At 66.5% G+C, this 57,280-nt stretch carries 52 protein-coding genes and 1 tRNA gene (1 of these 53 cut by a window edge); 17 read left to right on the top strand and 36 right to left on the bottom strand.

Annotated features, from left to right (window positions below; genetic code table 11):
- From DFO47_RS15355 to dinB, 5 genes are all read right to left on the bottom strand, one after another.
- On the bottom strand, positions 1-534 hold the 5' portion of the coding sequence (locus tag DFO47_RS15355; RefSeq protein WP_109864328.1) for a hypothetical protein. 162 nt of this gene lie to the left of the window's left edge; the window shows 534 of its 696 coding nt (coding positions 1-534); its start codon is at positions 532-534; the stop codon falls past the left edge of the window.
- Positions 531-1,523 (bottom strand): 16S rRNA (cytosine(1402)-N(4))-methyltransferase RsmH, encoded by a 993-nt coding sequence (rsmH, locus tag DFO47_RS15350; RefSeq protein WP_133832213.1) that lies wholly within the window; start codon positions 1,521-1,523, stop codon positions 531-533. Before rsmH ends, DFO47_RS15355 begins: the two co-directional genes overlap by 4 nt.
- A 165-nt stretch (positions 1,524-1,688) precedes the next feature.
- The gene (mraZ, locus tag DFO47_RS15345) at positions 1,689-2,117 is read right to left on the bottom strand and encodes a division/cell wall cluster transcriptional repressor MraZ (RefSeq protein ID WP_018763545.1); all 429 of its coding nucleotides are present in this window, start codon (positions 2,115-2,117) and stop codon (positions 1,689-1,691) included.
- 332 nt (positions 2,118-2,449) lie between these two features.
- Positions 2,450-2,821 (bottom strand): DUF3040 domain-containing protein, encoded by a 372-nt coding sequence (locus tag DFO47_RS15340; RefSeq protein WP_018763544.1) that lies wholly within the window; start codon positions 2,819-2,821, stop codon positions 2,450-2,452.
- A 247-nt stretch (positions 2,822-3,068) separates the two neighbouring features.
- Positions 3,069-4,301 (bottom strand): DNA polymerase IV, encoded by a 1,233-nt coding sequence (gene dinB, locus DFO47_RS15335; protein ID WP_133832212.1) that lies wholly within the window; start codon positions 4,299-4,301, stop codon positions 3,069-3,071.
- A gap of 105 nt (positions 4,302-4,406) precedes the next feature.
- Between dinB and DFO47_RS15330 the strand changes: the two genes are divergently transcribed.
- Together DFO47_RS15330 and DFO47_RS15325 are read left to right on the top strand one after the other, a co-directional pair.
- The gene (locus tag DFO47_RS15330; protein ID WP_018763542.1) at positions 4,407-4,931 is read left to right on the top strand and encodes a hypothetical protein; all 525 of its coding nucleotides are present in this window, start codon (positions 4,407-4,409) and stop codon (positions 4,929-4,931) included.
- Positions 4,928-6,022, top strand: a complete 1,095-nt coding sequence (locus tag DFO47_RS15325; RefSeq protein WP_133832211.1) for a polyprenyl synthetase family protein — start codon at positions 4,928-4,930, stop codon at positions 6,020-6,022. Before DFO47_RS15330 ends, DFO47_RS15325 begins: the two co-directional genes overlap by 4 nt.
- Positions 6,023-6,030: 8 nt before the next feature.
- Here the strand turns inward: DFO47_RS15325 and DFO47_RS15320 are convergent, their stop codons facing one another.
- Positions 6,031-6,384, bottom strand: coding sequence for an Rv2175c family DNA-binding protein (locus DFO47_RS15320; RefSeq protein WP_026265088.1), 354 nt, complete (start codon positions 6,382-6,384; stop codon positions 6,031-6,033).
- A gap of 248 nt (positions 6,385-6,632) precedes the next feature.
- On the opposite strand from DFO47_RS15320, the gene DFO47_RS21220 reads away from it, so the two are divergent.
- Positions 6,633-8,039: a lytic transglycosylase domain-containing protein gene (locus DFO47_RS21220; RefSeq protein ID WP_133832210.1), complete on the top strand. Its 1,407-nt coding sequence runs from the start codon at positions 6,633-6,635 to the stop codon at positions 8,037-8,039.
- A 108-nt stretch (positions 8,040-8,147) separates the two neighbouring features.
- Positions 8,148-10,247 (top strand): PASTA domain-containing protein, encoded by a 2,100-nt coding sequence (locus tag DFO47_RS15310; protein ID WP_133832209.1) that lies wholly within the window; start codon positions 8,148-8,150, stop codon positions 10,245-10,247.
- Between the two features lie 35 nt (positions 10,248-10,282).
- On the opposite strand, the gene DFO47_RS15305 is transcribed toward DFO47_RS15310, so the two are convergent.
- Complete coding sequence (locus DFO47_RS15305; RefSeq protein WP_018763537.1) at positions 10,283-11,677, bottom strand: 3-deoxy-7-phosphoheptulonate synthase class II; 1,395 nt, start codon at positions 11,675-11,677, stop codon at positions 10,283-10,285.
- A 91-nt stretch (positions 11,678-11,768) separates the two neighbouring features.
- Complete coding sequence (locus DFO47_RS15300; protein WP_018763536.1) at positions 11,769-12,593, bottom strand: lysophospholipid acyltransferase family protein; 825 nt, start codon at positions 12,591-12,593, stop codon at positions 11,769-11,771.
- A gap of 111 nt (positions 12,594-12,704) precedes the next feature.
- Here DFO47_RS15300 and DFO47_RS15295 point away from each other — a divergent pair, with 111 nt between their 5' ends.
- Genes DFO47_RS15295 through DFO47_RS15285 form a run of 3 tightly spaced genes read left to right on the top strand, consistent with a single transcriptional unit; the run spans position 12,705 to position 14,840 of the window.
- A complete protein-coding gene (locus DFO47_RS15295; RefSeq protein WP_133832208.1) occupies positions 12,705-13,493 on the top strand; it encodes an alpha/beta fold hydrolase in 789 nt (262 codons plus the stop codon).
- On the top strand, positions 13,490-14,299 hold the full coding sequence (locus DFO47_RS15290; protein WP_109864335.1) for an alpha/beta fold hydrolase: 810 nt from the start codon (positions 13,490-13,492) through the stop codon (positions 14,297-14,299). The genes DFO47_RS15295 and DFO47_RS15290 overlap by 4 nt, the downstream gene beginning before the upstream one ends.
- Entirely contained in the window at positions 14,286-14,840 is a 555-nt protein-coding gene (locus DFO47_RS15285) for a hypothetical protein (protein ID WP_109864336.1), read from the top strand. Before DFO47_RS15290 ends, DFO47_RS15285 begins: the two co-directional genes overlap by 14 nt.
- 18 nt (positions 14,841-14,858) lie before the next feature.
- On the opposite strand, the gene DFO47_RS15280 is transcribed toward DFO47_RS15285, so the two are convergent.
- Positions 14,859-15,950, bottom strand: a complete 1,092-nt coding sequence (locus DFO47_RS15280) for an ROK family glucokinase (RefSeq protein ID WP_026265086.1) — start codon at positions 15,948-15,950, stop codon at positions 14,859-14,861.
- A gap of 171 nt (positions 15,951-16,121) precedes the next feature.
- Between DFO47_RS15280 and DFO47_RS15275 the strand changes: the two genes are divergently transcribed.
- Positions 16,122-17,930 carry an AMP-dependent synthetase/ligase gene (locus DFO47_RS15275; protein ID WP_109864338.1) on the top strand — a complete coding sequence of 603 codons (1,809 nt, stop codon included), beginning with the start codon at positions 16,122-16,124 and terminating at the stop codon, positions 17,928-17,930.
- Between the two features lie 71 nt (positions 17,931-18,001).
- On the opposite strand, the gene DFO47_RS15270 is transcribed toward DFO47_RS15275, so the two are convergent.
- Positions 18,002-21,400, bottom strand: a complete 3,399-nt coding sequence (locus DFO47_RS15270) for a pyruvate carboxylase (protein WP_133832207.1) — start codon at positions 21,398-21,400, stop codon at positions 18,002-18,004.
- 303 nt (positions 21,401-21,703) lie between these two features.
- On the opposite strand from DFO47_RS15270, the gene DFO47_RS15265 reads away from it, so the two are divergent.
- The gene (locus DFO47_RS15265) at positions 21,704-22,522 is read left to right on the top strand and encodes a ParA family protein (protein ID WP_026265085.1); all 819 of its coding nucleotides are present in this window, start codon (positions 21,704-21,706) and stop codon (positions 22,520-22,522) included.
- 66 nt (positions 22,523-22,588) lie between these two features.
- On the opposite strand, the gene DFO47_RS15260 is transcribed toward DFO47_RS15265, so the two are convergent.
- The 5 genes from DFO47_RS15260 to gcvH form a co-directional block, all read right to left on the bottom strand.
- Complete coding sequence (locus DFO47_RS15260) at positions 22,589-23,182, bottom strand: MerR family transcriptional regulator (RefSeq protein WP_018763528.1); 594 nt, start codon at positions 23,180-23,182, stop codon at positions 22,589-22,591.
- Positions 23,183-23,413: 231 nt separating this feature from the next.
- Positions 23,414-23,917 carry a bifunctional nuclease family protein gene (locus DFO47_RS15255; RefSeq protein ID WP_018763527.1) on the bottom strand — a complete coding sequence of 168 codons (504 nt, stop codon included), beginning with the start codon at positions 23,915-23,917 and terminating at the stop codon, positions 23,414-23,416.
- Entirely contained in the window at positions 23,917-24,633 is a 717-nt protein-coding gene (locus tag DFO47_RS15250; protein WP_018763526.1) for a MerR family transcriptional regulator, read from the bottom strand. The genes DFO47_RS15255 and DFO47_RS15250 overlap by 1 nt, the downstream gene beginning before the upstream one ends.
- A 23-nt stretch (positions 24,634-24,656) precedes the next feature.
- Complete coding sequence (locus tag DFO47_RS15245) at positions 24,657-25,133, bottom strand: FHA domain-containing protein (protein WP_018763525.1); 477 nt, start codon at positions 25,131-25,133, stop codon at positions 24,657-24,659.
- Between the two features lie 156 nt (positions 25,134-25,289).
- On the bottom strand, positions 25,290-25,676 hold the full coding sequence (gcvH, locus tag DFO47_RS15240) for a glycine cleavage system protein GcvH (RefSeq protein ID WP_018763524.1): 387 nt from the start codon (positions 25,674-25,676) through the stop codon (positions 25,290-25,292).
- 167 nt (positions 25,677-25,843) lie between these two features.
- Between gcvH and DFO47_RS15235 the strand changes: the two genes are divergently transcribed.
- Positions 25,844-26,713: a DNA-formamidopyrimidine glycosylase family protein gene (locus DFO47_RS15235; protein ID WP_018763523.1), complete on the top strand. Its 870-nt coding sequence runs from the start codon at positions 25,844-25,846 to the stop codon at positions 26,711-26,713.
- A 99-nt stretch (positions 26,714-26,812) separates the two neighbouring features.
- Here the strand turns inward: DFO47_RS15235 and DFO47_RS15230 are convergent.
- From DFO47_RS15230 to DFO47_RS15185, 10 genes are all read right to left on the bottom strand, one after another.
- Positions 26,813-26,889: transfer RNA gene (locus tag DFO47_RS15230), tRNA-Pro, on the bottom strand.
- A 148-nt stretch (positions 26,890-27,037) separates the two neighbouring features.
- Positions 27,038-28,588 (bottom strand): ribosome biogenesis GTPase Der, encoded by a 1,551-nt coding sequence (gene der / locus DFO47_RS15225; protein ID WP_018763522.1) that lies wholly within the window; start codon positions 28,586-28,588, stop codon positions 27,038-27,040.
- 17 nt (positions 28,589-28,605) lie between these two features.
- Complete coding sequence (locus DFO47_RS15220; RefSeq protein WP_133832316.1) at positions 28,606-29,259, bottom strand: lysophospholipid acyltransferase family protein; 654 nt, start codon at positions 29,257-29,259, stop codon at positions 28,606-28,608.
- Positions 29,260-29,308: 49 nt separating this feature from the next.
- Complete coding sequence (cmk, locus tag DFO47_RS15215) at positions 29,309-30,022, bottom strand: (d)CMP kinase (RefSeq protein WP_133832206.1); 714 nt, start codon at positions 30,020-30,022, stop codon at positions 29,309-29,311.
- A complete protein-coding gene (locus DFO47_RS15210) occupies positions 30,022-31,131 on the bottom strand; it encodes a prephenate dehydrogenase (protein WP_018763519.1) in 1,110 nt (369 codons plus the stop codon). Before DFO47_RS15210 ends, cmk begins: the two co-directional genes overlap by 1 nt.
- A 3-nt stretch (positions 31,132-31,134) precedes the next feature.
- Complete coding sequence (locus DFO47_RS15205; RefSeq protein ID WP_018763518.1) at positions 31,135-32,346, bottom strand: pseudouridine synthase; 1,212 nt, start codon at positions 32,344-32,346, stop codon at positions 31,135-31,137.
- Positions 32,347-32,458: 112 nt separating this feature from the next.
- Complete coding sequence (locus tag DFO47_RS15200; protein WP_051083583.1) at positions 32,459-33,127, bottom strand: SMC-Scp complex subunit ScpB; 669 nt, start codon at positions 33,125-33,127, stop codon at positions 32,459-32,461.
- Between the two features lie 2 nt (positions 33,128-33,129).
- Positions 33,130-33,945: a ScpA family protein gene (locus tag DFO47_RS15195; RefSeq protein ID WP_133832205.1), complete on the bottom strand. Its 816-nt coding sequence runs from the start codon at positions 33,943-33,945 to the stop codon at positions 33,130-33,132.
- A gap of 8 nt (positions 33,946-33,953) precedes the next feature.
- Positions 33,954-34,853 (bottom strand): AAA family ATPase, encoded by a 900-nt coding sequence (locus tag DFO47_RS15190; RefSeq protein ID WP_018763515.1) that lies wholly within the window; start codon positions 34,851-34,853, stop codon positions 33,954-33,956.
- A gap of 231 nt (positions 34,854-35,084) precedes the next feature.
- Positions 35,085-36,428: a cation:dicarboxylase symporter family transporter gene (locus DFO47_RS15185; RefSeq protein WP_109864344.1), complete on the bottom strand. Its 1,344-nt coding sequence runs from the start codon at positions 36,426-36,428 to the stop codon at positions 35,085-35,087.
- Positions 36,429-36,586: 158 nt separating this feature from the next.
- On the opposite strand from DFO47_RS15185, the gene DFO47_RS15180 reads away from it, so the two are divergent.
- Positions 36,587-38,221: a sensor histidine kinase gene (locus DFO47_RS15180; RefSeq protein ID WP_133832204.1), complete on the top strand. Its 1,635-nt coding sequence runs from the start codon at positions 36,587-36,589 to the stop codon at positions 38,219-38,221.
- Positions 38,218-38,931, top strand: a complete 714-nt coding sequence (locus DFO47_RS15175) for a response regulator (RefSeq protein WP_018763512.1) — start codon at positions 38,218-38,220, stop codon at positions 38,929-38,931. The genes DFO47_RS15180 and DFO47_RS15175 overlap by 4 nt, the downstream gene beginning before the upstream one ends.
- A gap of 26 nt (positions 38,932-38,957) precedes the next feature.
- Here DFO47_RS15175 and DFO47_RS15170 read toward each other — a convergent pair whose 3' ends face one another.
- The gene (locus DFO47_RS15170) at positions 38,958-40,862 is read right to left on the bottom strand and encodes a propionyl-CoA synthetase (RefSeq protein ID WP_133832203.1); all 1,905 of its coding nucleotides are present in this window, start codon (positions 40,860-40,862) and stop codon (positions 38,958-38,960) included.
- A gap of 173 nt (positions 40,863-41,035) precedes the next feature.
- Here DFO47_RS15170 and DFO47_RS15165 point away from each other — a divergent pair, with 173 nt between their 5' ends.
- The 4 genes from DFO47_RS15165 to DFO47_RS15150 all read left to right on the top strand — a co-directional run bounded on the left by DFO47_RS15165 (position 41,036) and on the right by DFO47_RS15150 (position 45,309).
- Complete coding sequence (locus tag DFO47_RS15165; RefSeq protein ID WP_018763510.1) at positions 41,036-41,692, top strand: GntR family transcriptional regulator; 657 nt, start codon at positions 41,036-41,038, stop codon at positions 41,690-41,692.
- Positions 41,685-43,205: an MmgE/PrpD family protein gene (locus DFO47_RS15160; RefSeq protein ID WP_133832202.1), complete on the top strand. Its 1,521-nt coding sequence runs from the start codon at positions 41,685-41,687 to the stop codon at positions 43,203-43,205. Before DFO47_RS15165 ends, DFO47_RS15160 begins: the two co-directional genes overlap by 8 nt.
- Entirely contained in the window at positions 43,205-44,107 is a 903-nt protein-coding gene (gene prpB, locus DFO47_RS15155; RefSeq protein ID WP_018763508.1) for a methylisocitrate lyase, read from the top strand. The genes DFO47_RS15160 and prpB overlap by 1 nt, the downstream gene beginning before the upstream one ends.
- Before the next feature lie 62 nt (positions 44,108-44,169).
- Positions 44,170-45,309: a bifunctional 2-methylcitrate synthase/citrate synthase gene (locus DFO47_RS15150; protein WP_018763507.1), complete on the top strand. Its 1,140-nt coding sequence runs from the start codon at positions 44,170-44,172 to the stop codon at positions 45,307-45,309.
- 114 nt (positions 45,310-45,423) lie between these two features.
- Here DFO47_RS15150 and DFO47_RS15145 read toward each other — a convergent pair whose 3' ends face one another.
- Positions 45,424-45,906 (bottom strand): NUDIX domain-containing protein, encoded by a 483-nt coding sequence (locus DFO47_RS15145; RefSeq protein ID WP_109864180.1) that lies wholly within the window; start codon positions 45,904-45,906, stop codon positions 45,424-45,426.
- A gap of 87 nt (positions 45,907-45,993) precedes the next feature.
- On the opposite strand from DFO47_RS15145, the gene DFO47_RS15140 reads away from it, so the two are divergent.
- Positions 45,994-46,695, top strand: coding sequence for a hypothetical protein (locus DFO47_RS15140; RefSeq protein ID WP_109864179.1), 702 nt, complete (start codon positions 45,994-45,996; stop codon positions 46,693-46,695).
- Between the two features lie 37 nt (positions 46,696-46,732).
- On the opposite strand, the gene xerD is transcribed toward DFO47_RS15140, so the two are convergent.
- The 9 genes from xerD to DFO47_RS21345 are packed head-to-tail and all read right to left on the bottom strand — an operon-like array spanning position 46,733 to position 56,146.
- Positions 46,733-47,764 (bottom strand): site-specific tyrosine recombinase XerD, encoded by a 1,032-nt coding sequence (gene xerD, locus DFO47_RS15135; protein WP_208294418.1) that lies wholly within the window; start codon positions 47,762-47,764, stop codon positions 46,733-46,735.
- On the bottom strand, positions 47,764-48,423 hold the full coding sequence (locus tag DFO47_RS15130) for an NUDIX hydrolase (RefSeq protein WP_133832201.1): 660 nt from the start codon (positions 48,421-48,423) through the stop codon (positions 47,764-47,766). The genes xerD and DFO47_RS15130 overlap by 1 nt, the downstream gene beginning before the upstream one ends.
- A gap of 27 nt (positions 48,424-48,450) precedes the next feature.
- On the bottom strand, positions 48,451-50,226 hold the full coding sequence (locus DFO47_RS15125) for a CTP synthase (protein ID WP_133832200.1): 1,776 nt from the start codon (positions 50,224-50,226) through the stop codon (positions 48,451-48,453).
- Positions 50,227-50,253: 27 nt separating this feature from the next.
- Positions 50,254-51,993: a DNA repair protein RecN gene (gene recN / locus DFO47_RS15120; protein WP_133832199.1), complete on the bottom strand. Its 1,740-nt coding sequence runs from the start codon at positions 51,991-51,993 to the stop codon at positions 50,254-50,256.
- 4 nt (positions 51,994-51,997) lie between these two features.
- Positions 51,998-53,023 carry an NAD kinase gene (locus tag DFO47_RS15115; RefSeq protein WP_026265079.1) on the bottom strand — a complete coding sequence of 342 codons (1,026 nt, stop codon included), beginning with the start codon at positions 53,021-53,023 and terminating at the stop codon, positions 51,998-52,000.
- 13 nt (positions 53,024-53,036) lie between these two features.
- Positions 53,037-53,852: a TlyA family RNA methyltransferase gene (locus DFO47_RS15110; protein WP_133832198.1), complete on the bottom strand. Its 816-nt coding sequence runs from the start codon at positions 53,850-53,852 to the stop codon at positions 53,037-53,039.
- Complete coding sequence (locus DFO47_RS15105; protein WP_133832197.1) at positions 53,852-54,103, bottom strand: hypothetical protein; 252 nt, start codon at positions 54,101-54,103, stop codon at positions 53,852-53,854. Before DFO47_RS15105 ends, DFO47_RS15110 begins: the two co-directional genes overlap by 1 nt.
- A 9-nt stretch (positions 54,104-54,112) precedes the next feature.
- Entirely contained in the window at positions 54,113-55,102 is a 990-nt protein-coding gene (locus DFO47_RS15100) for an HAD-IIA family hydrolase (protein ID WP_018763497.1), read from the bottom strand.
- A 6-nt stretch (positions 55,103-55,108) separates the two neighbouring features.
- A complete protein-coding gene (locus tag DFO47_RS21345; RefSeq protein ID WP_243835497.1) occupies positions 55,109-56,146 on the bottom strand; it encodes a hypothetical protein in 1,038 nt (345 codons plus the stop codon).
- Positions 56,147-57,280 lie beyond the last annotated feature (1,134 nt).

The following is a 57,280-nucleotide window of genomic DNA, read 5'->3' as shown; positions in this document are numbered from 1 at the left end:
GTCCGGCGGCGTCGCCTTGCCTGCCGTTGCGTCATTGGCCGCCGGGGGCACGATGAGCTGGCCCGCCACAGCCGGCGACGGGATGACTGCCCCTGCCGGTGCGCCCTTGACCGCGGGCGTCGCCTTTCCGGTCACGGACAATGTGGACAAGTCGATCTGGCCTTTGACCGTGGAGGCCACCATGCCCAGTTCAGTTGCCTTGGCGGCCAGGTTCTGCGGTGCCTCGAAGTTCTGCACCTGCTGGGTGAGGTCCTGGTTTGCCTTGGTCAAGGAGCTCTGTTTGGCCCGGAGCTCAACGAGCTGGTACTGGGCCGTGGAGACCGAAATGTTAAGGACGAGCACTGCCACCAGCGCGACGGCCAGCATGGCGAAGCACATCACGACGAACGGGGCCCGGCGCTTGCGCGGGGCCGTGCGGACCACGGAGAGCGGGGTCCGTCCCTTGCGAACTTCGTCAGGCCGGCCCGCGGGCCTGCTGGCGGGCGCCGAGCTGCCGGAAACGACGGGAAAGTTCTTGACGGCGGCGGTGCTCATGCAGCTCTCCTGGCTCTGATTCGTTCTGCGGCACGAAGCCTGGCGGAGGCAGCGCGCGGGTTTTCGGCGATTTCGACGGCGGTGGGCACCTCGGTGCCCTTGGTGAGGGTTTTCAGCTCGGGCTTGTGCTCTTCCAGCTCCACCGGGAAGCCGAGGGGAGCCGATGACTTGGACCGCGCCTGGAACACGCCCTTGACGATCTTGTCTTCCAGGGAGTGGTAGGACATCACCACGATGCGCCCGCCCATGGCCAGGGAGTCGACGGCGGCAGGTACGGCCCGTTCCAGGACGTCCAGTTCCTCGTTGACCTCGATCCGCAACGCCTGGAACGTCCGCTTGGCGGGATGTCCGCCCGACTTCGCGGCCGAGGCAGGGACAACCGAGCGGATCTGTTCCACGAGCTCGCCGGTGGTGGTGAACTCCTTGACGGCGCGGGCGGCGACAATCCGGTTTGCTATGCGTCCTGCAAACTTTTCCTCGCCCCATTTGCGGATGATCCTGACCAGGTCCGCTTCGCTGTAGGTGTTAACAACATCCGCCGCCGTTCGGCCCCGGCTGGTGTCCATCCGCATGTCCAGGGGTGCGTCGAAGGAGTACGCGAAGCCGCGCTCACGCTCATCCAGCTGCAGGGAGGAGACCCCCAGGTCCATGAGGATCCCGTGTACTTCGGCTACGCCGAGGTCTGCCAGCACCTCCGGGATTTCGTCATAGACGGCGTGGACGAGGTCGGTGCGCCCTGCAAAAGGCGCCAGCCGCTCCCCCGCGAGGGCCAGCGCTTCTTCGTCGCGGTCGATCCCGATGAGGTGGAGGTCGGGAAACCGCTGGAGCATCGCCTCTGAGTGACCGCCCATGCCCAGGGTCGCGTCGACGGCTATAGGAGTCTGGCCCCGCAGCCTCGCAGCTTCAAATCCCGGTGCCAACAAATTGATGCACCGGTCCCGAAGGACCGGCACATGGCGTTCGGACGTGGGCTTCGGTTCATCTGTCATGCCTGGTCCTTTCCCGCCGTCGTTGTCACCTTCTGCTTCTGGGACCAGATCCCCATCCGCGCCTACCGTCCTGCCCGCCTGGCTCAGGGGAAGTTGAGCCAGGTTGGCAGCCGATGGGCCGGCTGGAGATCTCATCCAAGAAGCCACCTGCTGCCCGTTCCGGATTCAGAGAATGCCAGGAATGGGATCGTCAGTTTCGGAGAAGGCGGTTTCCTTCTCCGCAAGGTATTCATTCCAAGCCTGGGCGTCCCAGATCTCGGCGCGGGTACCGGCGCCGATCACGGCAAGTTCCCTTCCGAGTCCTGCATACTCCCGGAGCGCTGGTGGAATGGTCACGCGCCCCTGCTTGTCAGGTACCTCGTCCGAGGCTCCAGAGAGAAAAACGCGGATGTAGTCACGTGCTTGCTTGGAGGAGATTGGCGCCTCCCGCATCTGCTCGTGGACCCGTGCAAATTCCTTCTCGCTGAAGACGTAGATGCAACGTTCCTGGCCCCTTGTGAGCACCAGCCCGCTGGCAAGCTCCTCCCGGAACTTTGCGGGGAGAATGATCCGTCCCTTTTCATCCAGACGTGGCGAGTGAGTGCCCAGAAACACTGGCCCACCGCCTGTCCGCCGTCAGGAACTGCACATCCCCTGTGTTGCAACCACCCTCTTATGTCCTCCACATTACTCCACTTTCCACCACAGTCAACGCAAAACGGCCTTTCCAGCGCGGCGTTTATGGGATGTCACCCCTGAAAAGATGCGGAAAATGCCCTGGTGGTGGAAAGTGGAGGACTTTTACCCAAAACCGGCCCACTCGGGACCATGAGGCGGCCACCCGCCGGTTAAACAAGGAAAGGCCCGCCGAAGCGGGCCTTTACGTGCGATTCCCCGACGTCAGGGGAGCGAAATGGAGGGGCGGGGCGGCTTAGCCGGGAGGCCGCTCAGGACTCTCCCCTGCGGCGCTCGTCCCATCGTTCCTCGAGGCTGCTCATGAAGGAACTCCGGGGCTTGCCGGCCTTTCCCGTTCCGGCCTTGGAACCAGGGCGGCCCCGGGAACTGCGCATGGTGGCAAAATATACTCCGCCGCCCATGACCACAAAGCCCAGGACGCCGACGAAAATGTTCTGCAGGGTGACGCCAACCAGTAACAGGAAGACGCCGGCAAGCGCGCACAGGACTCCGATGACCACGTGCCTCGTGGACCATGACCGCCCGGGGTCCGAACCCATCGAGTTCGCGAACTTCGGATCGTCCTCGTGAAGCTGCTTCTCAAGCTGCTCAAGCAGCTTCTGTTCGTGCTCCGACAGCGGCATCACGACCTCCTTTTGTAGGCCAACGTCCGGGCTGATCCCAGCCACTACTTCTGACCCCTAGAACGTCTGCTGTAGCTGGAAAGTTCCCGTCCGGCCGGCGGCGGCCAAGACGGGAACCTTACATGCAGTCGCGGGGGCGGGAGCATGTCCAAGAGGGTCCGGCAGTAAGTCCATTCACTCGAAAACTATGTATATCCAAGGATAGATTGTTGAGGCCTGATCTGAAAGACGGCAATGACTTCGGCGGTCAGGCCGGACCTGCCGTTCCGTCCCCTGACGGGATGTCCGGCTCCATCAGGCGTGCGGGCAGGACAGACTTGCTGCCAAACCTGCGCGTTACCTCGTCCAGCGCCTGCTCGGCGGCCCGCCAGTTCTCATCCCTGCGGTCGATGCTCAGCTGCAGCGAGGTCCGCGCCGCTTCCTCAAGCTGTTCGGCCCGAACCCCCACGAGCCGCACGGTCATTGCCCTGTTTCCAAGGGACTCCAACAGCTGGAGTGCCACCGCATAGATCAGCTGGGCGCTGTCGACCGGGGTGTGGACCGTCCTGCTGCGGGTGATGGTGGAGAAGTCTGCAAACCGGAGCTTCAAGGCTACGGTCCGCGCCACCATGCCCGAGCTGCGCAGCCGCGTCGCCGTCCGGTGGGACAGCCGGAGCAGTTCCCGCCTCAGGAGCGCGTCGTCGGCCGTATCCACGGCGAACGTCTCTTCCGCCCCGATGCTCTTTTCCAGCCGCACCGGGGTCACGGGACGGGGGTCAATGCCCCAGGCGAGCTGGTGCACGTGTTCCCCGGCGGCGCCGAGGACCTTCTTTAGCGAGGAGACCGGGGTTGCCGCGACGTCGGCCACGGTCTTGATGCCCATGTTCGCCAGCGCCTCACCCGTCTTGGCGCCGACGCCCCACAGTGCGCCAACCGGGAGGCTGTGGAGGTACGGAACGGTTTCGTCGGGCCCAATCATCAGGAGCCCGTCGGGCTTGCACCGGGTGGAGGCGATCTTGGCCACGAACTTCGTTTCCGCTATCCCCACCGAGGCGGTGATCCCCAGCTCCGCGGCCACCCTGCGCCGGATCAGCTCCCCGATCCCCCGGGGCGGCCCCAGCCGGCGCAGCGCACCGGTGACGTCAAGGAAGGCTTCGTCAACACTCAACGGCTCCACGAGCCCGGTGATGGATTCGAAAATCGCCATCAGCTGCCCGGAGACCTCGTAGTAGAGCTTGTGCCGGGGTTCAATCACCACGGCCTGCGGGCACATCCGCATCGCCACGGCCATGGGCATCGCAGACTTCACTCCAAAAGCCCGGGCTTCATAGGAACCCGACAGGACCACGGACCGTTCCCCCGGGAACCCAACGATCACGGGCTTGCCGCGGAGTTCGGGGCGGGTACGGAGTTCGACAGAGACAAAGAAGGCATCCATGTCCACATGCATGATGCAGGAACGCCGGCGGCCCGGAAGGGGCGCGGCGGCTGGCTGGTTCATACCTGCGGGCACCACGGCTGCAATCCTATCGGTTTGCGCCGCCCCCTCCGGAGGCTGGCTAAACTGGAGGCTGATTCCGCCCACAACACCAGGAGGAAAGTCTCTGTGACGGTTATTGGAAACTTCAAGCCAGCTGGCCTGGCCGCGCTTGCCGCCGTCGGGGTCCTCGCCCTTGCCGCGTGCAGCCAAGCCCCGTCAGGCCAGGCAGAGTCCTCCCAGACCGCTTCCATTGCCGCCACGCAGTCCACCCTCACGGCCTCGCCCAGCCCGTCGGCATCCCCCAACACGTCGGCAACGGTCGGCGCCGTCGTCGAAGGGTTTCCCCAGCAGCTTCTTCCCCTGATGACCGGGGCCACGGTGGTGTCCAGCAGCTTTGACAAGGCATCCACCCCGGCAACGGCCGCGCTGGTGGGCACGGTATCGGCTCCCACCAGCGCCGTCATCGACTTCTACACCAAGGCCCTCGAAGGCCAGGGCTTCAAGGCGGTGCCAGGCGATACCGTGGGCGGGGTTGCTTCCAAGGACTTCGTCCGTGGCGACAATGAGACCGTGAACCTCGCGGTGGTGGAGGCTTCCGGCGTTTCCACGTTTACGATCGGCGCGAACGTCGCAGCTGAGTCGGCCAAGTGACGGCCGCGGAGCAGCTGAGGAATGAACAGGCAGACTTCGTGGCGGGAGTTGCCGGCGAACTGACCGGCTTCCTGACCCAGCGACAGTCCATCATGTCCGGCATCTCGCCGGACATCGAGCCCATCATGGGCTCCATCTCGAACCTGGTCACCGGCGGCAAGCGCCTGCGGGCGCTCATGTGCTACTGGGGCTGGCGCGGCGCCGGCGGGGCGGCCGGAGCCAGCCAGGTTGTGACGGCAGGTGCCGCACTGGAACTGTTCCAGGCCGCTGCCCTGATCCACGATGACATCATCGACCGTTCGGACACCCGGCGTGGCGGTCCCAGTGTGCACCGGCGTTTCAGCCAGCTGCATACCGCGCAGGGCTGGGCCCTGGACGGCGAACGCTTCGGCCAGGCAGCAGCCATCCTTGCCGGCGACCTTTGCCTGTCCTTCAGCGAGGAAGCGTTCACCGACATCGGCGAGCGTGCAGCCTCAGGCAGCAGGGCACGGCTGATCTTCAACCTCATGCGCGCCGAGGTAATGGCCGGACAGTACCTGGACATCCTTGAGGAAGTGGCAGGGCCGGTCCGGGACCGCGCCGGAGCGGTCGGCAGGGCCCAGTCCATCATCCGGTTCAAGAGCGCCAAGTACTCCACCGAACATCCGCTGGCACTGGGCGGAGCCTTGGCTGGAGCGTCCAACGAGCTGCTCCGCGGCTACTCGGCGTTCGCCCTGCCGCTCGGCGAAGCATTCCAGCTCCGCGACGACGTCCTGGGGGTATTCGGCGATCCGCTGACCACGGGCAAGCCCGCGGGGGACGATTTAAGGGAGGGCAAGCGCACGGTCCTGGTGGCGCTGGCCCTGGACCAGGCATCACCCGCGGAGTCGGCCTTTATCGACGCCAGCCTCGGCAGCCCCGATCTTTCCGAGGCGGACATCCTCGACATCAGGCGGATCATCGAGGATTCCGGCGCGCTGCAGGCTACGGAGGTCCTGATCGGGGAATTCGGTGCCGCGGCATTTGATGCCCTCGATGAACTCGAACTGGAAGACCTGCCCAAGACCGCCCTGCGGAGGCTGGCTGAAGCAACCGTCAGCCGAGCCTCCTAAGCGGCAAGTTACCAGGCGAGAGTTTGGGCCCTGCGCCTGATTTCCGTCTTGCGGCCTTCCCGCAATGCATCAATAGGGCGGCCGCGCAATGATTCATCGGCGGTAAACAGCCACACAATGAGGTCTTCATCCGAATAACCTGCATCGGAGAGCACCACAATGGTGCCTTTGAGGCTGTCCACTACCTGGCCATCCTGGATGAATTCTGCGGGAACCGAACGGATCTTCCGCTCCCCAACCCGCACCGCGGCCAAAGCATGGTCGTCAATCAGGCCATGGACCTTCGTGACGGAAACATCCAACAAACGTGCGACGTCGGGCAGCGGCAACCACTCGCCCACCAGGTTTTCTACATTACTCACGGACCAAGGTTGCCACGCTGCGTACCGTGTCGCCTAGTCGGGGCAATTCATTTGCCTGGCCGCCCCGGGACACTCCATGAAATTGGGCATTCCGGGCATTCTCCGGCTTCTTGTGCTAATCGCAAATTCGTGAGAGATTCACTTTGATCACAGTTGTAACACGAATAACTTAAGTCACAGTAGTATCAAGATTGACAGCGGCATCCCCGCCCGCGTCCGCGCCCGCAGTTGAGAAGAGGATTCTTTCCATGTCGATGTCCCGCTCGCCCAAGCAGCCCCCCAAGCCGAGCCTGCCGATGATTGCCGCCACCACCGCGGCACTGCCAGCGGTTGTCCTGTCATCCTTGGCCCTTGCCCAACCCGCAGCGGCAGCGCAGCCGGTACGCACCATTCCCAGCAGCCTTGCAGCGGCCATGAAAGCCCAGGCAGCTGCCCAGGTTTCCGGCGCGGTCATCCCCGCCTCTTCTGTCTCCACCACCATTCCGGCCACCCTGCAGCCCGCACAGCCGGCGCCCCCTGCGGAGTACACCATCGTCCGGGGCGACACCGTGAGCGCGATCGCCGGCCGCTTCGGACTGGACACAGGGGAAATCCTCAAGCTGAACAACCTCCAGCCGAACACCATCATTTACCCCGGCCAGAAGATCAAACTGTCCGGCTCGGCAGCACCGGCAGCCCCCTCGCCGGCTCCGGCAGCGCAGGCTCCGGCAGCACCGGCAGCCCCGGGCGGCGCAACCTATACGGTGAAGCCTGGAGACACCTTGGGTGCCATTGCCGCGCGGCACAATGTGGGCCTCTCCGACGTCTTTGCCTGGAACAACCTGTCGATGCGCTCCATCATCTACCCGGGCCAGAAGATCAAGGTCAGCGCCGGAAACGCCGCTCCCGCCCCTGCTGCACCGGCACCGGCGGCTCCCGCCCCGGCTGCTCCTGCACCCGCCTTGGCCGTCACGTCCGCTCCGGCCTCCGGTTCCTACACGATCAAGGCCGGTGACACCCTCTCAGCCATTGCCTCCCGGCACGGGGTCAAGTTGTCGGACCTGCTCTCCGCGAACCAGTTGAGCATGACCACCGTCATCTACCCCGGCAGCAAACTGGTCATCCCCGGCGGCGCCGGACAGGCAGGCCCGCAGCCCGCCCCCGCAGCCCCGCAGCCTGCCGCCGCTCCCCTGGTCCCCAGCACCTTCCTCGGCTTCAGCTACCCGGCAGCGGTCGTGAGTTCGGCCAACGAGAACAAAGCCCTCCTCAACGCGTCCCCCGTCCCTTCGAGGGATGAAATGAAGAACATCGTGGCGGATACCGCCCGTCGAATGGGCGTGGATACTTCGCTGGCCCTCGCCTTTGCCTACCAGGAGTCAGGCTTCAACCAGCGGGCCGTGTCACCGGCGAACGCGATCGGAACCATGCAGGTCATTCCCAGCTCCGGGCAGTGGGCATCCGACTTGGTCGGGCGCAAGCTGAACCTGCTCGACCCTTACGACAACGCGACGGCAGGCATCGCCATCCTTCGCCAGTTGCTGGCAACCAGCAAGGACCAGGACACGGCCATCGCCGGGTACTACCAAGGCCAGTACTCGGTGAGCAAGTACGGAATGTACGACGACACCAAGGCCTACGTAGCCGCTATCAAGGCAAACCAGAAAAACTACAGCTGAGCCCCCGGGCATCACCGGCTCCGGATGAAACACCGCGGGTCCGAACCGTTACCGGTTCGGACCCGCTTCCGTTTCGGATGCCTTTTGCCGCGGGATTAGGATCGTAAGGTGCAGGAACACGTGACAGACCCCCTTGCAGGGACACTGGTGGACAACCGCTACGCAGTGGCCTCCAGACTCGCCCGCGGCGGAATGTCCACCGTCTACCTGGCCGTCGACCAGAGGCTGGACCGCGAAGTGGCGCTCAAGGTGCTCCACCCGCACCTCGCCGCCGACGAAAGCTTCCTTGGCAGGCTTGGCCGCGAAGCGAAGGCCGCCGCGCGCCTCTCGCACCCGCACGTGGTGGGTGTCCTGGACCAGGGCAACGACGGCAACACCGCCTACCTCGTCATGGAGTACATCAAGGGCCACACGCTTCGGGACGTCCTCAGGGAACGGGGTGCCCTCTCGCCGCGGCTGGCGCTGGCCCTGATCGACCCCGTGGTGGAGGGCCTGGGAGCCGCGCACGCAGCAGGCTTCATCCACCGGGACGTCAAGCCGGAGAATGTCCTGATCGCCGATGACGGCAGGATAAAGATTGGCGATTTCGGCCTGGCCCGCGCGGTCACCAGTTCCACCAGCACCGGTGCGCTGATCGGCACCGTCGCCTATATCTCCCCCGAGCTGGTCCTGGGCCAACAGGCGGACGAGCGCAGCGATGTCTATTCCGTGGGCATCATGTTGTACGAAATGCTGACGGGGCGACAGCCGTTCGAGGGTGACGTCCCCATCCAGGTCGCCTACCAGCATGTCAACGGAACGGTCGGGCCGCCGTCGGCCTTGGTTCCCGGCCTCGCAGCGGAAGTCGATGAGCTGGTGCAGTGGTGCACCGCCAATGATCCGGAAAACCGGCCGGTCGACGGCAATGCGCTGCTCCAGGAGCTGCGCCACATCCGGACCAACCTCACGGATGCCGAACTTGACCTGCAGCCGCCCGCAGCTGCAGCAGCAACGGCCCAGCACCAGACCGAGGTCCTGGCCCGCGCCAGCAATCCCACAACGTTGATGCCCCCCGCACGGCCGGCTGCCCCCGGCTATCCCCCCGGACGGCAACCGCTGCAGCAGGACAGCACGGACGGCGGGGCTGCTACGGAAGCCCTGATGTTCCACTCCAGGCGGCCGGACCTCGCACTTCCCGACGACGCCGACGACGCCGACGACGCCTGGACTGCGCCGCCGCCCCGGCTCAGCAAGCGGGCGCAGCGCCGGTCGGAGAAGGAGGACGAAAAGGTCCGCGCGCGGGCGGCCGCCACTCCGGCGCGGACACTCCGTGAAGGCAACCCCCGCCGGCGCGGCATCCTGTGGATTGTCGTGCTTATTGTTGCCGCCCTGCTGGCCACGGGCGCCGGATGGTTTTTCGGCATGGGACCAGGCGCTGCGGCCGAGGTGCCGGCCGTCGCCAATAAAACGGTGGCGCAGGCCCAGCAGCTGCTCAACGGGGTGGGTTTCCATTCCACCACCAGCGATGTCTTCGATGACCAGGTGCCCACCGGGCTGGTGGTGGGCAGCGATCCGTCCGCCGGAACGGAGATCCGGAAATTCCAACCGGTCTCCCTGCTGGTCTCGAAGGGACCGCAGCTCTTCCCCCTGCCCAAACTCACGGGCGGAACCCTGACGGACGCGAAGAACGCCCTCAACGCAGCCCAAATGGCGCTGGGCCCGGTCAACGAACAGTATGACGACCAAACCGCGGCCGGCACGGTGCTCTCGCAAAATCCGGCGGCCGGCACTCCAGCCCGGCACGGCACGCCTGTGGAGATGGTGGTATCCAAGGGACCGCAGCCGATCCCCGTTCCCTCCGTCGTGGGCAAAGCCAAGGACGACGCCGTCGCCGCAATTAAGGCCGCGGGGCTCACTGCCGACACATCACCCGATGCGGTGTTCGACAAATCCGTTCCCGAGGGCGCCGTGGTCAGCCAGACTCCGGCTACCGGGACACTGACCCGCGGCGGGACGGTCACCCTGACCCTTTCCAAGGGGCCAAAGATGGTGGATGTCCCCAGCTTCATCGGCAAACAGGCTGCAGACGCGCGGAAGGCCTTGGAAGCGCTGGGCTTCCAGGTCCGGGTCAACAACATCCTCGGCGGCTTCTTCGGCACCGTCCGGGACCAGGAACCGGTTAACCGGAAGGTCCCGGAGGGTTCCGTCATCACCATCACCGTGGTGTAGGAGGTTGGGGCCGGCAGTGCCGGCCCCAACCCGGCCTAGTTCTTGGCGAGGGCCCCGGCGACGAGGAACGCCATTTCCAGCGACTGCATATGGTTCAGGCGGGGATCGCACACGGATTCATAGCGGTCCAGGAAGGCATCCTGGTCGATCGGGTCCGCGCCGCCCAGGCACTCGGCCACATCGTCGCCGGTCATCTCCACGTGCAGGCCGCCCGGTACCGTGCCCAACCCGTGGTGCACTTCGAAGAAGCCGCGCACTTCGTCGATGACGTCGTCGAAATTGCGCGTCTTGTAGCCGTTGGGCGACGTGACGGTGTTGCCGTGCATGGGGTCGGTGACCCACAGCACCTGGGCACCGGACGCTGTGACCTTCTCGACGACGGCAGGCAGCTTCTCGCGGATGTTGCCGGCACCCATGCGGGTGATGAAGGTCAGGCGGCCGGGCTCGCGGTCAGGGTCCAGCTTGTCGATCAGGCGCAGGGCGTCATCACCGGTGGTGGACGGGCCGAGCTTGACCCCGATGGGGTTGCGCACCCGCGAGAGGAAGTCGACGTGTGCGTGGTCCAGTTCCCGGGTGCGCTCCCCGATCCACAAGAAGTGGGCCGAGGTGTCGTAGGGGAAACCGGTGCGGGAGTCGATGCGCGTCAGGGCGCGCTCGTAATCAAGCAGCAATGCCTCGTGGCTGGCGAAGAACTCCACCCGCTTGAGGGCTTCGAAGTCGGCGCCGCAGGAGTCCATGAATTTGATGGCGCGGTCGATGTCCCGGGCCAGTGACTCGTAGCGCGCGTGGGCCGGGTTTTCGGTGAACCCCTTGTTCCACTGGTGCACCGAGCGGAGGTCCGCGAATCCACCCTGGGTGAAGGCCCGGATGAGGTTCAGGGTGGACGCCGAGGTGTGGTAGGCGCGGAGCATCCTGGCGGCGTCATGGCCGCGGGACTCGGGCGTGAAATCGTAGCCGTTGACAATGTCGCCGCGGTAGGCGGGAAGCGTGACGCCGTCGCGGGTTTCGTCGTTTGAGGAACGGGGCTTGGCGAACTGGCCCGCCATCCTGCCCATCTTGATGACCGGCATTGCCGCCCCGTACGTGAGCACCACCGCCATCTGCAGAATGGTCTTGACGCGGGCGCTGATCTTGTCTGCCGTGGCGGCCTCGAACGTTTCGGCGCAGTCGCCGCCCTGCAGCAGGAAGGCCTTGCCCTGGGCCGCGGCGGCGAGCCGCTCGCGCAGCACGTCCACTTCACCGGCGAAAACCAGCGGGGGAAGGACGGAAAGTTCCTTTACCGAGGCCTCGAAGACGCCGCGGTCCTGCCAGCTGGGCTGCTGCGAGATGGGAAGGTCCCGCCAGTTATCGAGTCCGGGATAGTTGGCCGCCCCGCTCTGGGCGGTACTGGACAGCGAAAAGGCAGGTTTTGCGGATAGCTCAGTCACCATCTAAGACTAGCGTCCGGGCGGGACCGGCGGGCACAGCGTCGTCACTCAGCCCGGCACCGGCGTCATAACAGCACAGGAAAGCCCAGTGCTGTTACCTGGCGGCGGATGTCCCGGCGTCGTCCTCCGGGGCCGGAGTGCCTTCCGCCGGGGCCTTCGGGCCGCTGCCCTGGACGAACTCGCCGTCGGCGGCGACCGGCGCGGCCAGTGGCTCGGCGGCCGCCTGGGGTTTCACGGGCTTGCCGGCAAGCCGCAGCTTGACCACGGCGGCGTACTCGTCCACGTACTCCTGGCCGGACAGCCGCATCAGGTTGGTCATGATCTCGTCGGTGACAAGCCGCTGCACGGTGCGGTCTTCCGCCTGGTCGCGGTATTGGCTGAAATCCAGCGGCTCGCCGAAGATCATGCCGATCCTGCGGATGTTGGGCAGCCGCTTGCCGATGGGCTGGACTTTGTCGGTGCCGATCATGGCCACCGGAATGACGGGAACTCCCGCCTGCAGCGCCAGCCGGGCCACACCCACTTTCCCGCGGTACAACCGGGCGTCCGGGCTGCGCGTGCCCTCGGGGTAGATGCCCAGCAGGCCGCCGGAGGTGAGCACGTCCATCCCGGCGTTCAGGGATGCCGCCGAGGCCGCACCGCCGGACCGGTCCATGGGCAGCTGGTTGGTCAGGCGGAAGAACGCCGCCGTCAACCTGCCCTTGATCCCGGTTCCCGTGAAGTATTCCGACTTTGCCAGGAACACCACCGGGCGGCGGACCATGAGCGGCATGAAGATGGAATCCGAGAATGACAGGTGGTTGGAGGCGATAATGGCGGCCCCCTGCGCAGGGATGTTGTCCAGGCCCTTGACCCACGGCCGGAAAAGCATCTTGATCACCGGACCGAGGAAGATCCTTTTCATGACCCAATAGAACACGTGGCGAACCTCTCCGGAAGGCGGCTTCCAGCCCCGGCGTCGGGCCTGGCCAGCGATTCAATGCAACCCTACTCTAGTGAGATTTGGCAGGAACAGTGACACGATGGAGTCATGACTGAAAGCAGCACCCCGCCCCGTCCGGCCGCTTTCAGCTATCCAGGCCACGGCCCCAATGCGCGGATTGGCATCGCCATCTGCCACGGGTTCACCGGCAGCCCGTTAAGCGTGCTGCCGTGGGCAACCCACCTGGCGGACCAGGGATACGCGGTGTCCGTTCCCCTGTTGCCGGGACATGGGACCCACTGGCGCCAGCTCGCCCGAACGAGGTGGCAGGACTGGTACCGCAGTTACGAGGAAGCCTTCCTGGATCTTTCCGCGGGGACGGAAATGACGTTTACCGCCGGCCTCTCCATGGGCGGCGCGATCGCCCTGCTTGCGGCCTCCCGCCACCACACTGCGGGGGTCACCATCGTCAACCCGGGCCTGAGCTTCTATGACCGCCGGGTGCGCGTGATCGGTGTCCTCAAGTACTTCCAGCGGACCACGATTCCCATCCAGGAGGACCAACCTACGGCGGCGGCAACGGACGACGGCGACTATTCGCGGACTCCGTTGGCGGCCGTGCATGAGCTCAAGAAGCTCTTTGGCGCCGCAATCCGCGGGCTGCCGAAAGTGGACGCCCCGGTCCAGGTCTTCAAATCGCGGACGGACGCCGTGGTCCCGCCATCATCCCTGGCCCTCCTGGAGAAAGGGCTGCGGGGAAACCTCGCCGAGGTGGTGGAGCTTGCCAGCAGCGGACATGTGGCTACTCTGGACGTGGACGCGCCCGCGATCTTCGAGAAATCGGAAGCATTCGTCGCCGCCCACGCCCGCCGCACCAGTACCTTGGAGACCCCATGACCTCCGGCCCCGACCACAGCCCCTTCTCCAGTGCCTTCAGCGGCGAGGGTCCCCGCACCGGAATCGTCCTGTCCCATGGCTTCACGGGAAGCCCGCATGGTTTGCGCGCCTGGGCCACGGCGTTCGCCGAGGCTGGGTTCGCCGTCCGGATGCCGCTGCTTCCGGGCCACGGCACGACGTGGCAGGACCTCTCCCGGACCCGCTGGCAGCAATGGCACAGCGCCCTCGATGAAGCGTTCCTCGAGCTGGACTCCCAGTGCGACCGGGTTTTCGCTGCCGGGCTGAGCATGGGCGGTGCCCTGGCGCTGAGGATTGCCGCAACCAGGCCGGTGGCGGGAGTGGTCCTGGTGAACCCCGGCCTGGTGGTCGACGACCCCCGCGCGCCGCTGGCGGGCATCCTGAAGCTGGTCCTGAAGAGCACCCCGTCCATCGGCAACGACATCCTCAAAGCCGGCGTGGATGAGGGCGCCTACGCACGCACCCCGGTGGCCGCCGCCCACGAACTCAACAAGATGTTCAAGGACACCGTCCGGCTCCTCCCCCGGATCACCGCCCCGGTCCAGGTGTACCGGTCAACCGTGGACCATGTGGTGTCCGATGCCAGCATGGCTGTCCTTCGGCGCGGGCTGGCGAACGCACCCCTGGACGTGGTCCGGCTGGAAAACAGTTACCACGTCGCCACCCTGGACAACGACGCAGATCTGATTTTCGAGGGCTCGGTGGATTTCATTCGGCGGGTCCTGAACGCCGCGCCCCCGGCCAGTCCCGCCGCTGCTGGGCAGGAGGGCCGCCATGAACAGGCATGACCCGGGCCAGCCGGATCCGGGGGCCAGCCAGGATGACGCCGTCTGGCTGGACCTGGTGGCACGGCTCGAATCGGACACCGTGGCAACGCGCCCTGATACCCCGGCAGGCGGCCAGCTGCCACCGTCCGGGAAGGTGTCCGGAGCGCCGGAAACCCACCAGCCGCCGTCGTTCCAGGACTTCGACCCCCTGGGGCTGGCAGGGATGCCGGCGGCGGAGCGCCAGGCGGCAGCCGCCGGCGGGACGGGCACGGAGCCTGCCGGCCCGTCCGAGGGACCCCGCGACTATGAGGTTGACGACGACGGCGGTGAGTTCGTGCCCGAGGAGCCGCCCAGCCTGGCCGGCACCGATCCGCTGACCATGCTGGCGTGGCTGGGAGCCGTGGGCGGACCGGTGGCGCTGCTGTTGTCGGCAATGTTCTGGCGGTCGGCACCCCTGCTGGCGATCGTCGGCATTGTTGCCGTCTTCGTGCTCGCGACCGTTTACCTGATCATGAAGCTGCCGCAGGAAAAGAACGGCGACGACGACGGCGCGAGGGTCTAGCAGGGCTCCCCGGCCAGGTCAGCTGCGGACGCGGCTGCTGACGCGGGAGAGGTCGGCTGCGCCGATCAGGCCGGCATTGGGACCCAGGGCCGCCAGTTCGATGGCCGCTTCCGGCCGGAAGCCACGGCCGGTGAGGTTCCGGGAGAACGCCTTGCGGGCCGGCTGCACCAGCAGGTCACCCGCAGAGCACAAGCCCCCGCCGATGACGAACATGCCTGGATCGAGGGCTGCGGCCAGGTTGGCCAGTCCCAGGCCAAGCCATTCGCCCACTTCCTCGATCAGTTCGCGCGAGGCACGGTCGCCCGCCAGGGCCAGTTCCGTGACGATTGCACCCGTGATTGCTTCCGGACGGCCGCCCACGGCCGCCAGCAGGTCCTGGGCTACGGGCGAATTTGCCCGGGCGAGGAGCCGGGCCTCCCGGCCCAGGGCGTTGCCCGATGCGTATTGTTCCCAGCATCCGCGGTTGCCGCACTCGCACCGGTGGCCGCCGGGCATGATGATCTGGTGGCCAAACTCGCCGGCAACTCCGAAGCGGCCGCGTTCCACCCTGCCGTCCATCACCATGGCCCCGCCGATTCCAGTCCCAAGGGTGATGCACACCAGGCGGTCCTCCCCTTGGCCGGCACCGAAGCGCCATTCCGCCCACGCCGCAGCATCGGCGTCGTTGGTCAGGAGCACGGGACGGCGAAGGAGCCGTTGCAGGTTCTCGCGGAGAGGCTCGTTGCGCCAGGCCAGATGCGGACTGAAGAGGACGGTTCCGCCGGCCAGGTCCATCCACCCTGCGGCGCCGATTCCCACCGACCAGATGCGGTGGCCCCGGCCCAGTTCCTCGACGAGTTCGACAATGACCTGCTCCACCGCCCGCGGGTCGGTGCCAGGCGTGGACCGGCGCGCTTCGCTGAGAATCCGGCCTTCGGCGTCCACAACGCCCGCGGCGACCTTGGTCCCCCCGATATCGATCCCGATGGCCAATCCCTTGCGGCCAAGGCGGAGGTGCCCGCGGACGCCGCCGCCGTGCAACCGTCCGGCGCGCTGGATGGCGGGACGGCGCCGCCAGGGAGCCGGTCTTCCAAGGGGGCCGGCCTGATCGCCGGGCAACGCTCCGTACATAGTCCACCATTCTAGGCGGGCACCGGAATTGTCTTGACATACGCGGCCGCACACGGCTCTCATTGACGGCTAAGTTACTCGCCAGTAGGTTTATGTACTGCACAGTCCCGCCCGGGGTATTAGTCTTTAGGCAACCCCCTGCGCGGGACTTCAGATATCAAAGGAGCTATAGTGCGCGAATTCAGTGTTCCGCCCCTGGTTGTTGTCCCACCCGAATCCAACATCACCGACCTGGTGTTGCGGCAGGCAGGCAAGGCCAGCAATCCGGCACTGTTTTCGCGCCTGGATGCCGGGGGCGCGTGGCAGAACGTTGCCGCCACGGACTTCCTGGCAGATGTCAGGGCCTTGGCCAAGGGCCTGATCGCCAGCGGCGTTGCTGCAGGCGACCGCGTGGGCATCATGTCCCGCACCCGTTACGAGTGGGCACTGGTCGACTTCTCCATCTGGTTCGCCGGTGCAGTGTCGGTCCCCATCTATGAAACGTCGTCCCCGTCCCAGGTCGCCTGGAACCTCGGGGATTCGGGCGCTGTGGCCGCTTTCGGCGAATCCGCGCACCACGAGAACGTCATCCGCCAGGCCGTTACGGCTGAGGGGCTCACCGACGTGCAGCACGTCTGGCAGCTTGAGGGCCAGGGACTGGACGCGCTCCGCGATGCCGGCCGGGACGTCAGCGATGAAGAACTCGAAAAGCGACGCAGCGCAGCGAACCTTGGCGACGTCGCCACCATCATCTACACCTCCGGAACCACGGGACGGCCCAAGGGCTGCGAGCTGACGCACGGGAACTTCGTGGAGCTCTCGGACAACGCCCTGGCCATCATCGGCGACATCGTCCACGAGAACGCCAAGACCATCATGTTCCTGCCGATGGCCCACGTGTTCGCCCGCTTCATTTCCGTGCTTGCGATGGCCGCCGGCACCACCGTGGCCCACACCCCCGACATCAAGAACCTCCTGGGCGACCTGCAGAGCTACGAGCCCACCTTCATCCTGGCGGTACCGAGGGTCTTCGAGAAGGTCTACAACTCCGCACTGACCAAAGCGGAGGACGGCGGCAAGGGCGCCATCTTCCACCGGGCAGCCGACACCGCCATTGCGTTCTCCAAGGCACGCCAGGACGGACGGGTGGGGCTGGGCCTGAAGTTGCGCCACGCCCTGTTCGACAAACTGGTGTACGGCAAGTTGCGGGCGGCAATGGGCGGACACGTCGCGCACGCCGTGTCCGGCGGCGGCCCCCTGGGCGAGCGGCTGGGTCATTTCTTCCAAGGAATCGGGCTGCAGGTGCTGGAGGGATACGGCCTCACCGAGACCACCGCTCCCATCACGGTCAACACGCCGTCACGGATCAAGATCGGATCGGTGGGCAAGCCGCTGCCGGGCAACGCGGTCAAGATCGCCGACGACGGCGAGATCCTGGCCAAGGGCGTCTGCGTCATGCGGGGCTACTACCGACGGGAGGACCTCACCGGCGAGGCGTTCACCGACGGCTGGTTCCACACCGGAGACATCGGCCGGCTGGACGAGGAAGGCTTCGTATGGATCACCGGGCGGAAGAAGGAGATCATCGTTACCGCCGGCGGCAAGAACGTGATCCCGGCCCTCCTGGAGGACCAGATCCGCGCCGACGCCCTGGTCTCCCAGGTCCTGGTGGTGGGCGACAACAGGCCCTTCATCGGCGCCTTGGTGACCCTGGACCAGGAAGCACTGCCGGGCTGGCTCCAGCGCCACGGCCTTCCAGCGGACACGACGCTCGAGCAGGCCGCGGGCAATCCGGTAGTGAAGGCGGCGGTGCAGGACCTGATCACCGCGGCAAACACGTCGGTCTCGCAGGCCGAAGCCATCAAGTCCTTCCGGATCGTTCCGGCGGACTTCACCGAGGCTTCCGGGCACCTGACCCCTTCCATGAAGGTGAAGCGGGCCCAGGTGATAAAGGACTTCGAAACGGTCATCGAGGAAATGTACTCCGCGCCGCGTTCGTAGCAAGGCGCCGGCAGACGAAGGGGGCCTCCCGTTGCCGGGAGGCCCCCTTCGTTTACCTGGCTGTGGCCCGTCTACTCCTCGATCACCAGCAGCAGATCCCCGCCTTGGACCTGCTCGACGGCGGAGATGGCGAGCCTGGCCACCTTGCCGGCTACCGGCGTCGTGATGGAAGCTTCCATCTTCATCGCTTCGATCGTTGCCACGGTGTCTCCGGGCTTGACGGTGTCGCCGGGCTTGACGGTGACAGTGACGGCGCCGGCGAAGGGTGCCGCCACCTGGCCCGGCTGGCCGGGATCGGCTTTCTCGGCCGCCTTGACGTTGCTGACCACGGAACGGTCCCGCACCACGACCGGCCGGGACTGGCCGTTGAGGGTGCACATGACGGTGCGCATGCCCTTCTCGTCCGGCTCCGAGACGGCTTCCAGGGAGGCGATGAGGCGGACTCCGCGTTCCAGCTGGATTTCGTGCTCGGTGCCGCGCTGGAGTCCGTAGAGGTAGTCCCGGGTATCCAGCACGGAGATGTTGCCGTACGTGTCCACGCTCTTGAGGTAGTCCTTGGTGGGTCCGTCGAAAAGCAACCGGTTCAGCGTGTGCTGGCGGGTCTTCGAATCGGACTTCAGGGCCGCGCTGTCCTCGGCGCTGAGCTCGGCATCGCGGACCTTTACGCTCCTGCCCTGCAGGGCCTTGGTGCGGAAGGGCTCGGGCCAGCCTCCCGGAGGATCACCGAGCTCGCCGGACAGGAAACCGATGACGGAGTCGGGGATGTCGTAATTCTGTGGATTCGCTTCAAAATCCGCGGGATCGGCGTTGAGGCCCACCAAGTGGAGCGCGAGGTCACCCACCACCTTCGAGGACGGCGTCACCTTGACCAAGTGGCCCAGGATCCGGTCCGCGGCCGTGTACATGTCCTCGATCGCTTCGAAGCGCTCCCCCAGGCCCAATGCCATGGCCTGCTGGCGGAGGTTGGACAGCTGGCCGCCGGGGATTTCGTGCTTGTATACGCGGCCGGTGGGGCCCGGCAGGCCGGACTCGAACGGGGCGTACACGCGGCGCACCGCTTCCCAGTACGGTTCCAGCGAGCTGACCGCATCCAGGCTGATGCCGGTGTCGCGCGGCGTGTGGGCCAGGGCCGCAACAAGGGCCGACGCCGAGGGCTGGCTGGTGGTGCCGGCCAGCGATGCAGCTGCGACATCCACGGCGTCCACACCGGCGTCGACAGCGGCGAGCAGGGTGGCCAGCTGGCCGCCCGCCGTGTCGTGCGTGTGCAGGTGGACGGGCAGGTCGAACCGTTCCCGCAAGGCGGCCACGAGCTTTGCCGCGGCCGCAGGGCGGAGCAGGCCCGCCATGTCCTTGATGGCCAGGATATGGGCGCCGGCGTCCACGATCTTCTGCGCCAGCTCCAAGTAGTAGTCAAGGGTGTACAGCTTCTCTTCCGGGTCCAGCATGTCGCCGGTGTAGCAGAGCGCCACTTCGGCGACGGCGGTGCCGGTGGCGCGGACCGCCCGGATGGCCGGGGCCATCTGGCTGACGTCGTTCAGGGCGTCAAAGATACGGAAGATGTCGATGCCGGTGGCGGCGGCCTCGTTCACGAAGGCCTCCGTCACTTCTTCGGGGTACGGCGTGTAGCCAACCGTGTTGCGGCCGCGAAGGAGCATCTGGATGCACACGTTCGGCATCGCCTTGCGCAGCGCGGCGAGCCGGTCCCAGGGGTCCTCACCGAGGAAGCGGAGGGCGACATCGTAGGTTGCGCCGCCCCACGCCTCAACGGACAGCAGCTGCGGGAGCAACGCCGTGACGGCGGGCCCGGCGGCAACGAGGTCGCGGGTGCGGACGCGGGTGGCCAGCAGGGACTGGTGTGCGTCGCGGAACGTGGTGTCCGTGACCGCCACGGCGGTCTGCTCGCGCAATGCCTTGGCGAAGCCCTCCGGGCCCAGCTCAAGGAGCCTCTGGCGCGAACCCGCTGCCGCCTCCTGGCCCTTGACGTCCGGCAGCTTGTCGGCGGGGTTGGAGTGCACGGTCAGCTCGCCGTTGGGTTTGTTGACGGTGACCTCGGCCAGCCACGTCAGGAGCTTGGTGCCACGGTCGGCCGAGACACGGGCCTTGAGCAGTTCAGGGCGCTGGTCGATGAAGTTGGTGGCGACATCGCCTGCGATGAAATCGGGGTCGTCCAGGACGGCCTGGAGGAAGGGAATGTTCGTGGAGACACCGCGGATGCGGAACTCGGCCAGGGCACGGCGGGCACGGGCCACCGCTGACGGGTAGTCCCGGCCGCGGCAGGTGAGCTTAACCAGCATGGAGTCGAAGTGGGGGCTGATCTCGGCACCGGAGTACACAGTGCCGCCGTCGAGCCGCACGCCGGCGCCGCCGGCCGAGCGGTAGCCGGTGATCTTTCCGACGTCGGGCCGGAAACCATTGGCGGGATCCTCGGTGGTGATGCGGCTCTGCAAGGCGGCGCCGCGGAGTTTAACGGTGTCCTGGGACAGTCCAAGGTCGGCCAGGGTCTCGCCGGAGGCGATCCGCATCTGGGCCTGGACCAGGTCCACGTCCGTGACTTCCTCGGTGACGGTGTGCTCCACCTGGATGCGAGGGTTCATTTCGATGAAGACGTGCTGGCCGGCCCGCTCACCCTCGGTGTCCACCAGGAATTCGACCGTGCCCGCGTTGACGTAGTTCAGGGCCTTGGCGAATTTCACGGCGTCCCGGTAGAGGGCCTGCCGGATTCCCTCATCGAGGTTGGGGGCGGGAGCGATCTCGATGACCTTCTGGTGCCGCCGCTGGATGGAGCAGTCGCGCTCGAAGAGGTGCATGACGTTGCCCTCTGCGTCGGCAAGGATCTGCACCTCGATGTGGCGGGGGCGCAGGACGGCCTGCTCCAGGAACATGGTGGGGTCACCGAAGGCCGCGTCCGCCTCGCGCATGGCGGACTTCAGGGCCTCAGGCAGGGCGTCGCGGGTGTCCACCCGGCGCATGCCGCGGCCGCCGCCGCCCGCTACAGCCTTTGCGAAGATGGGAAATCCGATCTCGTCGGCGGCCGCCAGCAGCTCGTCCAGGTCCCTGGAGGGCTCGCTGGACTTCAGTACGGGGACACCGGCCTCGCGGGCAGCCTTGAGGGCCGCCACCTTGTTGCCGGCAAGCTCCAGCACTTCCGCAGGCGGACCAACGAAGGTGATGCCGGCGGCCTTCGCCGCGCGGGCAAGCTCCGGGTTCTCGGAGAGGAAGCCATAACCCGGGTAAATCGCGTCCGCGCCCGACTCCTTGGCAACCCGGACCACCTCAGCCACGTCCAGGTAGGCCCGGACAGGGTGTCCTTCCTCGCCGATCAGGTAGGCCTCGTCCGCTTTCTGGCGATGGATCGAGTTTCGGTCCTCCTGCGGAAAAACGGCAACGGTCTTGGCACCCAGCTCATAGCCGGCGCGGAAGGCCCTGATCGCGATTTCACCGCGGTTGGCCACCAGAACTTTGGAAAACATACTTCTCCTGCATCATTGCGGGGTGGATCGAATGAGTGGTCACAGTGTCTAGGACCTACAAGGACAAACACAAATCTTTGTGGCCACCATCACAGATTTCCCCGTCATGTCCCGAACGCTTTCAGCGTGGCTGGCGGAAACCGCCCCGGCAGCACAGTCGGTGCCATGCCGACGCCCGATAAAACAGGATTCGCCGACGCATCAACATATGATGAGTAGGGCGGCAGGACCGTCCGGCTTCGGCTCTGCCGAGGCAAACATTACCCCCAACACGGCATCCGGCGTTAGGTTTTGGTCTCTCAAGTGCAAGTAGTCAGCATCAGCAGCCTTAAGGGTGGAGTCGGCAAGACTTCCGTCACCACAGGATTGGCGTCTGCGGCGCTGGCCGCCGGAATTCGCACACTGGTGGTGGACCTGGATCCGCACGCCGACGCCACCACGGCACTGGGAGTCCAGCCCGGAGACCATCTGGACATCGGCAGGATGCTGAAGAGCCCCCGCCGGGCAAAGATGGCCGAGAACGTGGTGCGAAGCAACTGGGCTGACCGCGTCCCGGCCAACGGTTCCGGGCCCGCCGTCCTGGACGTCGCCGTCGGCTCCGCCTACACGGGCATCTACGATCGGCCGGACCTTGGCCGCCGCGACCTCCGCAGGCTGTCGGCCGTACTTGCCGGCGCCGGGGACTACCAGCTGGTCCTGATCGACTGCCCGCCGTCCCTCAACGGGCTGACCCGCATGGCATGGGCCGCCAGCGACAAGGTGGCCCTGGTCGCCGAGCCCGGCCTCTTCTCGGTGGCAGGCACGGAACGCACCATGCGCGCCATCCAGCTGTTCCGCCAGGAGTTCGCCCCCAATCTTTCGCCTGCCGGCATCGTGGCCAACCGGGTCCGCACGGGTTCCTCCGAGCACACCTACCGGCTGGCGGAGATGGAGTCCATGTTCGGCGAACTCCTGCTGAGCCCGAGGATCCCGGAGCAGGCCAATTGGCAGCAGATCCAGGGTGCGGCCCACCCCGTGCATCACTGGCCCGGCGATTCGGCCAAGTCCGCGGCGGCATTGTTTGACGACCTCCTGGCCAACCTCATGGCCGCAGGCGCCGGCCTGCGGAGCCGTACCCGCTAGGACCCGTTCCAACAATTAAGGGCCACCCTCCGTCCGGAGGGTGGCCCTTAATTGTTGGAACGGGTGTCAGCTGATCTTCCGCGCCGCACGGCGCTTGCTCAGTTCGTCGTCGGGAAAGGATTGCTCCGCGGCATGTTCGCTGGGCAGCGACGCGAGGCTGCCTTCCACTTCCCGCCAGACACGGCCAACGGCGATGCCAAAGACTCCCTGGCCACCCTGGACGAGGTCTATGACCTCATCCGCGGACGTGCACTCGTAGACGCTTGCACCGTCGCTCATGAGCGTAATCTGTGCCAGGTCCTCGACGCCGCGCTCCCGGAGGTGTTCGACGGCGGTCCGGATCTGCTGCAGGGAGACCCCGGTATCCAGGAGGCGCTTGACCACTTTGAGGACCAGGATGTCCCGGAAGCCGTACAGCCGTTGTGAGCCGGAGCCGGCGGCACCGCGGACGGCGGGTTCAACCAAACCGGTCCTCGCCCAGTAGTCGAGCTGCCGGTAAGTGATGCCTGCGGCTTTGCAGGCAGTGGGGCCGCGGTAGCCTGCGTCCTCATCCAGTACCGGAAGGTCCTCGGTGAACAGGAGGCCCTGGGCACCGCTCACGGGCACAGCAACACCAGCTGTGGGCTGTTTCAGCCCGCCTGCTTCGCCTTTGGGACTCACCTGGATCCTCCTTGTCGTACGCTCCCAGGAACTCTCTAAGGCAGCTTCGGCATGAAGACCATGCGTGTAATTGTCGCGGGGCGCACTTTCCAGTGTGACTTGCGCGGCTGCCGTAAGCAAGGGAACTTGATACTTCGACGTTAGGCCCGGCAGGTCCCCAGGTCAAAGACGTTGGGGGGTTGAAAGAGGCGTGTCGAAACTTTCAGCCTCAACTTTAACCTTAACGTGACCTTAGCCGTCGAAATCCTCGGGCTCCACGTCGTCGAGGAACTCGCGGAACCGGCGCATTTCGCGTTCTTCGTCCACCGTGGGGCCCGGCTCGGTGTCCTCCCCCTCATCATGTTCCGTGATGCGCACTCCGGCCTCGTCCATGACCGAATCGGCACACCAGATCCGGCACTTGGCCCGCAGCGCGATGGCCAGGGCGTCGGAGGCCCGGGAGCTGACCGTGGTGCCGTTCTCGAACTGCAGCTGGCCATAGAAAATGTTGTCTTCCACGGCCACGATGTTGACGCTGACCACGGAGTGCCCCAGCGACTCCACCACGTCCACCAGGAGATCGTGCGTCATGGGCCGGGGCGGGACAACACCCTGCTGGGCGAGCGCAATGGCACTGGCCTCGGGGGTGCCGATCCAGATGGGCACGTGGCGTTCGCCGTGCATCTCCTTGAGCAGGACCAGCGGCTGGTTGGACGGCAATTCGATGCGAACGCCTACGATCTCTACTTCAATCATCAGATGTCCATGCGTGAGATGTGGTCTTGCACCAGGGCCCGGTGCAGGGTGAGGCAAAGATCGCTGATCTCGCGGGCGGCCTCGGCCGCGCGTGCCTGCGATGCCGAGTCCTTGCGCGAGGCCAGCGGCGCGACGGCACGTTCCACGAGGCCGAATTCCCTCTCGGCCGCCGCCTGGAAGGGGCGAAGGTGGCGCGGCTCGAGCCCATGGCTTTCCAGCTGCACGCACGCGCGGGCAACCTGGAGGGCATGCTCATCGAACTGGCCGTTGCTGTGGCTGATGAGGCCGAAGCTCAGCAGGGACTGCAGCAGGGGGACGCTGGCTCCGGATTCGGTCCGAAGTTGCTCCTCGCTCAGTTTCCTGCCCCGGTTCTGCAACTCGGCGGCAAGTTCGTCCGAGACAATACGAGGGGACACCACGACGCCGGGGGGCAGGTTTTCCGGCCGCTCTCCCCTGTCGATTGCGTCAAGGTAGTCCTTGATGACCTTCAGGGGCAGGTACTGGTCGCGCTGCAGGGCCAGCACGAACCGCAGGCGTTCGACGTCGCCGTCGGAGTACTGGCGGTAGCCGGCAGGTGTGCGGCGCGGATTGATCAGGCCCTTTTCCTCAAGGAAGCGGATTTTCGACGCCGTCATGCCCGGGAAGTCAGCGCTGAGCTGGGCGAGGACCTCGCCGATATTCAGGACCTGGGGGCCCCGGCGTTCCGGTTGTGCCATTGCCACAGGCAGTGGTCCCCGGGTCAGCTGCGGCCTGCAGCCGTGGCAGGGCTCAGGTAGAAGGTGAGGCGGAACTTGCCGATCTGGACTTCGCTGCCGGACTTGAGCTCCACGCTGTCCACCCGGTCGTGGTTGACGTAGGTGCCATTGAGGCTGTTCTTGTCCACGACTTCGAAGCTGCGAGCGGTGCGGCGGAATTCGACGTGCCGGCGCGAGACCGTGACATCGTCCAGGAAGATATCCGCATCCGGGTGGCGGCCTGCGGTGGTCACGTCCGAATCCAGGAGGAACCGGGCACCGGCGTTCGGGCCGCTGTGCGCTACCAGCAGCGCGGAACCGGCAGGCAGGGCCTCCACGGAATTGCGCTCGTCCGAAGAGAGCTTCGGGGCGATGGTGGGCTCGTCGGTGACCGGCGTGAGATGGATCGAGGTGGTCTCCGACGCCTTAGCCGCACCCGTGCCGTAATCCCCATCGGCAGGGTTGTGTCTGTGGCCAGCCATGGATTCCTCCTCTTAGATGTGCAGGGCCTTGGCCCGCAACCGACGATTGCTCACCGGCCCTGCCCGGCAGGTCCGGCGCCGGCGCCCGATCCGGCCACTGACGTGCGAAGACGTCCTGCCTGCGACGCGGGGCCGGACCGGATTAACCGGTTAGCTTTAGCCTACCTGTTGTTCGTACTCCGATGCACTGAGCAGCGACTCGACGGCGTCAGGTTCGGCCAGTTTGACCTCGATCAGCCAGCCATCACCGTAGGGATCGGTGTTGATCAGGGCGGAATCGCTGTCCAGGGAGTCGTTGCGCGCCACGACTTCGCCGGAAACGGGTGCGTAGATGTCGCTCACGCTCTTGGTGGACTCGACCTCGCCCACCACTTCGTTTGCCGTAATCTTCGTGCCGACTTCCGGCATCTGGGCGTAGACGACGTCGCCAAGCGCGTCCTGGGCGAAGTCGGTGATTCCCACGCGGACCACGCCGTCGGCATTGGGGGCCGTAACCCACTCATGTTCGGCGGTGTAGGACAGGTCTTCGGGAATGTTGCTCATGGGGGGCCTTTCATCGGGGTGCGCGCCAAGGTCACGAGGGGCCCGGAAATCGGGCCGCCGCTGAAAGTATAGGCACAACTGCCGGGGCGGGCGCCGGGGTTTCTGACAAGATGGGACCCATGAGTGCAAGCACTGGTGCAGCATCCCTGCGGCGGGGCGGGTAAGCCATGCCGGAACTGCCCGAAGTGGCCGGCCTGGCCACGTTCCTGGACGAGCAGCTGCGCGGGTGCACGATCTCAAGGTTGCAGATCGTGTCCTTCGCCGTCCTCAAAACCGCCGACCCGCCCTTCAGCGCCCTTGAGGGACAGCTGGTCTCCGGGGTCCGGCGGTTCGGCAAGTTCATCAGCATCGACACCGCGGGCGTGTCGCTGGTATTCCACCTGGCGCGAGCGGGGTGGGTGCGCTTCACCGACTCCCCCGCCGACAGCCAGCTTCGGATGGGCAAGGGCCTGATCGCCGTCCGGTGCACCTTTGCCGGCCCGGACGGCCCGCGGGGCCTGGACCTGACCGAAGCGGGCACCAAGAAAAGCCTGGCGGTCTATGTGGTGCGCGATCCGCAGGATGTGCCGGGAATTGCGGCGCTGGGTCCCGATCCGTTCACGGAGGCGTTCGACGCCGGCATGCTGGCGGAGATCCTGCAGGGCAGTTCGCAGCAGATCAAGGGGCTGCTGCGCAGCCAAAGCGTCATTGCCGGCATCGGCAATGCCTACAGCGACGAAATCCTGCACGCCGCGCGGATCTCCCCGTTCGCCATCGCCAAGTCCCTGGACCGGGAAACGGTCCAGGTGCTCTACGACGCCATCCACAGCGTGTTGGGCCAGGCGCTGGTGGAAGCCCGCGGCAAGCCGCCCAAAGACCTCAAGGACGTCAAGCGAAGCCACATGCGGGTCCACGCCCGCGCCGGCCAGCCCTGCCCCGTGTGCGGCGACACCGTGCGTGAAGTGTCGTTCGCGGACACGGCGCTGCAGTACTGCCCCACCTGCCAGACCAAGGGCAAGATCCTGGCGGACCGGAGGACGTCGAAGTTCTTGAAATAGGCAGTCCCGGAACCAGGCATCCGGTCCAGATCGGGAACGGCCGGGAACGCCAAAAAAAGCGGAAAGCGCCGGAGATGATCTCCGGCGCTTTCCGCTTTTTGGTCGGGCTGACAGGATTTGAACCTGCGACCCCTTGACCCCCAGTCAAGTGCGCTACCAAGCTGCGCTACAGCCCGCTGGTTCCGCCGTTCTCCGCTGACCCGGATCCAAGGATTCCTCCAAGGATTTCCATCAGCAGTCCGGCCGAACCACCTAGAAGAGCTTACACGATCCGGAGGGGTGCCAGTGACACTTTCCGGCGATCAGCCCCAAGGTGTGTCGCAATTAACGCTTGCGGCCGCGCTTCTCACGCACGCGCATGCTCACCTCGATGGGAGTACCTTCGAAGCCGAAGGTTTCCCGCAGCCGCCGGGTGATGAACCGGCGGTAACCGGGGTCCAGGAAGCCGGTGGTGAACAAGACGAACTTCGGCGGCCGGCTGGAGGCCTGGGTGCCGAAGAGGATGCGCGGCTGCTTGCCGCCACGGACCGGGTGCGGGTGCGCGGCCACGAGTTCGCCGAGGAAGGCATTGAGGCGCCCGGTGGGGATGCGCCGGTCCCAGTTCTCCAGGGCCAGGTCCAGGGCCGGAACCAGGCGGTCTTTGTGCCAGCCGGTCTTGGCGGAGATGTTGACCCGCGGAGCCCATTCGACGTGGGCAAGGTCCTGCTCGATTTCCCGTTCCAGGTAGCGGCGGCGTTCGTCGTCGAGCAGGTCCCACTTGTTGAAGGCCAGCACCAGGGCGCGTCCGGACTCGATGGCCAGCTGCAGGATACGGACGTCCTGTTCACTGAGGACCTCGTCCACCGCCAGGAGGACGACGGCGACCTCCGCCTTTTCGAGGGCGGCCTGCGTCCGCAGGGAAGCATAGTAGTCCGCACCCTGGGCCATGTGCTGGCGGCGGCGGATACCGGCGGTGTCCACGAAGCGCCACGTGCGGCCGCCGAGTTCGATGAATTCGTCCACGGGGTCACGGGTGGTGCCGGCGGTGTTGTCCACCACCACGCGTTCGGATCCGGCGAGCTTGTTCAGCAGGGAGGACTTGCCCACGTTGGGACGGCCGATCAGGGCGATCCGGCGGGGACCCCCGGATCGTTCCACGCCCTCGACGGTGGAGAACTCGGGGAGGATGTCCATGACGTGGTCCAAGAGGTCTGCCACGCCGCGGCCGTGCAGCGCTGATACCGGGTACGGTTGGCCGAAGCCGAGGCCCCACAGTGCGGCGCTGTCCGCTTCCTGGGCGAAGTCGTCCACCTTGTTGGCCACCATGATGACCGGCTTCTTGCTGCGGCGAAGCATCTTCATGACGCCTTCGTCCGTGGCGGTGGCTCCGACGGCGGAGTCCACCACGAAGAGGACGGCGTCGGCAAGTTCCACGGCCATCTCGGCCTGCTCGGCCACGCGGGCGTGGATGCCGCGGGCGTCATGTTCCCATCCGCCGGTGTCCACCAAAGTGAAGTTGCGGCCGTTCCAGTTCGCCGAGTACATGACGCGGTCCCGGGTGACGCCGGGGGTGTCCTCCACCACGGCCTCACGCCGGCCCAGGATCCGGTTCACCAGCGTGGACTTGCCCACGTTCGGGCGGCCGATAATGGCCAGGACCGGATCCAGCTTAAGCGGACCCTCAAGGTCTTCGTCGCCGTAGTCTCCACTGAGCAGGGCGGCGTCGTCCTCGTCGAGGTCGTAGTCCTCAAGGCCGGCCCGGAGGGAGGCGGCACGCAGCTCCGCTTCGTCGTCGTCTATTGCCGCCAGCCGTTCGGCGACCTGGTCGCTGCCGGAGGGTACGTATTCGTCATCGCCGGCACCGGAATGCCCGGAAGTCTGGGTGGTGTCGCTCATTGCACTGTCCTTAGTGGTCATCTGCCGGCGTCCCCGGCTACTGCTGTCAGGTCTTGGTGATCAGCGAAAGGCAAGGGCTGCCCGCTGATGGTGATGGTGTCCTGGACATGCCCCGCCAGGGCCGCGCGGATTTCCTGCGCCGCCCTGTCCATTGAAGCACGCCCGCTTTCGCCGGCCCGGCGGGCCAGGGTAAGGGCTGTCCCGAAGCTGACGTGGAAACGCCGCCCGGGCCGCGGAACCGAATCCAGGTGTTCGGCTCCCTGGCGGGTCCCGAGGATGGCCACCGGAACCACCGGCGCGCCGGTGTTCAGGGCCAGCCACGCCACGCCGCCGTTGATGTCTTCTGCTGCCCCGCTCCCCCGCGTTCCCTCGGGGAGAATCCCGACGCAGCGTCCGGCGTCGAGCACGGCCTTGCAGCGCTGCAGCGCACCCCTGTCCCCCCGGCGGTCAACGGGAAGTTGTCCGGAGGCGGTGAGCAGCCGGCCCAGGAAGCCTTTGAACATCTCCTGCTTCACCAGGATGTGCATAGGCCGTGGGGCCGCGCCGAACATCACCGGCCCGTCCAGGAAGCTGATGTGGTTGGCCGCAAAGATGACGGGACCACCGGTGGGGACGTTGCTCCTGCCGGTCACGGAGGTCCGGTAAACCACATGGTCCAGCACCCAGCCCACGGGCCTGCTCCATACCGTGGTCAAACCGGACGGCAGGCCGGCTCCGGTGTCAGTCACGGTTGAGCACCTTGGTGACGATCACGAGCGCGGCGTCCACCGTCTGCTCGAAGTCCAAGTCCGAGGAGTCCAGGGTGACCACGCCGTCCGCCGCCTGCGTGAAATTGACCACGGTTGAGTCCTTGGCATCCCGGTGCGTGACCTGGGCGGCAAGTTGCTCGGCGTTCTGGGTGCCGCCCAGTTGGATGCCGCGCCGGCGCAGCCGGGCTTCCTCGCTGGCGGTGAGGAGCATGCGCACTTCGGCGCCGGGCGCGACGACGGTAGTGATGTCCCGGCCTTCCACCACCATGCGGCGGTGGTGCTTTTCGATCAGGTCCCGCTGCCGGCGGATCAGTTCGGTCCGGGCGCCGAGCGTGGTGGCGACGGCGCTGACGGTCGAGGAGATCGCGGGCTCACGGATGGCATCAGTGACGTCCACGCCGCCTACCCGCACGTATTCCTCCTGCGGGCTGGTGCTCAATTCCAGCACAAAGTCGCGGGACGCCTGCTCCACGGCCGGGGTGTCCGCCAGGTCGATGCCCTCGCTCACGCAGTACCAGGTCAGGGCACGGTACATGGCACCGGTGTCCAGGTAGGCAAGACGGAGCCGGCGGGCGACCTCCTTGCTCACGCTGGATTTGCCGGAGCCGGACGGCCCGTCGATGGCGACCACCAGGGGCCGGCCGATGCGCAGCGCGCGCATGGTTTCGAGAAGTTCCTGTGTCATTACTGAAGTACCCGCCATCCGCGGTCGTTGAGGGCTTCGATCAGGTGGTCGTGCTTGTTCGGCAACACTGACAATTCCACCATGCCGACGTTTTGTCCGGATGAATGATCCAGCCGAAGATCTTCGACGTTCACGCCGATTTCACCGATTTCGGTGAGAAGCTGCGCGATCTGGCCCGGTTTGTCATCCACCAGCACCGTCAGCCAGGAATACGCCTGTGGTGGCCCGCCGTGCTTGCCGGGAATCCGCGCCTGCCCGGCGTTGCCCTCACTGATGAGCTGGGCAAGGTCCAGGCGGGCACCCGGTGCAGTGGGCTGCTCCAAGGTTCCGATGAGCCGGTTCAGGTCCTCGCGGACGCCATAAAGGATCTCTACGACCTTGGCCGCGTTGCCGCCAAGGATTTGAACCCACAGGGTGGGATCGCTGGCGGCGATCCTGGTGACGTCGCGCAGGCCGTTCCCCGCCAGGGACAGGGCATGCAGCGGCGTGCCCTGCAGCCTGCTCGCCAGCAGCGAAGACATGACCTGGGGCAGGTGCGACACCAGGGCGACGGCTTCATCGTGCTCTTCCGCCGTGAACTGCGAGACGACGGCTCCCAGGTCCGAGGCAAGCGAGCGGGCCACCTGCAAAGCGTGGTCCGAGGTTTCCTCCGACGGGCAGAGCACCCACGGCATGGAAGTGAACAGCTCGCCGCGGGCGGCTACCGGACCGGACTTTTCCCTTCCGGCCATGGGATGGGTGCCCACATACCGTGAAAGGTCGGCGCCCAGGCTCCGGAGCCGGGCAAGGATGTCCGCCTTGACACTGGCAATGTCCACGACCACGGCGTCAGGGTAGTCGGAGAGTGCTTGGCAGACGACGTCGGCCGTAACGTCCGGCGGGGCGGCAACCACGACGAGCTGGGCTTTTCCGCTGCCGAGCTCGGACAGCGGGCGGCCCGCCCCGATATCCACCGCCACCGCCTGATTGGTGGGTGAGGGGTCGGACAGGAACACCGCTACGCCGCGCCCACGCAGGCCCAGCCCGATGCTGGCACCCAGCAGTCCGGCGCCAATGACCACCACAGGCCCGTCCAGGTGGCCGCGGCCGTGGCTTTTGAACGCGGACATGGATCAGAGCCCTACGGATGCCAGCAGGTGGCCGACTTCCTGCTTGCCCAGGTTACGGATGCTGCCCTGGCGCTGGTCTCCGAGCCCAATGGGGCCCACCTTGACGCGGACAAGCCGCTGGACCGGGAACCCGACAGCGTCGAAGAGGCGGCGCACAATCCGGTTCTTGCCGGAGTGGAGCACAACCTCGATCAGCACGTGGCCGGGCGTGGAGTCCACCAGCCGGAAGGAATCGACGCTGGCAAAGCCGTCCTCAAGCTCGACGCCGGCCTTCAGCTGGGCACCGACACCCTGCGGGAACGGCCCGCGCACCTGGACCAGGTAGGTCTTGGGCACCTCGTAGGAGGGGTGGGTCAGCCGGTTGGCGAGCTCGCCGTCGTTGGTCAGCAGCAGCAGCCCCTCGGTGGCGACGTCCAGCCGGCCCACGTGGAAGAGGCGTTCGCCGGTGTTCTTGTTGTTCTTGAGGAAATCGCTGATGCAGGGGCGGCCCTCCGGGTCCTCCATGGTGGACACCACGCCCTTGGGCTTGTTGAACACCATGTAGACCAGGTTTTCGTCCAGCTGGATCCGCAGGCCGTCGACGTGGATGACGGCGGTCTTGGGATCGACGCGGACACCGAGCTCGGTGACCACCTGGCCGTCCACTTCCACGCGGCCCTCCGCGATCATCTCTTCGCAGACACGCCGGGACGCCACACCAGCCGACGCCATCACCTTCTGGAGGCGGACGCCGTCGGCATCGTGGAGTTCGGACTGGGGAACGTTGCCGCGAGGGCCCTTCCTGCGGGCAGGTTTGCGGACCGGGCCAAGGTTCTGGCCGAAGCGTTCGCTGCCGAAGGCGCGGGACGCAGCAGCGCCGGGTGCACCCGTGCGCGATTTGGTCTTGGGTGCGCCGGGAGTTCCGGGTGCCTTCTTGGATCCCGGTTTGCGGGCAGCGGGCTTGCGCGACGACGGCGCCGCCGGCTTGGAGCCTCCTGCTGGGCGTCCTTGCTGGTCCCCGGCAAGGTCGGGGTCGATGAAGCGCTCCTCGCGCGGCTTCGGCGCCCGCTGCGGGCGGTCGCCGCCGAAGGCGGACGAACGCTTTGCCGCGCCGCCCCGGGAGCCTCCGCCCTGGTTGCCGCGCTGGGGTGAATTCCCGCGCTGTGACGCGTTGCGGTCGCTCCCGCCGCGTCCTGATCCGTTACGTGGTGAACCCTGGCGTCCCGCCTGTGTCATGACCCGTCCTTCGATGTTTTGGCCCGCAGAGATGTCCAAGGACAACCCTAGCCAGCCGTGCAGACTTCGTCTGCCCTGGTAAGTGAATTGACGCGGACAGGGAGTGCCCTGCCTACATCATGTCGGCGTCGTAGAACTCTGCGATCCCGTCGAGACCCGGTAGGTGCGGCGACAGGTGGGGCAACTCCTCCACTGAACCGATTCCCATCCGTTCAAGGAAATAGGAGGTGGTCCGGTAAAGGATTGCGCCGGACTCGGGATCGGTTCCCGCGTCTTCGATCAGCCCGCGCTGGGCGAGTGTCCGTACGACAGAATCAACATTGACTCCGCGAATTGCAGACACCCTGGCCCGTGAAACGGGTTGGCGGTACGCGATGACAGCCAGTGTTTCCAATGCCGCCTGGGTGAGCCTGGTGGTCTGCCCGTCGAGCACGTACTTGCCCACGATGTCGGCAAATTCGGCGCGGGAGTAGATCCGCCAGCCACCGGCGATGTTCCGCAATTCAAAACCCCGGGGCCTGGAGCCAAAGCCAGCGTGGCTGGCATTCTCCATATCCGGGGCGTTAACAGTATAGCCGTCATACTCGCGTTGAAGTTCTTCCAGCAGGGAGCGCACCGTGGCGGGCGTGAGGCCAACCCCCGCGGCGAGCTCATCCTCCGTGGCCGGCTCGTCCAGGACCATCAGGACGGCCTCAAGGGCGGCCTTGGCGCCCCCGGGAAGCCCGTCGGCGTCGTGGTCATCCCCAAAGTCCGCCCCCGGCTCCGGTTGTTGCGGTTCCAGGTTCACAGTTGTTCCTCGTATTCTTCGCTGAGATGCTCGGCCGACCAGTCCCGGCCATCGGCTGTCCAGTGGATCGCCAGCTCTGCCAGCGGGGACAGCTGGTCGAACGAGACCGCCTTGTCCCGGAACAGCTCCAACAGCGCCAGGAACCGGGCGACCACCACCAGGGTTGACCCGGCGTCGGCGATCAGGGAGCGGAAGGTCAGCGGGGACTGCCGTTGCAGGCGCAGGCCCAGCATCTCGGCCTGCTCCTTGACGCTGACGTTGCCCCCGTGGAGGTGGCCAAGGGCCACCTGCGGCGGCTGCGCCGGGGCCTTGGGCCGCAGTGCGGCCCCGGCCAGGGCGGCGAATTGTTCAGGCGTGTGCTTCCAGACGAGTTCGGGAAGCATCGCCGCGAACTGCTCCTCCAGTGCCACCTGCCGCGGGAAGCGCCGGCCCTCCTGGTGCAGGGTCTCGCCCAGGATTCCGGCCACGTGCTTGAAGGCCTTGTACTGGAGCAGCCGGGCGAAGAGCAGATCCCTCGCTTCGAGGAGGGCGATGTCTTCGTCATCCTCGACCTCGCCGGCGGGGAGGAGCCGTGCCGCCTTCAGGTCAAGAAGCGTCGCGGCAATCACCAGGAATTCGCTTGCCTCATCCAGCGCCCATTCTTCGCCGAGCTCCTGGAGTTTCCGGATGTACTTGATGAACTCATCCGTCACCGTGGCGATGGCCACCTCGGTGATGTCCAGCTGGTGCTTGGCAATGAGGCCCAGGAGGAGATCGAAAGGGCCGGTGAAGTTGGCCAGCCGCACCTCGAAGCCGGGCTTTGATTCGGCCACGGCGTTGGTTACGGTGCGCCGCCGCGGGCGATCAGTTCCTTGGCCAGCCTGCGGTAGGCGTCAGCCCCCACGTGGTTCCCCGCGTAGCTGGTGATGGGTTCGGCGGCGACGGTGGCGTCGGCGAACTTGATGGAGCGCTTGATGACGGTCTCGAAGACTTTGTCGCCGAAGGCCTCCACCAGGCGGGTAATGACCTCCCGGCTGTGAAGGGTGCGGGCGTCGTACATGGTGGCCAGCACGCCGTCCACCTGCAGGCGCGGGTTCAACCGGTCCTGGACTTTGTCGATGGTTTCGACCAGGAGCGCCACCGCGCGGAGCGCAAAGAACTCGCAGATCAGCGGAATGATGACACCGTGCGCTGCCGTGAGGGCGTTGACAGTCAGGAGGCCGAGGGACGGCTGGCAGTCGATGAGGACGACGTCGTAATCGTCTTCGACTTTCTTGAGCGCACGGTCCAGGACCTGCTCGCGTGCCACTTCGTTGACCAACTGGACTTCCGCGGCGGAGAGGTCGATGTTGGCCGGCAGGAGGTCGACGTTCTCGACGCCGGTCTGGTGGATGGCGTCGCGGATGTCCACCTTGCGGTCCATCAGGACGTTGTAGACGGTGAGGTCAAGCTCGTGCGGATTGACGCCCAGGCCAGCCGAGAGCGCGCCCTGGGGGTCAAAGTCCACCAGAAGGACGCGGCGGCCGTATTCCGCGAGCGCTGCGGCGAGGTTGATGGTGGAGGTCGTCTTCCCGACGCCGCCCTTCTGGTTGACCATGGCAATGACGCGGGCCGGGCCGTGGGAGGACAGCGGCGCGGGTTCCGGGAACTCCCGGTATGGGCGCCCGGTGGGGCCCATCACCGCGTTTTCCAGGTCGAATTCCGTGCCCTCCAGAGTTGCTGAACCCTGTTCGCTGCTCACGTATCTGTCCACACTTTCGATGACGGTGATTTCCTGCCGCTGGCTCGCCAGCGCCGTTCGTTCTGATCCTTAGGTTACAGCGCCCGACACGGCATTCGACGGAACTTGACTTTCCGCGAATGTTGAGCCTTGACCCTCTAGTAGAGGTCGAAGGTTGTGGGTTGAACACAACAAAACCGCCCCTGCAGCGGGGGCTGCAGGGGCGGTTTCGGGCGTTGCCGCAGGTGACGGTCAGGCCTTGGCGACCTCGCGGGCGCCTTCTTCCTTTGGTGCCATTTCGCCATGCCCGGCGATCATGGTCTGCTCATCGAACGGGGCCTCGCCGGAGAGGACGCGGGTGACCTGGCCGCCGTCGATCTCCTTGACCCAGGTGCCGATCAGGACGGTGGCGACGGCGTTGCCGGTGAAGTTGGTCAGTGCACGGGCTTCGGACATGAAGCGGTCGATGCCGACGATCATTCCCACGCCGCCGAGCAGCTCGGGACGGTGTGCCTGCAGGCCCGCGGCGAGGGTGGCCAGCCCGGCACCGGTCACACCGGCGGCGCCCTTGGACGCAATGATCATGAAGATCAGCAAGGAGATCTGGGCGCCGAGGTCCAGCGGGGTACCCATGGCGTTGGCAACGAAGAGGGACGCCATGGTCAGGTAGATGGCTGTTCCGTCAAGGTTGAAGGAGTATCCGGTGGGAACGGTGACGCCGACGACGGGCTTGGACACGCCCAGGTGTTCCATCTTGGCGATCAGCCGCGGGAGCGCAGCCTCGGAGGAGGACGTGGAGAAGATGAGGAGGTATTCGCGGGCCAGGTACTTCATGAGCTTGAAGATGTTGACGCCGGCCACCACCTGGAGGAGCCCGCCGAGGATCACGACGATGAACAGCGCACAGGTGATGTAGAACGCCACCATCAGGGTGAACATGCTCACGATGGCCTGGACGCCGGTAGCGCCCACGACGGCGGCGATGGCACCGAAGGCGCCGACCGGAGCGAGCCACATGATCATGATGAGGATGCGGAACACCAGGGCCTGGCCGTGGCCGATGGCCTTCAGGATCGGAGCGCCCTGGGGGCCCATCTTTTGCAGTGCGAAGCCCACCAGGATTGCCGCCAGCAGGGTGGGCAGCACGGGGATGTCGCTGGGGATGATGCCCAGCAGGAAGTCGACGGTGCTGTCTGTAGCTGCCTTCTTGTTGGGATCGTAGGGCGTGAGCTTCAGGCCCTCACCGGGGTGGATCAGGTTGCCGACCACCAGGCCGATGGCCAAGGCGAAGGTGGACATGATGACGAAGTAACCCAGCGCCAGGCCGCCCACCTTGCCCACGGTAGCCGCCTTGGCGATGGAACCGATGCCCAGGACGATTGTGCAGAAGATGACCGGCGCGATCATCATCTTGATGAGCTTGATGAACCCGTCGCCCAGCGGCTTGAGGTTCTTGGCGACCTCCGGGAACAGCAGGCCCACCAGTGCGCCCAGGATAACTGCCGCGATGACGGCGATGTACAGGTAGTGGGACTTGTCCAGTCCCTTGCGCCGCGGCGTCGCAGTTCCGAGCGACTCTCCTCGTTGAGAAGCCATGATGTGTCTCCTTGTGGATATTCTGATAGACGCTGCGGCACAGGCTCTGGGCTCGACACGTCCTTGCAATGTGATATCCATCATTGGGCACCCCGTGATCCAGCTCACCGTTGCGTTCATATTGGTCGCGGCACCCGCAGGGTCAGATGGAGGTACGCATGATCCACCGTTGGAGTATCGCCCGCCGGCTCTTCGTGGCAAACCTGCTGATCGTGGTGTGCTTCATCGCCATCGTAGGAACTGCCGCCTACCTCGACGCACGGGACCGGACCTATGATGAAGCCGGCCGCCGGATGGAAGGCGTGGCCGCCTCCATCGCCGCCAATCCGCTCGTGCTGCAGGCCGCTGCCACGCCGGACCCCTCCGTCCTGCTGCAGCCGTACGCCAAGGATGTCACCGCCGCGGCACGGGTAGACTTCATCACCATCATGGCCCCCGACCGGACCCGCTGGACGCATCCCAGGGATGAGGAACTGGGCCGGCCCTACATCGGCTCCATCGATGCCGCCCTGCAGGGGCGCACCTTTACGGAAGTCACGGCGGGTACCCTCGGCCCTTCCGTCCGGACCATCGTTCCGGTCAAGGATTCAGCGGGAACAATCCAGGCACTGGTGGCTGTTGGCGTTACGGTCCGCAACGTCGACGTTGCCTTCGCTGCCCGGCTCCCCGTGCTGCTCGCCTTGGGAATTGCCCTGCTGGTGGGCGGGTCCCTGGCCTCGTGGCTGCTGGGCCGGTACCTCCGCCGAGTGACCCGCGGCTGGGGCCCCGAACAATTGGCCCAGCTCTTCGCCTACTACGAGTCGGTACTCCACTCGGTCCGCGAAGGGCTGATCCTGATCGATGCCAGGAAGCGGGTGGTGATGTACAACGACCAGGCCGCCGAGCTGCTGGGCCTTGCCGAGACCGGAAGCAATGATCCCACCAAGCCGCCATCGTTGGCCGATCTCCCGCTGGACAGCGAGCTTCGCAGCCTCTTCGAGTCCGGACGCACCACCAAGGACGAGATGGTCCTGACAGGTTCCCGCGTGCTGGTGGTCAACCAAGGCCCCGCCCGGGGTCCGGAGTCCCCCGGTGCGCGCGGCAAGGTGCCGGTGTACGGAACGGTTGCGACACTCCGTGACAGGACGGAGATCGAAGCGCTGGGCAACGAGCTGCAGACCATGCGGACCCTGTCCGATGCGTTGCGGGCGCAGACCCACGAACACGCCAACCGGCTGCACACCATGGTCTCGCTCCTTGAGCTGGGCCGGACCGGGGAGGCCCTGGACTTTGCCACGAAGGACCTGGCGTTGAGCCAGCAGCTGACCGATGACATGGTGAGCTCCATCGACGAACCGGTGGTGGGCGCCTTGGTCATGGGAAAAGTGGCCGAGGCCCACGAACGCGGGGTGCAGCTGGACGTGTCCACCCTGGGTTCGGGCTCGACGCCTGGTGTGGCCGTCCAGGACCTGGTGACGATCATGGGCAACCTGCTGGACAACGCCATTGACGCGGCAGCCGATGCTCCCGCTCCGCGGCGGGTCCAGCTGACCCTGGAAGCGGACGAGGAAGGACTGGACATCGCCGTCAACGATTCCGGGACCCCCATCGACCCGGCCGATGCCGAACTGATCTTCCGGCATGGCTTCAGCACGAAGCCGGCCGGTCCCGGAGGCCGGGGGGTCGGACTGGCGCTGGTCCGGCAGGCTGTGGGGCGTTTGGGCGGTACGCTGGCCATCAATGGACGGAACGGCGCCAAGTTCGAAGTATTCCTGCCCGCAGCGGTGCCCCCGGAAAAGGAGCACAGCCAGTGAGCAACATCCGGGTCCTCGTCGTTGAGGATGAAGCGATCGCCTCCGCAGCCCACGCCGCCTACGTGGGGCGGCTGCCCGGATTCGAGCTCGCCGGGACCGCCCCGGACGGCCAGTCGGCCCTGCGGCTGCTGAACGAGTTCGTGGCGGCCGGAGAGCCCGTGGAACTGGTCCTGCTGGACATGAACCTGCCGGACCTGCACGGCCTGGACATTGCCCGGCGCATGCGTTCGGCCGGAATCCTTGCCGACATCATCGCCATCACCGCCGTCCGCGAATTGGCCATCGTCCGCAGTGCCGTCGCCATCGGCGTGGTCCAATACCTGATCAAGCCGTTCACGTTCGCCACGTTCTCCGACAAGCTCGAAAGCTACCGCCAGTTCAGGCAGCAGCTGGCCGGGGCAGGTGCCGGGGCAGGCAGAGGGGGCGCTTCGCAGAGTGATGTGGACCAGGCCTTCGCCAGCTTGCGGGCTCCCTCGGAGTTGCCGCTGCCCAAGGGGCTTTCCACCTCCACCCTCGGTTCAGTCCAGGAGTTCCTCCGCCAACAGCCCGGGGCAGTCTCTGCCACCGAAGTCATGGAGGCCCTGGGAATGTCCCGGGTAACGGCACGGAGGTACCTGGAGTACCTTGCCGATGCCGGCACCGTTTCCCGTACGGCCCGCTACGGCACCCCCGGCAGGCCTGAGAACGAATACCGGTGGACCGCCCGCTGAGGTCCAGGGCCGCATACTCCTGCGGCTCAGTCTCCGGCTGCGCGTTCCGGCCGCAGTACGCCGGCCAGTTGGACGATGACCCCGGGGTCCTCGATGGTTGACGGCACGGTGTACTCCTCTCCGTCGGCGATCTGCCGCATGGTCTTGCGGAGGATCTTTCCGGATCGGGTCTTGGGCAGGGCCTCCACCACCGTGACGTGCTTGAAATCCGCCACCGCGCCGATGTCCCGCCGCACCAGGGCGACCAGGTCTTTCTCCAGGAGGTCCGGGGGTATGTCCACCCCGGATTTGAGCACCACATAGCCGCTGGGGCGCTGGCCCTTCAGGGAGTCCGCGACGCCGATCACCGCGCATTCGGCAACGGCCGGGTGCTGGCCGATCACCTGCTCCATGGCACCGGTGGAAAGCCGGTGCCCGGCGACGTTGATGATGTCGTCGGTGCGGCCCATCACGAAGAGGTAGCCGTCCTTGTCCCGGTAGCCGGAGTCTCCGGTGGCGTAGCTCCCCTCGAACGCCTGCAGGTAGGAGGAGATGTACCGCTCGTCATTCCGCCACAGGGTGGCAAGGGTGCCTGGCGGGAGCGGCAGGTCGAGGACTATGTTGCCCTCGGTGCCGGCTTCCACCTCCTGGCCGGCCGCGTCGAGGATCCGCAGCCTGAAGCCGGGCATCGGAACACTGGGCGAGCCCGGCTTGATCGGCAGTGTGTCCAGTCCGCGCGGGTTGGCGCAGATGGCCCAGCCGGTCTCGGTCTGCCACCAGTGGTCCACCACGGGCACGCCGAGGACTCGGGAGGCCCAGTGGAAGGTGTCGGTGTCGAGCCGCTCCCCCGCGGCGAAGAGGGTCCGCAGGCTGGAGATGTCGTAGTTCTTCACCAGCATGGCCTCCGGGTCGGCCTTGCGGATGGCCCGCAGCGCGGTCGGGGCGGTGAAGAGCACGTTGACCCTGTGGTCCTGGATCACCCGCCAGAACGCACCGGCGTCGGGGGTTCCCACCGGTTTGCCCTCGTAGATCACGGTGGTGGCGCCGGCCAGCAGCGGACCGTAGACAATGTAGGAGTGGCCCACCACCCAGCCCACGTCCGAGGCGGTCCACATGACGTCGCCGGGACCGACGTCGTAGATGTTTTCCAAGGTCCAGCGCAAGGCGACGGCGTGGCCGCCGTTGTCCCGCACCACGCCTTTGGGGGTGCCTGTGGTCCCGGAGGTGTACAGGATGTAGAGGGGATCCGTGGCCATGACGTCCACCGGTGCGGCGGGATCCGCGGATGCCATTTCGCTCTCCCAGTCCAGCCAGCCGGCGTGGTCCGCCGCGGAGTCCTTGAAGCCGTCCCGGCCCTTGACCAGCACCGGGGTCGCCGGCGTTCCGGCGAGCTCCAGCGCCTCGGCGACGGCCGGCAGGTACTCGATCCGGCGGGAGGGCTCGAGCCCTCCCGAGGCGGTGACGACGACGGCGGGGGCGGCGTCGCGAATCCGGGCGGCAAGTTCCTTGGGGGCGAAGCCGCCGAAGACCACCGAATGGATCGCGCCCAGGCGGGCAGTGGCCAGCATGGCGATGGCGGCCTCAGGAATCATGGGCAGGTAGATCACCACCCTGTCGCCCTTGCCCACACCGTTACGCCGGAGCACTCCGGCGAAACGGGCCACAAGTTCGGTGAGTTCTGCATAGCTGAAGCGCTGCTGGATGCCCAGCATGGCGGAGTCGTAGATCAGTGCCGTCTGGTCTCCGCGGCCTGCGGCCACATGCCGGTCCAGCGCGTTGTAGCAGGTATTCAGCTCACCGTCGGGGAACCAGCGGTAGACAGGGGCGCGGCTCGAATCCAGGGCGCGGGTGGGCTGGACGCTCCAGTCGACGGCCCGGGCGGCGTCTCGCCAGAAGTCCTCCGGCCGCTGCACGCTGCGCCCATAGCATTCCCGATAGCTGCTGGTGCCCATGAAGTCATCCCGTCCACGACATTGTGATGCAGGTCATGCTAGTTCCTTCGAGGACTCACCACAAGGCCCGTGTATACAGAACTGCGGCAAAAGGCAGGAGATGGGTGAATTTGCTTGGTCGATCAGCAGTCTTTGTATACACTAATGTTCATCTACCGAGGAAGGAGACTCCCGTGCGTGCCAGCGAGAAGGCCTACGCCGCCCTCCGGGACGACATTGTCGAATGGCGGCTTGCCCCCGGGACGGTCCTGGCCGAGGTGGAGCAGTCCGAACGGCTCGGCGTCTCGCGCACCCCGCTGCGCGAGGCCCTCGGCCGGCTCACCGCGGAAGGCCTGACGACGCCGGGCGGCCGCGGTGTGGTGGTCACGGATATCTCCCTTGAGGACATCGACGAACTGTTCGAACTGCGCGAAACCCTTGAAGGCAAGGCTGCTGCGCTGGCTGCCAGCCGAGGCGATGCCGCCACTTTCGAACAGTTGCGGGGTGAACTGGTCCGCGCACCGGAGATGATCAACGGTAACGATCCCACGCGCCACGAGTACTACGAGCTGGTGGGACGCCTGGATACCGCCATCGATGCCGCCATCTCCAACTCCTACCTGGCCCAGGCCATGCGAAGCCTTCGCGTGCACTTGGTCCGCATCCGCAGGTTGGCCGCCGATGACGCCGCGCGCCTGGCGGCCGCGGCCGCCGAGCACGCCGCGATCGCCGAGGCAATCGCCGCAGGCAACCCCAGGCTCGCCGAAGCAGCCACGATTGTGCACCTGCACCGCAGCCTCTCCCACGTCAAAGCAACCCACGCATCCCACCACAAGGAGCACCATGGTTAAGGAACACCACGTCCGCGTCTACAAGAGCGAAGAGAACCTGGCCCGCGAGGACCAGCTTGCCTTCAAGATCGCCAAGGTGGCCGCGGATCCTGTGGCGGTTACCGATGACGTCACCGACATGGTGATCAACCGGATCATCGACAACGCCTCCGTGGCCATCGCGTCCCTGAACCGGGCCCCCATCGTTGCCGCCCGCGCCCAGGCGCTCACCCACGGCCCCACCACCGGCGGCAAGGGCTCGAAGGTCTTTGGTATCGAGGAGCGCGTGGCCCCGGAATGGGCGGCCTGGGCCAACGGTGTCGCGGTCCGCGAACTCGACTACCACGACACGTTCCTGGCCGCGGACTACTCCCACCCGGGCGACAACATCCCGCCGATCCTCGCCGTTGCCCAGCATGTCGGCTCCAGCGGCCAGGACCTGGTGCGCGGCATCGCCACCGGCTATGAGATCCAGGTCAACCTGGTCAAAGCCATCTGCCTGCACAAACACAAGATCGACCACGTGGCCCACCTCGGCCCCTCCGCCGCGGCCGGCATCGGCACCCTGCTGGGCCTCGACGTCGAAACTATCTTCCAGTCCGTGGGCCAGGCACTGCACACCACCACCGCCACCCGCCAGTCACGCAAGGGCGAGATCTCCACCTGGAAGGCCCACGCCCCCGCCTTCGCCGGCAAGATGGCCGTGGAGTCCGCCGACCGTGCCATGCGCGGCCAGACCTCCCCCGTGCCCATCTACGAAGGCGAAGACGGCGTGATCGCGTGGATGCTCGACGGCCCGGACGCGTCCTACATGGTCCCGCTCCCCACCCCCGGCGAGGCCAAGCGTGCCATCCTGGACACGTACACCAAGGAGCACTCCGCCGAATACCAGGCCCAGGCCTGGATCGACCTGGCCCGCAAGCTGCACGGGGAACACCCGGAGGTCACCGACCCGGCCAACGTCGAGTCCGTGCTGATCAAGACCAGCCACCACACGCATTACGTGATCGGCTCCGGCGCCAACGACCCGCAGAAGTACAGCCCCACCGCATCCCGCGAGACCCTGGACCACTCCATCCCGTACATCTTCACCGTCGCGCTGCAGGACGGCGCCTGGCACCACGTCGACTCCTACGCCCCGGAACGCGCCGGCCGGCCGGACACGGTGGAACTGTGGCACAAGGTCACCACGGTGGAAGATCCCGAATGGACCCGCCGCTATCACTCCCCGGACATCGCCGAGAAGGCCTTCGGCGGCTCCGTGGAAATCACGCTCAAGGACGGCACCGTCATCACCGACCAGATCGCCGTCGCCGACGCCCACCCGCTGGGCGCCCGGCCGTTCGCCCGGGAGCAGTACGTCAACAAGTTCCGTACCCTTGCCGCCGGGCTCGTGGAGGAGGCCGAGATCGAAAGGTTCCTCGCCGCCGTCGAACGCCTCCCCGACCTCGCCGCGGGCGAGCTGGACCAGCTGAACATCACCGCCGCCCCCGGCGTCATCGACCTGGCGGCAGCACCGAAGGGACTCTTCTGATGCTGTATTCGAAGACCACCCCGGAACAGAAGCGGATCCGGTTTCGGCAACTGCTGGCCTCCGGGACCATCCAGCAGTTCCCCGGTGCCTTCAACCCGCTCTCCGCGCGACTGATCGAGGAAAAGGGCTTCGCCGGGGTGTACATCTCCGGCGCGGTCCTCGCCAACGACCTCGGCCTGCCGGACATCGGGCTGACCACCCTTACCGAGGTGGCCACCCGGGCCGGGCAGATCGCCCGGATGACAGACCTGCCCTCGATCGTGGACGCCGACACCGGCTTTGGCGAACCCATGAATGTGGCACGCACCGTGCAGGAACTCGAGAACGCGGGCCTGGCCGGCCTGCATATCGAGGACCAGTTCAACCCCAAGCGCTGCGGCCACCTCGACGGCAAGAACGTGGTGGACCTCGAGACCGCCACCAAGCGGATCCGCGCCGCGGCCGACGCCCGGCGCGATCCGAACTTCCTGATCATGGCGCGCACCGATATCAGGGCCACCGACGGACTCGAGGCGGCACAGCAGCGCGCCAAGGCCCTCGTGGACGCGGGAGCGGACGCAATCTTCCCGGAAGCCATGAAGGACCTCAGCGAATTCCAGGCCATCCGCGATGCCGTGGACGTCCCGATCCTGGCCAACATGACCGAGTTCGGCAAAAGCGACCTCTTCACGGTTGACCAACTGGCCGGCGTCGGCGTCAACATGGTGATCTACCCGGTCACGCTGCTCCGTAGTGCCATGGGCGCTGCTGAGCGTACTCTGGAATCGATCAAATCCGACGGCACCCAGGAGGCCCAGGTTTCGAGCATGCTGACCCGCGCGCGTCTCTATGACCTCGTCGACTACGAGGCCTACAACCGCTTTGACACCGGGGTCTTCAACTTCCAGATCCCCGGAATCTGACACCCCCACCGGACTGCCGGCCCCGGCCGGTCAACAGGCGTTAGGAACAAAGGAGTTTCAGCATGGCTGAAAATGAGATCAAAAAAGGCCTCGCCGGCGTCGTGGTGGATTACACCGCGGTATCGAAGGTCAACCCGGACACCAACTCGCTGCTCTACCGCGGCTATCCTGTCCAGGAACTGGCTGCCAAGTGCAGCTTCGAGGAAGTCGCCTACCTGCTGTGGAACGGGGAGCTGCCCGCGAAAGAACAGCTCGCCGAGTTTTCCGCGCGGGAACGGGCCGGCCGGGCCCTGGATCCGGTGGTCAAGACAGTCATCGACGCGTTGCCCACCACGGCCCATCCGATGGATGTTTGCCGCACCGCAGCCTCGGTGATGGGCGCACGGCACCCCCTGGCCGAAGATTCGTCCCGGGACGCCAACATGGCCAAGGCCATCGACCTGTTCGCCGCCATGCCCGCGGTGGTGGCCTACGACCAGCGCCGCAGGCACGGCCAGGACGTGGTTGAACCGCGCGATGACCTGGGCTACTCGGCAAACTTCCTCTGGATGGCCTTCGGCGAAGAACAGGTCCCGGAAGTGGTGGAGGCCTTCAACGTCTCGATGATCCTCTACGCTGAGCACTCCTTCAACGCCTCGACTTTCACCGCCCGCGTGATCACCTCGACACTCTCGGACCTGCACTCCGCAGTGACCGGAGCCATCGGAGCCCTCAAGGGTCCGCTGCACGGCGGCGCCAACGAAGCCGTCATGCACACCTTCGACGAGATCGGCATCCGGCAGGAGGAATCCCTCGAAGAAGCCGCTGCCAGGGCCAAAGCATGGATGGAAGATGCCCTGGCCCAGAAGAAGAAGGTCATGGGATTCGGCCACCGCGTCTACAAGCACGGCGACTCCCGGGTTCCCACCATGAAGGCCGCCTTGGACAAGATGATCGCCCACTACGGCCGCCCGGAGCTGCTGGGACTGTACAACGGGCTGGAAACCGCGATGGACGAGGCCAAGGCCATCAAGCCCAACCTCGACTACCCCGCCGGGCCCACCTACCACCTCATGGGCTTCGACACCCCTACCTTCACTCCCCTGTTCGTGGCCAGCCGGATCACCGGCTGGACCGCGCACATCATGGAGCAGTTGGACTCGAACTCGCTGATCAGGCCGTTGAGCGAGTACAACGGCGTGGAGGAACGGCACCTTCCCTAGCGGGTGGTGGACGACGGCGGCCCGGGCACCGAAGTGCCCGGGCCGCCGTCGGGCGTTAATCGCCATGGCTGTCCTGAAACACCGTGGCTGTCCAGGCGAAGGTTGCCCGGCAGGTCAGCCCAATAGGCTTTCGGACGAGGCGACGGATTCGTTGTCGGCCTCCATGGTGACCACGACCCTCACGGTCCCGCCTTCGAGCACCACGGGGAGCCAGTGGTCCGCGTCCTGCCACATCCGCTCGACCGGCAAGGTATCCACCGGGAACCATTCGGGCAGGATCTCGTCGCTGGGGGCCGGCTCGCCGTGCCACAGGCGGGCGGTGAAGAGCCTGGTCTGCATGTTCCATTCCGGCCGGGCCGGGAAGACGAAGTGGACCGATCCGGCGTCGGCCAGGTCTTCCACCTGCAAAACCACACCGGTTTCTTCCAGGACTTCCCGGACCGCGGCCTGCTGGTCGGTCTCCCCCGGTTCAACGTGGCCGCCGATGCCCACGATCTTGCCCTTGCCGAAACCTGTCTGCTTCAGCCCCAGAAGGACCTCAGTCCCGTCGGCCCCGTCGCGGAGCAGGAAGCAAAGAGTCACGGCGGCTGCGGTCATGGCTCCAGCCTAACCGGCACCTCCGCGGATACCGGACTGCATCACGCCTGCTGCCACGGGCCTTTCCCCATTGCTACAGTGAGGCCCATGAACCCGGCTGGAGAGGACCACTCCACCCCTGCACCAAAAGTTGGGGCCGTGCTTCGCCGCCCCGTGCCGTTGCCGGGCTGGCTGGCCCGGAATCCGCTGTATGCCGGGTGGGCGTGGACCGGTGCGTGGGCGGTGCTGATCGTTGCCGACGAGTACCTGGACTTGGCCGGCTGGACCTGGTACATCTGCGTGGGGATGGCCGCCCTGCCCACCTTGGCGTGCACTGTGGCCGTGCTTCACGCAACTCCGCGCCGGTACCTCCGGCCAACACGGGAATCTGTGCTGTCGCACTTCTTCGTCAGGTTCCTGGCGTTGACTGCCGCTTTCCTGGTGTGGGGCATCTCGGTCGTGGCCAGCGCCTCAATTTCAACCACGGTCCAGGCGCTTGCCGGCGATTCGGAGCGGGAAGTCACCTCGCTCGGACTCAGCCTGCTCGCCGCGGCCGTCCCGCTGGTTGTGTCCGTGCTGTGGATGGCACTGATCGTGCGCTGCGCGTGGTTCCTGCGACGCCTTCGGGGCTGGCGCCAGGTACCGGTGCATTCGCGTGTGCCGTCAGGGTTCCTGCACCGCTCGCCGCAGCTCCGGCAGGTAGTGGTTGCCCTCGCCCACCCGGGGCTGCTGCTCGTGGCCGGACTGGGCACTTCGATCCTGGCCCTGTCCCTCGGCGCAGCGGAAGTAACCCTGGACCTGGCCGGGTAAACGATCTTTTCCTGCCGCCGGCAGGCCCCGGGGCCGGCTAGCCCAGAGCCCTCGGATGGGCGGCGGCGTAGATCTCCCGCAACGTATCGGCCGTGACCAGCGTGTAGACCTGGGTGGTGGTTACGGAGGCGTGGCCCAGCAGTTCCTGCACCACCCGGACATCGGCGCCGCCTTCGAGGAGGTGGGTGGCGAACGAGTGGCGCAGCGTGTGGGGTGAGACGTCCCTGGTGATGTTGGCTTTCTCCGCAGCAGCCTTCAGGATGGTCCAGGCGCTCTGCCTGCTGATCCGTCCGCCGCGGGCATTGAGGAACAGGGCCGGTGTGCCTTTGCCCTTGGCGGCGAGCAGCGGGCGGCCGCGGACCAGGTAGGCATCGAGGGCGCGTGCCCCGTACGACCCCAGCGGGACCAGCCGTTCCTTCGAGCCCTTGCCGAACAGCCGGACGATGGCGGGACCCGCCCTGGGCTCCGCGAGGGTGATGTCATCGACGTCCAGCCCCACCGCCTCGCTGATCCGCGCTCCGGTGGAATAGAGGAACTCGAGCAGGGCCCGGTCCCTCAACCCGGTGGCAGTGTCAGTGCCCGCGGCCTCGAGGATGCGGGTCACCTCGTCCACACTGATGGCTTTGGGCAGCCGTTTGCCGGCCATCGGCGGATGGACTTCGCTGGCGGGATCGGCCGGCGTGTACCCTTCGAGGGCCCAGAACTTGTGCAGTCCCCTTACCGCCACCACTGTCCTGGCCGCTGACCGCACTCCCAAGGCGGAGCCGCCGTCGGAACCGTCGGAGAGGGCGCGGACGTAACCGGTGACGTGGTGCCGGGTGATGTCCTCCGGGCGGCTGCAGCCGGCGCCCGCGAGGTACCGGGCGTACCGGGCGAGATCGCGGCGGTAGGCCGCCAGTGTGTTGGCGGCCAATCCCCGCTCCACGCCCACGTGTTGCAAATAATCGGTGATGGCCCGGTCGATGGCCCCGGAACGTCCTGCTGCCGGTTCCGCGTCTGCAGCGGCCGCAGCGGTTCGCGGCGCCGGTCCGGCGGAAGGCACCGGTTCAGCCGAAGGACCGGGACCCATCAGCGCTGGCTGGGGTGCGCGGGCCAGGGGGCGTCGGCTGGGCGGAGTTCCTGGAAGTTGCCGGCACGGGCGGCTGCGGCGGCAAGGATCCCGACGACGGCGGAGGGGTTGTGCAGGCGCCCGGCCAGGACGGAGGCCACCGCATCGTCCAGGCTGATCCAGTGGAACTCGATCTCCGCTTCCTCGTCGGTCCGCTCGTGGCGTTCGTGGTGCGGGATCTCGGTGAGGTCGCGGGCCAGGTAGATGCGGATTGCTTCGCTGGACGAGCCGGGCGAATTGAAGACGTCGGCAAGGACGTTCCAGGTTCCGGCGGCAAGGTCGGCTTCCTCGGCAAGTTCGCGGGCGGCGCCCACCACGAAGTCTTCGCCTTCGACGTCGAGCAGGCCGGCCGGCACCTCCCACAAATCCATCCCTACCGGGTGCCGGTACTGCTTTAGGAGCAGGATGCGGCCCTCGGCATCCATGGGCAGGACAGCCACTGCCCCGGGGTGGTCGATATAGTCGCGGGTCAGCGCATCCCCGGACTCGGAAAGCTGGAAAGTGTCGCTGACGACGTCCCAGATCCGGCCCTGGTACACCTTCTCGGTAGACAAAAGACGGCGCGGGCTTGGTGCATCCGAAACCTGCGTTGCAGGGGTGGTTTCAGGTGTACCAGGCATCGCGCCGTCCTTCTTCTGCTCTATTGACTACTTAGCGGTAACCGTACCGGATGCCGCGGCCTTCCCGGCCACGGGCGCAGCCGTGTCGGCAACCGCCTGGGATCCGGCGCCTTGGTGGTCCAGGGCCGCCTTGACCAGGCCGGCGAACAGCGGGTGCGGGCGGGTGGGCCGCGAGCTCAGCTCGGGGTGCGCCTGCGTGGCCACGTAGTACGGGTGAACGTCGGCGGGCAGCTCGACGAACTCCACCAGCTTGCCGTCCGGCGAGGTACCTGAGAAGACCAGGCCCTTGTCGGCAATCTGCTGGCGGTACTTGTTGTTGACCTCGTACCGGTGCCGGTGGCGTTCGCTGACGGTGGTGGCGCCGTACGTTCCGGCGATGACCGAGCCTTCGTCAAGCTTGGCTTCGTAGAGGCCCAGGCGCATGGTTCCGCCGAGGTCTCCGCCCCCTTCGACGAACTCGAGCTGTTCCTCCATCGTGGCGATGACGGGGTATTTGGAGTCCGGTTCGAACTCGCTGGAAGAGGCACCCTCCAGGCCCACCACGTTGCGGGCGTACTCGATGACCATGCACTGCAGGCCCAGGCACAAACCCAGGACGGGGAGCTTGGTTTCGCGGGCGAACTTCAAGGCGCCGAGCTTCCCTTCCAGTCCGCGGATGCCGAAGCCGCCCGGCACGCAGATGGCGTCGACGCCGTCGAGCGCCTTAATGGCGCCTTCGCGCGTCTCGCACTCGTCGGACGGGACCCAGCGGATCTTTACCTTGGCTTCGTTGGCGAAGCCGCCGGCGCGCAGTGCTTCGGTCACCGAAAGGTAGGCGTCGGGCAGGTCGATGTACTTGCCCACCAGGGCGATCTCGACGTGGTGCTTGGGGTTGTGGACGGCGTCGAGCAGTTTGTCCCAGCTGGTCCAGTCGACGTCCTTGAACGGCAGGTCGAGGGCCCGGACGATGTAGGAGTCCAGTCCCTGGGAGTGCAGGGTCTTGGGGATGTCGTAGATGCTCGGGGCGTCGGCGGCGTTGACCACGGCGTCGATGTCGACGTCGCACATCCGGCCGATCTTTTCCCGCATGGCTTCGGGAACCTCGCGGTCCGAACGGATCACGATCGCTTCGGGCTGGATGCCGATGGAGCGCAGCGCGGCCACGGAGTGCTGCGTGGGCTTGGTTTTCAATTCCTGGGACGGCCCGATGTAGGGCACCAGCGAGACGTGCAGGAAGAATACGTTTCCGCGGCCGATGTCCTGGCGGACCTGGCGGGCGGATTCGAGGAACGGCTGGGACTCGATGTCGCCAACGGTGCCGCCGATTTCGGTGATGATGACGTCGGGGGCGTTCTTTCCCTCGGCGGGCAGGCGCATGCGGCGCTTGATCTCATCCGTGATGTGCGGGATGACCTGGACGGTGTCGCCGAGGTATTCGCCGCGGCGTTCCTTCGCGATCACCGTCGAGTACACCTGGCCGGTGGTCACGTTCGCGGAACCTTCAAGGTTCTCGTCGAGGAAGCGCTCGTAGTGCCCGATGTCGAGGTCCGTCTCGGCGCCGTCGTCGGTCACGAAGACCTCGCCGTGCTGGAAGGGGTTCATTGTGCCCGGATCCACGTTCAGGTAGGGATCGAGCTTCTGCATCGTCACGGACAGGCCGCGGGCCCGGAGCAGGTGACCAAGGCTTGAAGCCGTCAGTCCCTTACCGAGCGAGGACGCCACACCGCCGGTGACGAAAATGTGCTTCGTCGTCTTGGAGGAGCCCGGGAACCGGGAATTTACACGGGAATTTGATCGCTGCACCACGGAATTCGAGCCTATCATCAATTCAGCCGTCCCGTCGTTGTCCCGTCAGGCCCGCTGGGGCAGGAGCTTGGCGTCGTCCAGCAGTTCGCGGGCGTGTGCCTGCGCGGATTCGGAGTCCTCCTGGCCTGCCAGCATGCGGGCCAGTTCACGGACCCGTTCGGGACCGTCAAGGAGGCGGACATCACTGGACGTGAAGCCTGTGGCGGTTTTGCCGTCCGCTCCCCTGACCGAGGTTTTGGTCACAGTGATGTGCTGGTCAGCGAAAGCAGCCACCTGGGGAAGGTGGGTGACCACCAGCACCTGCACGTGTCGGGCCAGCATCGCCAGCCGCCGGCCGATCTCAACGGCGGCCCGTCCGCCCACCCCGGCGTCCACCTCGTCGAAGACGAACGTGGGGACCGGATCCACGGCGGCAAGCACTACCTCGATGGCCAGCATGACGCGGGACAATTCACCGCCGGATGCACCCTTGCCCAGCGGCCGGGCCGGAGCGCCGGAATGGGGCTGGAGCAGGAAACTGATGTCGTCCGCGCCGTGCGGGCCCAGTTGTCCGGCTGGTTCCAGGTTGATCACCAGGGTGGCGTCTGCCATGGCCAGCGCCGTCAATTCGGCGCTGACACGGGCCGAGAGGTCCTTGGCGGCCTTGGACCGGATCTTGCTGATGGCCGCCGACTGCTTCTGGAGCTCCGCTTCGGCCCGCACCACCTCGGCGTCCAGCGCCTCGATCCGGGAGGAGTCGTCCTGCAGTTCGTCGTACCGAACCCGCGCAGTTTCAGCCCACACCAGCACCTCGTCAATGGTGGGTGCGTACTTGCGGACCAGCTTGGCCAAGGCGCCCCTGCGGTCCTCGATTTCGGCAAGCCGTTCCGGCCCTTCCGAGTCCAGTCCTGCCTGGTAGCTGGCAAGTTCCGTGGCGATGTCGTTGAGCAGGAAACCAACTTCGGCCAGGCGTGCGGCGGCGGAACCGAGCTCGGCATCGTGCTCTGCCACATGCTCCAGGGTGCGCTTTGCAGCATCCACAAGCGTGGTTGCATCGGCGGCTTCGCCAAAGTCCTCGGCGATGAGGGCCTGGTGGGCGGTGCTGGCGGCGATCCGGAGTTCCTCAACGTTCGCAAGCTTTACGGCTTCGGCCTTCAGCTGCTCGTCCTCGCCGGGCTGGGGGTCCACGCCGTCGATCTCCGCGAGGGCTGCCTCCAGCGACTCCGCTTCCCGGAGCCGGTCGCGGGCGGCGCTGCGCAGGCTGTCCAGCTCTGCCTGGCTGGCCTTCCACCGGCCGTAGAGCTCCTGGTAGGCGGCCAAGGGCCCGGCCAGGACATCGCCGGCGAACTTGTCGAGCGCCTCCCGCTGGGCCGTGGCGCTCTTGAGCCGGATCTGGTCCGACTGGCCATGCACCACCACCAGCGACTCGCCGATCTCGGCCAGTACACCCACCGGAGCGGCCCGGCCGCCCAGGAACGCCCGGCTGCGTCCGTCCGCGCCCAGGCGGCGGGCCAGGATCAACTCGGCGCCGTCGTCGAACTCTTCTGCGTCCGCACCGGCATCAAGGGCGCGGGCGATGGCCGGGTGCCCGGCTTCAAGCTTCAGGACGGCCTCGGCCGTGGCGCTCTTCGCGCCGCTGCGGACGGCCCCGGCATCCGACCGGGCACCCAGCAGGAGGCCGACGGCGGTGACCACCATGGTCTTGCCGGCACCGGTTTCGCCGGTCACCACGCTCAGGCCCGGGCCGAGCGGCAGCGTTGCGTCGGTGATGACGCCCAGATCGCGGATTCTCAGTTCTTCAATCATGGATTCACTTTGCAGTCGACGGATCGGGGTCGCCGCCGGCGCCGTCCGGCTCCGGGACCTGCAGCGGCGGCATGGGCCGTGGCGTGCGGACCAGCGGGATGGGGCCGGTGTGCACTGCGTCGGCTTTGGGCACGGGGCCGCGCCAGCCGTGGATGGGCAGTTCGAACTTGCGGACCAGGCGGGCGGAGAAGGGGGTCTGGTGGGTGCGGGCCAGCCGCACCGGGTTGGCGGACTTGGTGACCTCGACGCGGGCGCCGGGCGGCAGGTCCACGGAGCGCCGGCCGTCACACCACAGCACACCCTGCGCGTCGGTCCGGCCGAGCACCTCGACGGCCAGCCTGGACCGGGGCGAGACAACCAGTGGCTTGGCAAACAGCGCGTGCGCACTGATGGGCACGATCACCAAGGCTTCCACTTCCGGCCAGACCACGGGTCCGCCGGCAGAGAACGCGTAGGCCGTGGAACCGGTGGGGGTGGCCAGTACGATGCCGTCCGAGCCGAAGGACGTGAGCGGGCGCTCATCCACTTCGGTCACAACTTCGAGCATCCGTTCGCGGTTGGCCTTCTCGATGGCGGCTTCGTTTAAAGCCCAGGTGTGCCAAATCTTTTGTCCCCTGACCCACACCTGGACGTCAATGGTCATCCGCTCTTCCACCGTGTATTCACGGCTGGCGATCCAGTCGACGGTCTGGGCCAGGTCCGCCCGTTCGCTTTCGGCCAGGAAGCCCACGTGCCCAAGGTTGACGCCCAGCAGGGGCACGTCCTCCTCGCGTACCAGTTCGGCTGCGCGCAGGATGGTTCCGTCGCCGCCAAGGACCATGACGAGTTCGACGTCGGACAGCTGGACATGGTCGTGGAGCACCTCCACCGGCTGGGCCAGGTGGCCAAAAAAACGCTCCATGTCCCCCAGTTCGGACTCCTGCATCACGGGGACGATGCCCGACGCGTGCAGCAGGGCGCAGGCTTCCCAGGCAGCCTTCAGTGATTCCTCGCGGCCGGTGTGGGCAAGGACCAATACACGCCTGCTCATCAGGTTCCGCTCTCTAGTGGTTCGGCCAGATTTGTCCGAGCAACGCAGCGGCTGCTGCCTCTCGCTCTTCGATCTTAGGCAAGTCTTGGGTGTTCCTGCGTTTTATCCACAGGAAGTATTCGACGTTGCCATCCTGTCCCGGAAGCGGGCTGACCGCCAGCCCGCACAGGTCCAGGCCGGCGTCGAGCGCCGCCATGGCGACTTTCTCTACGGCCAGCCTGCGTTCGCGCTCCGACGTGACCACGCCAGTCCTGCCCAGGCGGTCCTTGCCGATTTCGAATTGCGGCTTCACCATGAGCACCAGGTCGCCGCCAGGGTCGGTGCAGGCCGCCAGCGGCCCCAACACCAGGGTGAGCGAAATGAAGGAGAGGTCGGCCACCGTCAGGGCGCACGTCCCGACGATGTCCTCCGGCACCATGTACCGGACATTCATTCCCTCGTGGACGGCCACGCGCGGGTCGTTGCGGAGGTGCGGCACCAACTGGCCGTGCCCGACGTCGACCGCCACCACGTGCGCGGCCCCGCGGCGGAGCAGGACGTCCGTGAAGCCGCCGGTGGAGGCGCCGGCGTCAAGGCACCTCTTGCCCTGGACGGTGATCGCCGGAAAGGCGTCAAGGGCACCGGCCAGCTTGTGACCGGCACGGCTGGCGTAAACATCCTGGTCATCATGCTCGACGGCGATGTCCCGGCCGTCATCGATCTGGAGGGATGCTTTGGCGAGGACCTGGCCGCCGGAACTGACCTTGCCTTCCGCGATGAGCGACGCCGCGTGCGTGCGCGACCGTGCCAGGCCGCGGGCCACCAGTGCCTGGTCGAGGCGGACGGGCATCAGGCGCTGCCTCCTGCGGGAGCATTGGCGGCAGGTGCGCTATCCGTGGGATCGGTGTTGAGCGCGGCCAGCAGGTCGTCGTGAAGCCGGTTGTACAGGTCTTCGTGACCGGCGGTTGGAAGCCGGGGTATCTCCTGGAGACTGTCGACGGCCTGCGCCACGCCTGGATCGGGGATGTCCTGTCCGACGGCCTGCGGCCACTCGGGAGCAGGCTGGGCTGGCACGTTGTCCGCTTCGGTCAGCTCAGTCATGGAACCATCCTAGTGATCCATCCACACCAGCTTGGGCGCCTGCGGGGCGGATGCGTCCGGGGTCGCAGCCCACCAGGCGGCACATGCTGCCCGCCAGGAATCAAGGTCTTCCTTGCTGCCAATGATGCCCACCGCGCCGTTGGCCACGCGTGCCGTCGCCTGGCCGCATGCGTACGTGCCGTCGTCGTGCGTCACGTCCGGGTACGGACGGTGCAGCCCGGCAAGGTCTTCGATGATGTAGTCGGGCCGTTCCGCGGACCGCGCCGCGAGGATGCTTTCCCGGGTATCGACGCCGGTCAGGACGGCGACCGTGGCAAAGCCTGCGTTGTTGCCGCCCAGGATGTCCGTGTCCAGCCGGTCGCCCACGACCAAGGGACGCTCGGCACCGAGGCGCTTGGCGGCGGAGTGGAACAGCGGTGCCTCGGGTTTGCCGGCGACTTTGGGCTTCTGTCCCGTCGCCGCCGCGACGGCGGCCACCAGGGTCCCGTTCCCGGGTGCGATGCCGCGGGCCTGCGGAATGGACATGTCGGTGTTTGTTGCAACCCACAGGGCACCGGCAGACACCACATAGGTGGCTTCCGCCAGGTCCTTCCAGCCGATGGACGGGCTGAAGCCTTGCACCACGGCCACGGGTTCCTCGTCCTGGCTGCCAACCGGTACCAGGCCTGCCAGCTCTATTTCCCGGGCCAGCGCGGAACTGCCGGTGATCAGGACCCGTGAGCCGGCCGGGAGAAGCGAGGCCAGCAGGTCCGCCGCCGCTTGGGACGAGCTGACCACCTGGTTGTCCTCTGCCGGGGCACCGAGCTCTCGAAGGTGCCCGGCCACCTCCGCCGGGGAGCGGGAGGCGTTGTTCGTTACGTAGCCCAGCCCGATGCCCAGCCCGGAGAGCTGCTTCAGCGCATCGACGGCTCCCGGGATGGCGTGCGGGCCGGCGTAGACCACGCCGTCCAGGTCTGCGAGGAGTGCGTCGAAGCGGGAAACCAGGGAAGCGTCACTCATCCGGTGTCAGTCCTCCCGGCGTTCGTCGATGTGCTGGGCGCTGTCTGCCCCGTCTTCGTGGCTTTGTTCCGAGGCGTCGGTATCAAGCTCGTCCTCTTCCACCGAGTCCGGGTCGGATTCGGCGTCGTCGGAGACGAAGTAGTCGGCGTCCTGGTCGTCGAGGTTGCTGTCCTGTACCGTCTTGGCCGCGGTGGCGCGACCAGCCTGGGCGCTTTCCGGGGAAGGAGCGGCGGCGTCTTCGGTTTCGGAGCCCCGTGCTTCCGGGGACGTGGACGCACGCTCCAGCAGCTTCCGGCGTTCGGCTTCTTCCCGGGCTTCTTCCTCTTCGTCCCAGCCAAGGTCGATGATTTCGGGTTCTTCATCGACGCCTTGGCCAAGGGCGTCTTCGGCAACGACGGCCTGCCTGCTCCACTTTTCCGACTCTGCCTGGCGGCCAACCGCGGCGAGGGCGTCGGCGTAGGCGCGGAACAGCCGCGGGCTGTACGAGAATGCGCGGTTGATGTCCAGCTGCTGGATCTCGAGCTCGGCTACAGCGGCATCCAGCTGGCCCAGGTCGGTCCGGGCGCCGGCCGCCACGATGGCCAATTCCACCTTGCCGGGTGCGTCAAGGTCCTGGGCTTCCTCGGAACGGGCAACATCCAATGCCCTGTCCGGACGTCCCAGGCCGCGTTCGCAGTCGGCCATGACAGGAAGGTGGACGTTGGAGCCGCTGATCCGGCGGAACGTACGGAATTCGCGGAGCGCCTCGCCGTAATGCCCGGCGGCGTAGGCGGTCAGGCCCACCGCTTCACGGACGGCTGCGAGCCGTCCACCACGCCGGCTTGCGGCGAGGGCATGCTGGAACGCCAGCTCAGGTTCGTCGTCGATCAACCGGCCGGCCATCACCAAGTGGCGGGCCACCCACTCAGCACTCTTCGGCTCGAGGGTCTTGATCTGGTGGTGCGTGGCGCGGTCCAGCTCCTTGCCCGTGACGTCCTCATCGATTTCGGGCGAACGTTCGCGGTCCGGCCGGTTGGCGCTGCGGAGATCGGCTGCGTTCGGCACGCGGACGGGGCGCTCCTCCTGGCGGTCACGGCCGAAGCCACGAGGACCCGAGCCGCCCCGCCCGGATTCTGAACGGGAATCTCCACGATCGAAACTGCGGGGCGCGCGGTCCTGGCGGTCCCCGAACGGCTTGCGGTTCTCGCCGCCGCTGAATCCACGACGATCCCCCTCGCCATCACGACGGGGACGGTCACCATACGGCTTACGGTCACGGTCGCCGAACGGCTTACGATCACGGTCACCGAACGGCTTACGATCACGGTCACCGCCGCCGCTGAATCCACGACGATCCCCCTCGCCATCACGACGCGGACGATCCCCGAACGGCTTACGGTCACGGTCACCGCCGCCGCTGAATCCGCGACGATCCCCCTCGCCATCACGACGCGGACGATCACCAAACGGCTTACGATCACGGCCACCACCACCGCTGAATCCACGACGATCCCCCTCGCCATCACGACGCGGACGATCACCAAACGGCTTACGATCACGATCACCACCACCGCTGAATCCACGACGATCCCCCTCGCCATCACGACGCGGACGATCACCAAACGGCTTACGATCACGATCACCACCACCTGCAGAACCGCCACGGGGGTCACGGTCTGACCTGGAGCGGAACCCGCGCGGGTCCCCGCCGGAATTGTTGTTGCCTCGGAAGGCCCCCCGGTCATTGCCGCGGTTGCCACCGTTGTGCTCGGCCATTTGGATTCCTCCTGTTGTGAGCCGACCACTGGCGCAACTGCAGCCGCTCGTTTTGTTTCCTACGCAACCCGAAATCAACCGCTTCGAAGTCCGTGTATCTTCATCAATTCTAGTGGAGACGCCAAATCCCCCGGGACGGCGATAGCCCTGACGGCCGAATCGTGGCCATCTTCACAAAGGAGGCCTGGCTCGTGCTCCGAACGCCCGCTCACATCCTGCAGCCCCAACCCCAACGCCCGCTCAGATGTGAGCGGACGCAAGTCGACTGCGTGCAAGGTGTGAGCGGGGGTTGCGGGGTTAGGTGTCGGGTGTGAGTGGGCGTGGTGGTGGTGGTGGGTGGTGGTGTTTTTAAATGTGGGAGGCCCCAACCGTGTTGGTTGGGGCCTCGACCAATGTGTGTGTCCGGCGGTGTCCTACTCTCCC

The sequence above is a fragment of the Arthrobacter sp. AG258 genome (genome assembly GCF_004364695.1).
Lineage (GTDB): Bacteria > Actinomycetota > Actinomycetes > Actinomycetales > Micrococcaceae > Arthrobacter.
This window is presented reverse-complemented; position numbering and strand designations above follow the sequence as displayed.

Coding starts and splice junctions, on each gene's coding strand:
- rsmH (WP_133832213.1), bottom strand. CDS start 1,523: ATGACAGATGAACCGAAGCCCACGTCCGAACGCCATGTGCCGGTCCTT.
- DFO47_RS15340 (WP_018763544.1), bottom strand. CDS start 2,821: ATGCCGCTGTCGGAGCACGAACAGAAGCTGCTTGAGCAGCTTGAGAAG.
- dinB (WP_133832212.1), bottom strand. CDS start 4,301: ATGAACCAGCCAGCCGCCGCGCCCCTTCCGGGCCGCCGGCGTTCCTGC.
- DFO47_RS21220 (WP_133832210.1), top strand. CDS start 6,633: ATGTCGATGTCCCGCTCGCCCAAGCAGCCCCCCAAGCCGAGCCTGCCG.
- DFO47_RS15305 (WP_018763537.1), bottom strand. CDS start 11,677: ATGGTGACTGAGCTATCCGCAAAACCTGCCTTTTCGCTGTCCAGTACC.
- DFO47_RS15295 (WP_133832208.1), top strand. CDS start 12,705: ATGACTGAAAGCAGCACCCCGCCCCGTCCGGCCGCTTTCAGCTATCCA.
- DFO47_RS15290 (WP_109864335.1), top strand. CDS start 13,490: ATGACCTCCGGCCCCGACCACAGCCCCTTCTCCAGTGCCTTCAGCGGC.
- DFO47_RS15285 (WP_109864336.1), top strand. CDS start 14,286: ATGAACAGGCATGACCCGGGCCAGCCGGATCCGGGGGCCAGCCAGGAT.
- DFO47_RS15280 (WP_026265086.1), bottom strand. CDS start 15,950: ATGTACGGAGCGTTGCCCGGCGATCAGGCCGGCCCCCTTGGAAGACCG.
- DFO47_RS15270 (WP_133832207.1), bottom strand. CDS start 21,400: ATGTTTTCCAAAGTTCTGGTGGCCAACCGCGGTGAAATCGCGATCAGG.
- DFO47_RS15255 (WP_018763527.1), bottom strand. CDS start 23,917: ATGATTGAAGTAGAGATCGTAGGCGTTCGCATCGAATTGCCGTCCAAC.
- DFO47_RS15250 (WP_018763526.1), bottom strand. CDS start 24,633: ATGGCACAACCGGAACGCCGGGGCCCCCAGGTCCTGAATATCGGCGAG.
- DFO47_RS15245 (WP_018763525.1), bottom strand. CDS start 25,133: ATGGCTGGCCACAGACACAACCCTGCCGATGGGGATTACGGCACGGGT.
- gcvH (WP_018763524.1), bottom strand. CDS start 25,676: ATGAGCAACATTCCCGAAGACCTGTCCTACACCGCCGAACATGAGTGG.
- DFO47_RS15235 (WP_018763523.1), top strand. CDS start 25,844: ATGCCGGAACTGCCCGAAGTGGCCGGCCTGGCCACGTTCCTGGACGAG.
- der (WP_018763522.1), bottom strand. CDS start 28,588: ATGAGCGACACCACCCAGACTTCCGGGCATTCCGGTGCCGGCGATGAC.
- cmk (WP_133832206.1), bottom strand. CDS start 30,022: ATGACACAGGAACTTCTCGAAACCATGCGCGCGCTGCGCATCGGCCGG.
- DFO47_RS15210 (WP_018763519.1), bottom strand. CDS start 31,131: ATGTCCGCGTTCAAAAGCCACGGCCGCGGCCACCTGGACGGGCCTGTG.
- DFO47_RS15205 (WP_018763518.1), bottom strand. CDS start 32,346: ATGACACAGGCGGGACGCCAGGGTTCACCACGTAACGGATCAGGACGC.
- DFO47_RS15185 (WP_109864344.1), bottom strand. CDS start 36,428: ATGGCTTCTCAACGAGGAGAGTCGCTCGGAACTGCGACGCCGCGGCGC.
- DFO47_RS15180 (WP_133832204.1), top strand. CDS start 36,587: ATGATCCACCGTTGGAGTATCGCCCGCCGGCTCTTCGTGGCAAACCTG.
- DFO47_RS15170 (WP_133832203.1), bottom strand. CDS start 40,862: ATGGGCACCAGCAGCTATCGGGAATGCTATGGGCGCAGCGTGCAGCGG.
- DFO47_RS15160 (WP_133832202.1), top strand. CDS start 41,685: ATGGTTAAGGAACACCACGTCCGCGTCTACAAGAGCGAAGAGAACCTG.
- prpB (WP_018763508.1), top strand. CDS start 43,205: ATGCTGTATTCGAAGACCACCCCGGAACAGAAGCGGATCCGGTTTCGG.
- DFO47_RS15150 (WP_018763507.1), top strand. CDS start 44,170: ATGGCTGAAAATGAGATCAAAAAAGGCCTCGCCGGCGTCGTGGTGGAT.
- DFO47_RS15145 (WP_109864180.1), bottom strand. CDS start 45,906: ATGACCGCAGCCGCCGTGACTCTTTGCTTCCTGCTCCGCGACGGGGCC.
- DFO47_RS15140 (WP_109864179.1), top strand. CDS start 45,994: ATGAACCCGGCTGGAGAGGACCACTCCACCCCTGCACCAAAAGTTGGG.
- xerD (WP_208294418.1), bottom strand. CDS start 47,764: ATGGGTCCCGGTCCTTCGGCTGAACCGGTGCCTTCCGCCGGACCGGCG.
- DFO47_RS15130 (WP_133832201.1), bottom strand. CDS start 48,423: ATGCCTGGTACACCTGAAACCACCCCTGCAACGCAGGTTTCGGATGCA.
- DFO47_RS15125 (WP_133832200.1), bottom strand. CDS start 50,226: ATGATAGGCTCGAATTCCGTGGTGCAGCGATCAAATTCCCGTGTAAAT.
- recN (WP_133832199.1), bottom strand. CDS start 51,993: ATGATTGAAGAACTGAGAATCCGCGATCTGGGCGTCATCACCGACGCA.
- DFO47_RS15115 (WP_026265079.1), bottom strand. CDS start 53,023: ATGAGCAGGCGTGTATTGGTCCTTGCCCACACCGGCCGCGAGGAATCA.
- DFO47_RS15110 (WP_133832198.1), bottom strand. CDS start 53,852: ATGCCCGTCCGCCTCGACCAGGCACTGGTGGCCCGCGGCCTGGCACGG.
- DFO47_RS15105 (WP_133832197.1), bottom strand. CDS start 54,103: ATGACTGAGCTGACCGAAGCGGACAACGTGCCAGCCCAGCCTGCTCCC.
- DFO47_RS15100 (WP_018763497.1), bottom strand. CDS start 55,102: ATGAGTGACGCTTCCCTGGTTTCCCGCTTCGACGCACTCCTCGCAGAC.